Genomic DNA, 56,818 nt, shown 5'->3' with positions numbered 1-56,818 from the left:
GGCTGGTGCTGGCCGGCTTCTGGCTGGCCATCGGGTACGCCGTCGCGGGGATCATCTGCTGCATCCTGATCATCACCATCCCGTTCGGGATCGCGTCGTTCCGGATCGCCGGGTACACCCTGTGGCCGTTCGGGCGCACCATCGTCGACAAGCCGGGCACCGGGGCGGGCGCGCTGCTCGGCAACCTGATCTGGATCATCTTCGCGGGCTGGTGGCTGGCACTCGGCCACCTGACCACAGGGATCGCGCTGTGCCTGACGATCATCGGCATCCCGCTCGGGATCGCGAACTTCAAGCTGATCCCGATCTCCCTGGTGCCGCTCGGCAAGGACATCGTGCCGAGCGACCGGCCGTTCGCCGTCCGGTGAGGTCGCTGACCGTCCTCGGTTCCTGCGGCGCGTGGCCCGAGGCCGGTCGCGCGTGCGCCGGGTTCCTGCTCGAGTACGACGGGTTCCGGGTGGTGCTCGACCTCGGGTACGCCGCGTTGCCGCGCCTGCTCGCGCACTGCCCGAAGGGTGATGTCGACGCGGTCGTGGTGACGCACCAGCACCCGGACCACTGCGTCGACGTGAGCGGCCTGGCCCGGGTCCGGCACTACGAGGCGCCGGACGCGCCGCCCGTCGCGCTGCATTGCGCCCCGGGCGTTCTCGACGTACTGCGGGCCCTCGAGCCGAACCCGGATCCGGCGGAGGTCTTCGCCGTCCACGATCTGGCGTCGACGACACGGATCGGGCCGTTCGACGTGCTGGTCGTGGAACTGCCGCACTACAAGACGAATCTCGGGGTGCGGTTGAGCGCGCCCGGGGTCTCGGTCGCGTACACCGGTGACAGTGGGCCGTCGCCCGAGCTGCAGCGGTTGGCGGAGGGGACGGACCTGTTCATCTCGGACGCGACCTATCAGGGCTCGTCCCACGACAGCTACCTGATGACTGCGGCGGAAGCGGCTCGGGGCGCGAGTGGAGCCAAGCGGCTGTTGCTCACGCACTTCTGGCCCGGCTCCGACCGCACGGTATCCGTGGTGGAGGCACGCCGCGAGTTCGCCGGCGAGGTCATCGAGGCCGACGAAGGTCTGCGGCTGACCCTCTGAAAGGGTGCCCCAGGCAACCTAGCTGTGTTCGGCGTCGACGACCTTGCGGACGTTGGTGATGTCACCGCAGCCGGACCGGATCAGGCGGGCGCGCTCCTGTGCGAACGTGTCGCCGAGATCGCGCCGTACGGTCTCGGTGATGTCGGTGCGGGCCGGATTGAGGACGTCGCGCTCTTCCTCGTCGAGGTGGTGGGTGAGTGCCTCGGACAGTTCGTGCAGCTTCGCGCTGAACTCCTCGCTACCGACGTCCTCGACCTCCATCAGCGCGAGCAGCGCATCGTTGCCCTCGGCATGCTCGTGTTCGGAGTGCTCGACCTCGTCGGCGTCGATCGCGTCCTTGCGGCGCAGCGTCGGGTAGACCTTCGACTCTTCGGCCTCGGCGTGCGCGATCAGAACGGTCGCCAGATCGGCGAGCACCGCCTCCCGGTCGCTCCGGACGTCACGCAACTCCCGCAGCGCCTCCTCGAACCACCGGTGGTCGGCCAGGATGATCTCGACCACGTCTCCACTGGCCGACGGCAAGATCCTCGGCATGCGTCATCTCCTCTCTCAGGCCTAACCGGTACCCGGATAACCTGCGGTCATGCCGACCCCAGTCCAGTCAGCGCTCGTCCGTCGCCCGAGTCCGCGGCTCGCCGACGGGCTTGTCACCCACATCGAGCGGCAGCCGGTCGACGTCGAGCTCGCGACGCGTCAATGGCAGCGGTACGTCGATGCGCTGCACGACACCGGTTGGACCACGGTCGAGGTGCCACCGATCGACGAGTGCGCCGACAGCGTCTTCGTCGAGGACACGATGGTCGTGTACGGCGACCTCGCGGTGATCGCCCGGGCCGGTGCGAACGAGCGACGCGCGGAAGCCGCCGCGGCCGCGCAGACCGTCGCGAGCCACGGCTACCGGATCGAGCACATCACTGAGCCGGGCACGCTGGACGGGGGCGACGTACTGAAGGTCGGCTCGACGATCTACGTCGGGCAGGGTGGACGGACGAACGCGGCGGGGATCGAGCAACTGCGTGCCGCGTTCGCCCCGCTGGGTGCCGACGTCCGGGCGGTGCCGGTGCGGAAGGTGCTGCATCTCAAGTCGGCCGTCACCGCGCTGCCCGACGGGACGGTGATCGGGTACGAGCCGCTCGTCGACGACGCGGGCGCGTTCGACCGCTTCCGGCCCGTTCCGGAGGAGGCCGGCGCACACGTTGTACTGCTGGGGGAGGATCGGCTGCTGATGGCTGCGTCCGCGCCGAAGTCCGCCGAGCTGTTCGAAGGGTTGGGCTACAAGCCGGTTGTCGTGGACATCAGCGAGTTCGAGAAGCTCGAGGGCTGTGTCACGTGCTTGTCGGTGCGCTTGCGCGGCTGAGCATGCGTCGCGCGTCTCGGGCGAGCTGCAGCTCGCGCCTCTTGCCACGTCCCTCGGCGACCTCGCACGCCTCCACCAGTGCCGCGCGATAGACCGTCGAGTCCGGGTGTCCGGGTGGTGCGTGCCGGACGACCTCGCTGAGGGTCCGGAGAGCGGCCGCGATGTCGCCGCACGCGAGCAATGCCTGTCCGAGCGCCGACCGGTTGCGAAGCAGTTGCGGATCGTCGGCCGCGGCCTCCGCCTCGTCCGCGGTCACGATGTCCGCCAGCAGGTCGGCCTCGGCCCGTGGGCCACCGACCATCAACCGCGCGCCGGTGACCGCCTCGGCCGCCGCATGGGTCAGCTCATGATGCGGCCCGAACACCTCGACCAGTTGCGGCGTCAGCAGCTCGAACCACGCGATCGCTCGTCCGTAGTTCGCCGTCGCCAGCAGTCCCTGTGCCACACGCAGCCGGACCCGCAAGGTGGCCGGGTCGTCCGCCGGGAGAACCTGCTCCCGAGCGACCAGCGCCGACTGGTAGAACGGCAGCGCCCGGCCGGGCTCGCTCTCGTCCCAGTACGCCTCGGCCTGCCGGTACTCCGGGGCGCCGTCGAGCTCCGGATGCGCCGCGATCGCCGAGACCGGCTCCCGTCGTACGACGGCACGCACCGGCGGCTCGATCAGGCGGCGGCCGACGTAGCTGCGGCCGCCGGTCGGGATCACCCGGTACTGGCCGTGCTTCGACACCGGAACCCACAGCACGGTGCTGTAGAGCGTGCGGATCGAGGACCCGCAGTTCTCGCAGACGTCGCGGTGCCCGTAGAACCGGCTACCCATCGGGCCCGCGGTCTCGGCGGCCCGCCAGGCCTCCGAGGCCGCCGTGCAGGGCGCACAGAACGGGTAGACCCCGCGCCGCTCCTCATTCATTCGGCCCATTGTGGTCAGTTTCGGGTTCGCCGTCCTCATCCGCAGCGGTGATCCGTACTTTTGTCAGCGCCGGATCGTCCACGGCGAACGTCCGCACCGGCCCCGGCGGTGTGTCCGCGGTCTCGAACCGCACCGTCACCCGCCCGCGGCCGGACCCCCAGACCCAGCCCTGCCCGTGCTCGGGATGCGCCACGTCCTGCCCGGGGTGGAATCCGAGCTGGTCCCGCGGGCGGGCCGGCAGCTCGACGATCTCGATCGGGTTCCCGGCGTGCTCCTCCTCGGTGAAGAGGTCGTCCTGGATCCAGTCGGCGAGTGACGAGACGCCTACACCGAGCAACCGGATGCCGCCGCCGATCTCGCTCTCCTCGAGCAGCCGGCGGGCGACCCGCGCGATCACCCGCGCGTCGTCGGTCGGTCCGGCCAGCGTCGACGACCGGGTGTGCGTGGTGAAGTCGTGCATCCGCGTCTTCACCGTGACCGTGCGGCCGGACAGCTGCGCCTTCTGCAACCGCTCGGACACCCGCAGCGCCATCCGGTCGCTGATCGCCGCCAGAAGCGCGCGGTCGATGATGTCGGTCTCGAACGTGTCCTCGACACTGACCGACTTGGTCTCCCGGTCGCTGACCACCGGACGGTCGTCGGCGGCGACCGCGAGCCGATGCAGGCTGGTGCCGTGCGCGGAGCCGATCTGCCGCACCAGCTCGTCCTCGTCGAGCTGCTGCAGATCCGCGACGGTCCGCACACCGGCCATGCTCAGGCGCTGCGCCGTTGCCGGGCCGACCCCGGGGATCACCGTGACCTGCATCGGCGCGAGGAACTCCGCCTCGGTCCCGGCCGGGACGACGACCACGCCGTCCGGCTTGTCGAGATCGCTGGCGATCTTCGCGATCAGCTTCGACGTCCCCGCGCCGACCGAGGCGGTCAGACCGCCGCTCACCTTCCGGATCGCTTCCTTCAGGTCGTTCGCGATCGCTTCGACATCGTCGACGGTCAGGTCGCTCAGTCCGCTGGCGGCCAGGTCGATGAACGCCTCGTCCAGCGACAGCGGCTCGACCAGCGGCGACAGCGCCCGCATCTCCGCCATCACCGCGATGCTGCTCTGCCGGTACGCCTCGAAGCGTGGGCTCAGGTACGCCGCGTGCGGGCAGCGCGACCGCGCTTCTGCGGTCGACATCGCCGAGCGGACGCCGTACTTGCGGGCCTCGTACGACGCCGTGGACACGACTCCGCGCACGCCGATCCCGCCGACGACCACGGGTTTGCCCCGGAGCGACGGCTTGTCCCGCTGCTCGACGGCCGCGAAGAACGCGTCCAGGTCGACATGCAGCACCGACGGATCATTACGCACCTGCCCAGTGTCCCCGTCAGCACCGACAATTGGTGCATGAGCTTCCCCGACCACTGGGACGACGGCACCGACCCGACCAGCGCCACACACCAGGTCCACTGGTACGACGACCGGACGGCGATCGTCCGCCAGTCCCTGCGAACCAACTTCGAGGGCCCGTTCCTGTACCTCTTGCTCGGTACCGAGCGCGCCCTGCTGCTCGACACCGGGACCGGCCACGTCCCGCTCCGGCCGTTGATCGACGAGCTGGTGGGGGAGCGGGAGCTGATCGTCGCGCACACGCACAGCCACGGTGACCACGTCGGCGGCGATGCGGAGTTCGAGAACGTGGTCGGCCCATCGGCCGCGGACGTCGCGGCGTACTTCGGGCTGACCGACTGGCCGAACGGCGTGGTGGAGCTCGACCTCGGTGGGCGGGTGCTCGACATCCTCCCGATCCCGGGCCATCACGCGTCGCACATCGCCGTCTACGACCGGGACACGCGGCTGCTGTTCAGCGGCGACTCGCTCTACCCGGGGCGGCTGTACGTCTTCGACTGGCCGGAGTTCCGGGCGAGCGTCGCGCGGCTCGGGGAGTTCGTTGCCGGGGGCAAACCGGTGGAATGGGTGCTCGGCGCCCACATCGAGATGACCACCGAGCCGGCGCAGGACTACCCGATGGGCGCCGACCAGCATCCCGGCGAGCACGAGTTGCCGCTGCGCCCCGGCGTACTGACCGAGCTGGTGGACGTGATGGCGACGGCCGGCGAGGAGCCGGTCCGGATCGAGCGCGAGCACTTCATCGTGTTCCCGGTGGTGCCACCACGCGAATGATCAGCGCACAGGTGGGCACCTTCAGGCACACTGAGCGAAGGAGCCACCAGGGGAGGCGCTGATGGGTGAGGAAGTCGACCGGGTCGAGTTCACCCGGGCGGACCGGACCGCGTTCCGCGCTCAGGTCCATCGCAATCTGGACGCCTTCGCGCGGATGCTGCGCGAGGCCCGGTTCGCGCCCGAGAAGCCGATGACCGGTATCGAGATCGAGCTGAACCTGGTCGACGAGCGCTGCGACCCGGCGATGAAGAACTCCGAGGTGCTGAGCGCGATCGAGGACGACGCGTTCCAGACCGAGCTCGGGCAGTTCAACATCGAGATCAACGTGCCGCCCGGGCAGATCGACGGTCTCGGGCTGGACACGATGGAGTCGAGCATCCGGGACAGCCTGAACGCGGCCGAGGACAAGGCGGCCCGGACCGGCTCGTCGATGGTGATCGTCGGGATCCTGCCGACGCTGCTGACCGAGCACATCCGCCGCGACGCACTCAGCACGAACCCGCGGTACTCGTTGCTCAACGACCAGATCTTCGCGGCCCGCGGCGAGGACGTGCAGATCTCCATCGATGGTGTCGAGCGGCTGCAGGTGACCGCGGACAGCATCGTCCCCGAGGCCGCCTGTACGTCGACGCAGTTCCATCTCCAGGTCACGCCAGAGGCCTTCCCGCGGTACTGGAACGCGGCGCAGGCGATCTCCGGCGTGCAGCTCGCGGTCGGTGCGAACTCGCCGTTCCTGTTCGGCAAGGAATTGTTGCGCGAGACCCGGATCGCGTTGTTCGAGCAGGCCGCCGACACTCGCACGCACGAACTGAAGACGCAGGGCGTCCGGCCGCGGGTCTGGTTCGGTGAACGATGGATCACGTCGATCTTCGACCTCTTCGAGGAGAACTCGCGCTACTACCCGGCGCTGCTCCCGGTCACCTCCGACGAGGACCCGATCGCGGTCCTGGACCGCGGTGACACTCCGGCCCTTTCGGAATTACGCCTGCACAACGGGACGATCTATCGCTGGAACCGCCCGGTGTACGACGTTGTCCGGGAGAAGCCGCATCTGCGCGTCGAGAATCGTGTCCTGCCGGCCGGTCCGACAGTGGTCGACACGATTGCCAACGGCGCCTTCTATTTCGGACTCGTCCGTGCGCTGGCCGATGACGAACGGCCGATCTGGTCGCAGATGTCGTTCAGCGCCGCCGAGGAGAACTTCCACGCAGCCGCCCGGCACGGCATCGACGCCGAGGTCTTCTGGCCCGGGGTCGGCACGGCCCGTGCGACCGAGCTGGTGCTCAGACGCCTGCTGCCGTTGGCGGTTCGCGGTCTGGACGCCTGGGGCGTCGACGTCGCGGTCCGCGACCGGCTGCTCGGGATCATCGAGCAACGCTGCCTGACCGGCCGCAACGGCGCGTCGTGGCAGGCCGACGAGTTCCACCGCCTGTATACAAAGGGGCCGTACGGTCGGCGGGACGCGTTGCGCGGAATGCTCCGCGGGTATCGCGACCACATGCACGCGAACACTCCCGTGCACGCGTGGCCGGTGGACTGAACCGGTTCGTACCGCGCGACAACGTAGGACAGTGCGCGCCGAACCAGGCGGAACTCCGGTCCTTCTGACGGAACCTCGTCGACCTTGCCCAGGGCAACGGCGTCGGCGGGTTCCGGCACGAGTTCGATAACGACCCGACATACAGGGGTGGCGCTTTCGGTGACAGCCCTGCAAAGGTGTGCGCACCGGAAGGTTAGCGGGGCCCACCGGGGGTAGTACTCGGGCACCGGCAGCCCTCCGTCACCGTTGCGACACAACAGGTGCAAATGCAGCGGATGCCGACCGCGGTCGGGAGCAGTATCGTTCGAGACGGGTCGACACACACCCGGAGGTGAGGCAGGGCGATGACGACCATCGTCGTGGGTTACGTGCCGAAGGCGGAAGGCCGTGCGGCCCTTCGGCGGGCAGCGGAGGAAGCGACGCTGCGAGACGCCAAGCTGGTGGTGGTGAACTCGCATCGGGGCGGGCGCAGCTTCGACAGCGACGAGGCGGCGGCCAGTGACGCCGCGCTGAGCGAAGTACGGGAGCAGCTCGACTCGACCGGTGTGCCCTACGAGGTACGCCAGTTGGTGCGTGGCCTGGACCCGGCGGAGGACCTGGTGGCCGTCGCCGAGCAGGTGCATGCGGAGTTCATCGTGATCGGCCTGCGGCGCCGGTCGCCGGTCGGCAAGCTCATCCTCGGCAGCAACGCGCAGCGGGTGCTGCTCGATGCTCCGTGTCCGGTGCTGGCCGTGAAGGCCGAGGAAGGGGAGGACTGAGGTGACGTCGACACGCAGCAGGAAGCTGTGCCTCGCGCAACAGCCGGACGCCGACGAGATGCTGAGCAGAGATCCGTTCGCCCTGCTGGTCGGGATGTTGCTCGACCAGCAGATCCCGATGGAGCGCGCGTTCGCGGGCCCGGTCGCGATCGCGCAGCGGATGTGCGGTCCCTTCGATCCCGCCACGGTCGCGCACTACGACCCGGACGCCTTCGTCGAGGTGGTGGCCGGCCCGCCCGCGGTGCACCGGTTCCCGACCGCGATGGCCGCCCGGATCCAGACCCTGGCCAAACACCTCGACGAGCAGTACTCCGGTAACGCCTCGGGCCTGTGGTCCGATGTGAAGTCCGGGGACGACCTGCTGGCCAGACTGTCGGCCCTGCCGGGCTTCGGCGCGCAGAAGGCGAAGATCTTCGTCGCGCTGCTCGGCAAGCAACTGAAGGTGCGGCCGCGTGGCTGGCGCGAGGCCTCCGAGCCGTACGGCGAGGACGGCGCGTACAAGTCCGTCGCGGACGTGATCGACGTTGCCTCACTGGTCAAGGTGCGGCAGTTCAAGCAGGAGCAGCAACTGGTCCGGCAGCGGGTGGTGGCCCGGCCGCTGCGGAGGACCCGCAACGGGTGACGACGACGCGTGGCAGCGGTGACAAGGGCCCCCGGAAATACGCTCTCCGGGGGGTCGTGCGACGCCTGAGCTTGGTTCGCGGATTACAATGGACTGTTGTCGCCGCCTGACCAGCGAGCAGCCGCACACCGCAGTACCCAAAAGCTCAGCTTCACAACGTCGTACCGTCGTACAAACCCTGCGTCAGACGAGAGGTAATTCGTGTCGTCCAGCTCGTCCGAGAACCTTCCCGCCGAACCGGCTAGGGCCGTGGCCGCCGCCACCGTCCGCAGTACGGCTCAAAGGACCAGCGCCCGAGTCACCGACCCCGCAGCCAAGAAGGCGGCGGCGAAGAAGGCGGCGGTGAAGACCGCCGGCACCAAGGAGGACGGTATCCCCGCGAAGAAGGCCGCTGCCAAGAAGGCTACGGCGAAGAAGGCAGTGTCCGAAGCGGGTGTGGCGATCGACCCGAAGACCGGGAAGCCGCGCGCGCTCGACGACGTGGACGAGTCCGACTTCAGCCCGGAATCGGTGAAGCCGCTGGAGAAGGAGCTCACCGAGGACCAGGGCTTCATCGTCTCCGAGGCCGACGAGACCGACGAGCCCGAGCAGCAGGTGATGGTCGCCGGTGCTACCGCCGACCCGGTCAAGGACTACCTGAAGCAGATCGGCAAGGTCCCGCTGCTGAACGCCGAGCAGGAGGTCGAGCTCGCGAAGCGGATCGAGGCCGGCCTGTTCGCCGAGGAGCAGATCGCCGACGAGGCGGCCAAGCTCAAGGAGAAGGTCCGCGACGAGTACGAGTGGATCTCCGAGGACGGCCGCCGCGCCAAGAACCACCTGCTCGAGGCCAACCTGCGCCTGGTGGTGTCGTTGGCCAAGCGGTACACCGGCCGCGGCATGCTGTTCCTGGACCTGATCCAGGAGGGCAACCTCGGTCTGATCCGTGCGGTCGAGAAGTTCGACTACACCAAGGGCTACAAGTTCTCGACGTACGCCACCTGGTGGATCCGGCAGGCGATCACCCGGGCGATGGCCGACCAGGCCCGCACCATCCGGATCCCGGTGCACATGGTCGAGGTCATCAACAAGCTGGCCCGTGTCCAGCGGCAGATGCTGCAGGACCTGGGCCGGGAGCCCACTCCGGAGGAGCTCGCCAAGGAGCTCGACATGACCCCGGAGAAGGTCATCGAGGTGCAGAAGTACGGCCGCGAGCCGATCTCGCTGCACACCCCGCTCGGTGAGGACGGCGACTCCGAGTTCGGTGACCTGATCGAGGACTCCGAGGCGATCGTCCCGGCCGAGGCGGTCTCGTTCACGCTGCTCCAGGAGCAGCTGCACGCGGTCCTCGACACGCTGTCCGAGCGTGAGGCCGGCGTGGTCTCGATGCGCTTCGGTCTCACCGACGGCCAGCCGAAGACCCTGGACGAGATCGGCAAGGTGTACGGCGTAACCCGCGAGCGGATCCGCCAGATCGAGTCCAAGACGATGTCGAAGCTCCGGCACCCGTCGCGTTCGCAGGTCCTCCGGGATTACCTGGACTGATGTCATGACGCAGTGGATCGCCAGTGCGCTTGCGCTGGTGATCCCTGTGGTCGACACGGCTTCTCTGGCCGCCGCCGTACTCACGGCGGCGGCCTTGCTGTTGGCGCTGGTGGTCGTCGCGCGGTCGTCCGCGCCCACCGCCACGCCGCTGCTTGCGCGGGCCTCGTCGGTCCGCGACCGGGCCGAGCAGACAGTGTTCCTGCGGCTGCGTGATCCTGACGCCGCCGGTCGGCCACGCCCACGAGCACCGGGACGGTAGCGCTCCACCTCGCTACCTGTTCCTACTCACTCGTGGAGTTCTGCTGTGCCTTCCTTCCTGGAGGCACCGGTCGCCGGTGCCTATCACTTGCTCACGTCCCTCGTGGACACTCTTCAACCGCTGACCGGCGCGTACGCCGCCGTCATCGCGATCGTCCTGTGCACCCTCGTCGTACGACTGTGTCTCGTCCCGCTGAGCGTGCGGGCGCAGCGTGGGCTCAAGGCCCGCGCCGCGATGATGCCGCAGCTGAAGCAGCTGTCCGAGAAGCATCGCGGCAATCCCGAACGTCTGCAGCGTGAGGTCGCGAAGCTGCAGGCCGAGTCCGGTACGTCGTTGTTCGCCGGGTTCCTGCCGATGCTCGCGCAGTTGCCGTTCTTCTGGCTGATGTACACGCTGTTCTCCCGCACGGTGGTGGCGGGGGAGTCGAACCAGCTGATCAGCGGGAGCCTGCTCGGTGCGCCGCTCGGCGTGCACTGGCCGGTCTTCACCGGTACGCCGGCGTTCCTCGTGGTCGCCGTACTGCTGGCAGTCGTCGCATGGTTCTCGGCGCGACTGCAGGTGCGCCAGCTCGAGGCGTCGGCGACGGCCGGGTCGCCGGTGTCCACGTGGTCGCGGCGGATCGCTCGGCTGCTGCCGTACGGGACGCTGCTGACGGCCGCCTTCGTGCCGCTCGCCGCCGGTCTGTACCTGTTGACGACGACCACCTGGACGGTCGTCGAACGCACCGTCCTGCAGCGCTAGTTGCTTCGGGCAACGGTGTCGGAATTGTCCGTTGCGGTGGGCCGATGCGTTCTGATACCGTCTTTATTAAAGGCGGTTACATATCAGCTTCAGGGGTGCGATGGACGCCGTACGAGGACCCGCTCAGGCGGAGCGAGCTGCTAACCAGGTCGCCTGTCTGCGTTTCCTCGACGACGCCGGTGAGGCCTGCACGGTCGGCGAGCTGAGCGCCGGGACCGGGCTGTCCCGACCGACCGTGCATGCCGTTCTCGACGACCTGGTCAGGGCCGGGCTGGTGGTGTCCGGGAGTCCGGCGACAGCGGGTCCGGGGCGGCCGGCGCGGGCGTTCCGGTTCGTCCGCGCCTCAGGCCTCGTCGCCGGGGTCGACCTCGGGCCGCGGGGTGCGCGGGCGGTGATCTGCGATCTGTCCGGCCGGCGGTTGGGGTACACCGAGCTGCCGACGGAGGGGCCGTCCGACCTCTCGCTCATTCCGCGGGCGCTGGAGGCTGCGGGGGAGTCGGTCGACCTTGGGCGGCTGCGCGCGGTCGGGCTGGGGCTTCCTGGGGTCGTCGAGGCCGACGGTCGGCTGCGCGCGAGTCTCGCGATGCCTGACCTGGTCGGGCTGCCGGTCGGTGAGCTGATCGCGAAGGAGCTCGGTCAGCCCGTCGTCGTCGACAACGACATCAAGCTCGCCGCGCTCGCCGAGCAGCGCGGTGGCGCCGGGCGTGGATACTCCGATGTCGTCTACCTGCAGATCGGTCATCGACTATCGGTGTCGATCGTGCTCAACGGAGTCATCCGGCAAGGGCGTCACCGCCTCGCCGGAGAGCTCGGGGCGCAGCGCGGGATGCGCTGGACGCGGAACGCGCAACGCGGGCAGCTGGTCTGGTCCGCGCGGCCGACCGGCGCCGAGGTGCTGAGCGCCGCGGCGGCCGGCGACGCCGGTGCACAGGCCGAGCTCGCGGACTTCTGCGCGCAGATCGCGGCCAGGATCGCGACCGTGCTGCTGGTCGTCGACCCCGAGATCGTGGTCGTGCGCGGCGGGCCGGTGCAGGACAGCACCGCGCTGCTGCGGCCGCTCGAGGCCGCGATCGAGAAGGAACTGGTTTTCCCCGAGCATCCACCCATCGTCGCTTCGGCGTTGGGACGTGAGGCAGTGGTGCTCGGGGCGGTCGGCACCGCGTTCGACCGGTACAGCTCGGCAATCTACGGCGTCCACGACTATCCGAGTCCGTGGCACCGGATCACCCATGACGTCTCTGACGAGACTGAGAGGACCACGAAGTGAAGCTAGGAGTCAGCTCATACTGCTTCCGCCAGCTGATGGTGAGCGGCGAGATGGACCTGATCTCGGTTCTGGACTGGGTCGCGGCCTCGTCGGCCGGGCACATCGAGGTCGCCGCGATGGACGGGGAGTACTACCTGGAGAACCCGGACGTCGTGAGTGCTGCCGCGAAGCACTCGGCCGACATCGACGTACCGATCGTGAACTACCTGGTCAGCGGTGACCTGCGGTCGGCCGACGAGAAGGAGATCGACCGGCTGCGCCGGCAGCTCGACATCGCGCAGGCGTTCGGCGCCGGGGTCTTCCGGCACGACGTGGCGCCGTGGGCGTGGCGTGAGGAGAACCCGGGGGAGTTCGAGTCGACGTTCGCGAAGGTCGTCGAGGGCTGCCGCGCGGTCGCCGACCACGCCGCCGGGCTCGGCATCGTGTCGACGATCGAGAACCACGGCTTCTTCATGAACGGCAGCGACCGGCTGGCCCGCCTCGTGTACGAGGTCGACCGCCCGAACTTCCGGGTCACCCTCGACCTCGGCAACGGTCTGTGCGTCGGCGAGGTGCCGGGCAAGACCGCGGCCGGCCTGATCGACGTCGCGGCGTCGATCGGTGTGAAGGACTTCCACATCCGCCGCTCGGCCGGCGACGGCTGGCTGAAGACGCTGGCCGGCGACTACCTGCTCGGCACGGTGTCGGGTCACGGTGACGTGGACCTGCCGGGCCTGCTCGCACTGGTCGCGACCAAGCCCGACGTACCGGTGAGCCTGGAGTTCGAGGGTATGGAGGCGCCGCTGCCTGCCATCGAGCGCTCGCTCGCGAACATCCTCCGACTGACGGAAGGCAACGCCTGATATGACGACGCGGATTGCAGTGATCGGGCTCGGCTCGATCGCTGTCGAACACTTGGGCGCGTACCAGCGCAACCCGCAGGCCGAGCTGGTCGCCGTGTGCGACGTGGACCTGGAGCGGGCGAAGGCGCGCGCCGAGCAGTTCGGCGTGGAGCGGGTCACCGGTGACGTCGAGGAGATCTTCTCGGACCCGGACATCGACGCGGTGAGCGTGTGCGTGCCGAACACCCTGCACGCCCCGATCGCCGAGGCGGCGCTGCGGGCCGGCAAGAACGTCCTGGTCGAGAAGCCGATGACCGTGACGGTGCCCGAGGCCGAGGCGCTGGTGAAGGCGGTCGAGGAGACCGGGAAGGCGCTGCAGATCGGGTACGTACGGCGGTACGCGCCGAACGCACTCGTGACGAAGCGGTTCCTGGACGCCGGCGAGTTCGGTGACATCTACGCGGCCCGGGCGACGCTGCTGCGGACGGCCGGGAACCCCGGTGGCTGGTTCGGTGACGTGGAGCTGTCCGGCGGCGGTCCGCTGATCGACCTCGGCGTCCACATCATCGACCTGTGCTGGTACCTGATGGGGATGCCGAAGCCGGTGTCCGCATCGGGTGCGACGTTCGCGCCGCTGGGTGCGCGCGACAACATCCAGAACCTGACCCGGTACAAGGCCGCGTCGGCGGCGCGGCCGAACACGGTCGAGGACTACGCGACGGCGCAGATCCGGTTCGAGGGCGGGGCGGTTCTCGACGTGGACACGTCGTACTCGTTGCACGCCCGGAACGAGATCAGCGTCCGGATCCACGGCGAGAAGGGCGGCGCGGAGATCGAGCCCGAGCTGCTGATGGTCACCGAGCGGCACGACACGCTGCTGCACATGCAGCCGCAGATCGACTCGCTCGGCTTCGACTTCAAGGTCGGCTTCGCGAACCAGATCGACCACTTCCTGCAGATCTGCCGCGGCGAGATCCCCGCCGACGCGACGGCCGAACAGGGCCTGCAGATGGCCCGGATGCTGACCGCGATCTACGAGTCGGCCAAGTCCGGCGCCGAGGTCCGTATCAACAGCTGAGCACGTGCGGTCGCCCGGGGCTCACACAGCTCCGGGCGACTGCCTCAGAGTTCGCGGGGGCTAGGGCGACCGTTCGCACCGCGGTTGTTGACCGCGCTGTACCGCATGCCGGGGCGCACGGGCGATTCTCCGGTCGGCGGGGGCATTTGAAGCCCCTGCCCGGCACCCGGCTGCTGGTTCGGCGGGAGCCCTACCTGCCTCGCCCGCAACCCGTCCCGCAGTGCCGGATCGGCGGTTTGAGCCATCATCTGTTGTTGCGTAGCTCGAGCGGCTGCCAGCTGCTGAGTCACCCGTTGCTCAGCCGCAGCGCTCCGCTCCGGCGTCATCTCGACCCGCCCACCCTGCTGCGCCGCCGGAGCGGAGGGCTTCGTTGGTCTCCTGCACGCGGCGGGCTTGCTTTTGCTGCTCCGCCTGCCGGTCGAGCTCGACGGAACGGCGCTGCTGTTCCGCCCGCTGGTGGTTGAGCTCCGCCTGCTGGCGTTGGTACTCGGCGATCGCCGCGGTCATGTCGACCTGGGTCGGCCGTTGCGGGTCGTCGTCCTCCACCTGCCCGTCGTAGTCGTCGTCGGCGTCGGCGTGCAGGAGGGCGTCGGGATCCTCCTCCCGCGGGTACAACCGGTCGATCTCCTCGTCCGTCAGCTCGTGGATGGGAGGACGGTCGTCCACGCGTGCCGGCTCCGCTCGCACCTCCTCGGCCTCGCGGATCCGCGGTCTGTCGAACGACGCCATCAGTCAATCCCTTCGCCGGCCCCCGTGGCTCAACCATAAGTTGAGAGCGGTGCAGACCGGTTCCGGACGCGCTCAGGGACGACGGAGGCGGGCCTCGAGGCCGTCGAGGGTGCGTGCGAGGCCGTAGCTGAAGGTGTCCTCGCTGCCCGCTTCGAGGTCGGCGCCGCTGTTGGCGGCGTACAGCGCGCGGAGGTGCGGGAACGGCTCGGCGGCGCGGACCGCGGCCGGCCAAACCTCTGCCTGCCACGCGGCCATGTCCTTGCCGCTGCGCTTGAGTTTGCTGACCGTCGCGGCCTCTACCGACGCGACGCCGATCACGTAGCCGAGCACCGTGGTCGACGCCTGGTCGGCCTCGGGCAGCTCGAATCCGGCCGCCAAGTAGATGCCCAGCGTGTCGTCGGAGACCCGCATCAGGTTCGGTCCGAGGTAGTTCATCCCGACGTCCGCGAGCGTCGGCGCGACCCACGGGTGCCGGACGATCATCGCGCGCACGCTCCGCGCCGCCGACTCGGCCGCCGCGCGCCACTGCGCCGGCTCGACACCGGTCGGTACGTCGATCTCGCCGTACACCTCGTCGACGACGAGTTCGAGGAGTTCGTCCTTGTTGGCGACGTGCCAGTAGACCGCGGTCGCGACCGCGCCCACGGCCGCACCGAGCTTGCGCATCGTGAGTGCCTCGAGTCCGTCGGTGTCCAGCAGCGTGATCGCCGCCGTGACGATCTGCTCCTGGGTCAGCGCGGGTTGCTCGCGTCGCCGGCTGCGCTTCGGCCGGGTCCAGACGGACGTGTACTCCTCGGGCGCCATCGTCGTACCTCCTCGTCGGTGGTCAGCCTAGCCGAATCTTGAACACTGTGCAGGACTTGACCAGCGTTCAGTTTTAATTGCACACTGTTCAAGCAAACTGAACGGTGTTCAATTCAAGGAGGTGCGGGATGGCCGCTCGGCATCCGCGCAGGTGGCTGATTCTGATCGTGCTCTGCCTGAGCACGATGGTGCTGGTGCTCGACAACGGGGTGCTGAACGTCGCGATCCCGGTGCTGACCGAGGATCTCGGGGCGAGCGCGCAGGAGATCCAGTGGATCGTCGCCAGCTACATCCTGGTGTTCGCGGGCCTCCTGCTGACCGCGGGCAGCCTGTCCGACCGGTACGGGCGCAAGAAGGTGATGATCGTCGGCCTGGCGATCTTCGGTGCCGCGTCCCTGGTGGCGACGTACGCCGGAAGTCCGGAGACGCTGATCGCGGGACGGGTGCTGATGGGGATCGGCGGCGCGATCGTGATGCCGAGCACGCTGTCGATCGTGATCACGGTCTTCGACGACGAGGAACGCCGCAAGGCGATGTCGATCTGGAGCTCGGTGCTGATGGTCGGGCTGATCGGCGGGCCGGTCCTCGGTGGGGCGCTGATCGCGAGGTTCTGGTGGGGCTCGGTGTTCCTGATCAACGTGCCGGTGGTCGTACTGGCGATCGCTGCCGCGGTGATCCTGATGCCGGAGTCGAAGGGCCCGTGGCGCAAGCCGGACCCGGTCGGAGCGGTGCTGTCGATGGTCGGGCTGGTCGCGCTGGTGTGGGTGATCATCGAGCTGCCGGAGCACGGGGTGTCGTGGCCGATGCTCGCGCTAGCAGTGGTCGGGCTGTCGTTGTTCGTGGTCTGGGAGTTGCGTACGCCGGTGCCGATGGTGCCGCTGCAGCTGTTCCGGGACCGGAACTTCAGTGGCGGGAGTCTGTCGCTCGTGCTGCTCCAGATCGCGAACGGCGGGCTGATCCTGGCGCTGACGCAGTACCTGCAGTTCGTGCTCGGTTTCTCGCCGACGAAGGCCGGTCTGGCGATGGCGCCGATGGCGGTCGCGGTGATCGTGGTGAACGGTATCGGTGCGACGCTCGGTCAGAAGATCGGGAACCGGCCGCTGACCGTCGTCGGCCTGGTGGTGCTCGCCGGCGGCTTCTGGGTGATGTCGAGACTGTCCGCGGACGACGGGTTCGGGATGGTCGCGCTGGCGCTGGGGGTGTTCGGCATCGGGGCCGGGCTGGCGCAGCCGGCGGCGACGGCGGCGCTGATGAGTGCCGTGCCGCACGAGCACGCAGGGGTCGGCTCGGCGCTGAACGACACCGTCCAGCAGGCCGGCGCGGCGCTCGGGATCGCGATCCTCGGGTCGACGCTGGCGAAGAACTTCACCGCGACGATGCCCGAGTCCGCGCCCGCCGAGGCGCGCCGGTCGATCGGCGAGGCGCTGGTGGTGGCCGCGGCGTCCGGTGACAACGCGCTGGCGCAGGTCGCGCGGACGGCCTTCGCTCAGGCGATGTCGGGAACGTTCGTGGTGAGCGCGGTCGCGGTCCTCGGATCCGCGGTGATCGCTCTCGCGCTCCTGCGGGACAAGAAGACTCCGGACCGGGAACCGGTCGCTGTGTCAGCTGAGTAGTGCGGTGGTGAGGGTGTCGGCGTTGGCGTCCAGCCAGGTCTGGCGGGCGCGGATCTTGTCGCCGACACCCTCGCTCCACATTCGCGCCCAGCCGCCGCCGAGGGTCTCTGCGCGGTACTTCATCGTGTGCCAGGCGCGCTCGTTCAGCGCGATGGACAGGCTCAGCACGCGACCACGGTCGGCGGTCGAGAGGCCGTAGGCGTCCGCGAGCATCCGGCAGCGGCGCGGCCGGTCCAGCCCACGAAACTCCGGGTCGAGGTCGTCGTCGGCACCGAGTGGCGCCCACCACAACATCAGGTTCACGAACTCCCGGGCGCGACTCACCGGCCGGGCCAGGTCGAAGTCGATCAACGCGTACGCGCGGCCCTCGCGGAACACCACGTTCTCCGGCGTCACGTCCTGATGCCCGACGAGCTCGGGCGGATCATCCAGGTCCGGCAGTCCGGGCGGCTCGATCGGCGCCGGCAGGTTCTGCGGAATCCCGAAACCCTCGACCGCGTCGTCGTAGGCGCGCAGCAGTTGGGCGACCGAGACCATCCGCTCCTCATCAGCGATCCACTGCGGCCGCGGGCGTCCCGCGACCTCGCCCTCGACGTACGTCAGTCCGTGTCGGCCGGCCGAGTCGACGCCGAGGAACCGCGGCGCTCCCTCGAAGCCCACCTTCTCGAGGTACAGCAGAACGTCCTGGACCAGCTTGGCGCGCTCGCCGGGCGGTCGCCGGACGGTGTCGCCGACGCGCACCAGACCTTCGGTCACGTCGCCACCGAGCAGCGGAATCTCTTCGCCGTCCTCGAGCACCACAGTCCTCATTCCGTTGGATGAAACGTTTGTCTGCCTACAGAACACATAGAGGGGTAACGTGCCACGATCCGCACCCGATCGGAGGCACACAGTGACCGCCACGACTGTGAAAGCACCACCCGGAGCGAGCCGCACGAGGTACCTGATCCTAGGGCTGGCCTTCGTCGGACTCTCACTGAATTACCTCGACCGCGCGAACCTCAGCGTCGCGCTGCCGTTCATCCAGGACGACCTGCACCTCGAGCTGAGCAACGCCGAGAAGGGCCTGATCCTCGGCGCGTTCTTCTGGGCGTACGACGGGGCGATGCTGGCCGCCGGCTGGTTCGCGGACAAGGTCGGCTCGCGGAAGGCGTTCACGTTCGCCGCGGTCTGGTGGAGTCTGGTGACCGCGCTGACGCCGCTCGCGCGCGGGTTCTGGTCGTTGTTCGCGTTCCGGTTCGCGCTCGGCGCGGGGGAGGCACCGGCGTACCCGAGTGCGACCAAGGCGGCGTCGCGGTGGTTCCCGGCGCACGAGCGGGCCTTCGCGAGCGCGGTCATCGACTCGGGCTCGCGGGTCGGGACGGTGTTGTCGCTGCCGGTGGTCACCGGGCTGATCGCGTTGGTGAGCTGGCATTTCTCGTTCGTCGTCCTCGGCGTCCTCGGGATCATGCTCGCGGCGGTCTGGTACTGGTACTACCGCGACCCGATGGAGCACCGGCACGCGAACGCGGAGGAGCGCGAGTACATCGCGTCGAACGGTGCCCGGCTCGAGGACAACGACACCGAGGCCGGCGCGCAGGTGCGCTGGCGGGACCTGTTCAAGTACCGCACGATCCGCGGGATGATGTTGGGCTTCTTCTGCCTGAACTTCGTCATCTACTTCTTCCTCACGTGGTTCCCGTCGTACCTGAAGGACGCCCGCGGGCTCGACCTGGCCGAGCTCGGGACCCTCGGCACGCTGCCCGGTATCACCGCGATCGCGGGCGGCTGGATCGCGGGCATCGTCGCCGACCGCCGGATCCGGGCGGGCGCCGACGTGACGCGGGTCCGCAAGACGGTGATGGTCGGCGGTCTGCTCGGCGGCGCAGCGATCGTGTTCGCGGCGCCGGCCAAGTCGGTGTACGTCGCCCTGCTGTTCCTGGCGATCTCGTACGCGAGCCTGGCGATCGCGGCCACGGGAATCTGGTCGTTGCCGGGCGACGTCGCGCCGTCGTCCCGGCACGTCGCCTCGATCGGCGGCATCCAGAACTTCGCGTCGAACATCGCGGGCATCATCAGCCCGTACGTCTTCGGCCTGCTGCTCGACCGGTACCACGGGTCGTACGTGCCGTCGTTCGCGGTCGCCGGTGCGGTCGCGGTGGTCGGTGCGCTGACGTACGCGTTCGTGGTCGGGAAGGCCGAGCCGCTCCCGGTGCGTGACTCCTGATTTGCCGGACCGGCAAGAATGTTTGCCTGATCGTCAAGCGCTCGCGGATCATCGGTTCATGACGACAGAGCAGCTCTCCGAGGACTTCTGGAACACCTTCTACGCCGAGCACGACCAGATCTGGAGCGGCCGGCCGAACGTCGTCCTGGTGGACGAGGTGTCGGGCCTCACGCCGGGCCGCGCGCTCGACCTCGGCTGCGGTGAAGGCGCCGACGCGATCTGGCTCGCGCAGCAGGGCTGGACAGTGACGGCGGTCGACATCTCGTCGGTCGCGCTGGGTCGTGCGGCGCAGCACGCGAAGGACGCCGGGGTCGAGGGGCGGATCGACTGGCAGCAGCACGAGCTCGGGCCGTCGTTCCCGGAGGGCTCGTTCGATCTGGTGTCGGTGCAGTTCCTGCACTCGAAGACGGAGCTGCCGCGGGACGGCATTCTGCGCCAGGCGGCCGGCGTGGTCGCACGGGACGGCGTACTGCTGATCGAGGGCCACATGGGGTTCCCGCCGGGGGAGCACAACCCGCACCCCGACATCCACTTCCCGACGCCGGACGAGGTGATCGAAAGTCTCGCGTTGCCGGACGGTGAGTGGGAAACTGTGGTCAGCCGCGTGCACGACCGCGCGCAGGTACTGCGTGACGGCGAGTTGATCAACCGGCGCGACTGCACGGTGAAGCTCCGCCGCCGCTGATCCTGTTCACCTGGACGTCACCACGGGAGTCGAGTCTTGGGCCTATGAACACCCCAGATCTGGTCCAAGAGCTCGGCTTCCGCGTCCTGGACGAGGAGGACGACGACCCGGTGCTGCTCCAGGCCGACGGTACGCCGGTCGACACCTGGCGCGAGGGATATCCGTACTGCGAACGCCTGCCGCGCGAGGTCTACGACCGGGAGAAGCGGCTGCTGCAGATCGAACTGCTGAAGCTGCAGTACTGGGTGAAGCGCTCGAAGCAGCGCCTCGTGATCGTGTTCGAGGGCCGCGACGCCGCTGGCAAGGGCGGCACGATCAAGCGGTTCATGGAGCACCTGAACCCGCGCGGCGCGAGCATCGTCGCGCTCGAGAAGCCGACCGAGCGTGAGCAGACCCAGTGGTACTTCCAGCGGTACGTCGCGCACCTGCCGGCCGCCGGTGAGATGACGCTGTTCGACCGCTCCTGGTACAACCGGGCCTGCGTCGAGCACGTGATGGGGTACTGCACGCAGGACCAGTACGAGGAGTTCATGCGGCAGGCCCCGGACTTCGAGCGGATGCTCGTGCGCTCCGGGATCCTGCTGGTGAAGCTGTGGTTCTCGGTGTCCCAGGCCGAGCAGCAGACGCGCTTCACGATCCGCCAGATCGACCCGGTGCGCCAGTGGAAGCTGTCGCCGACGGACCTCGCCTCGCTGGACAAGTGGCAGGCCTACACGGAGGCCAAGGAGGCGATGTTCCACTACACCGACACGTCGTACGCCCCCTGGACCGTTGTGAAGAGCAACGACAAGAAGCGCGCCCGCCTCGAGGCGATGCGCCACGTGCTGAGCCTCTACGACTACACAGACAAGGACGTGGAGCTGGTCGGTCACCCCGACCCGAAGATCCTCGGCCCGGCGGCCGAGGTCCTGGAATACGGCGAGTCGGCGACCCGGTCGTTCCCCGAGCTGTAGCTGCGGATATTCGATCGCCGCGGCGCCAAGCGGCTGTTTCACTTGCGTCGTGGAGGACATCACACGTCAGAACGGCGCGTACTGGGAAGCGATGGCCGCGCATCGCCACGGTGTGACTGTGGAGGACCTGCGGTCGGGCGGCGAGGTCGTCAGTGCTGAGGAACTCGCGGTGATCGGCCCGGTGGACGGGCGGCGGTTCCTCCATGTCGCGGCGGCCGTCGGCGATGCTGCGCTCAGCCTGGCGTTGCAGGGAGCGCGAGCGGTTGCTGTGGACATCGCACCCAGCCATGTCGCCACCGGCCGGGCGAAGGCCGCGGAGCTCGGTGTCGATGTCGAGTATCGCGTGGGCGATATGACCGCTCTGGCCGATGACTTGACCGGGTTCGACACGATCTACATCTCGTGGGGCGGGCTGTGTTGGGTGCCGGACTTGCGTGCTTGGGTGGCGGACATGGCTCGGCGGCTGACCCCCGGAGGCCGTCTGGTGATCGCCGAGCACCATCCTGTGTGGGAGGTGCTGTCGGTGGTCGGCCACGACCGGTTGGCGCTGTCCGCGAGCTACTTCGAGCAGGAGTGGCTGGGCCGGCGCGACCTCGCCAAGGAACCACAGGTCGTCAAAGAACTTGGTCTGGAATGGCGCCCACACAAGGCCTTCGTCTGGAACCTCGGCGACATAGTCTCCGCATTCCTTGCGGCCGGCCTCGTCGTGGTCGCGCTACAGGAGTTTCCCAACCCCGAGATGTACGCCGGGTTCACGCACGCCGGCCACCTACCAGCGACGTACATCGCCGCCGCCGAACGGCCTGTAGACGTTCACTGAAACGGTCGGACTTCGATCTTCCGATCGCAGGCCTTCGACGCCTCGGTCGCGAGCCTGAGTGCCGTCTCGAGATCCGGGGCCTCCCACACCCACACGCCCGCGAGGTACTCCTTCGACTCCACGAACGGCCCGTCACTGAACAACGCCTGCTCGCCCCGGTTGTCGATCACCGTGGCCGACTCGGTGTCCGCGAGTCCACCCGCGAACACCCAGTACCCATCGGCGATCAGCCGTTCGTTGAACTCGCTGATCACCGGCTGGCGATCCGTGCTGCCCGGATTGCTCTTGTCATCGATCACAGAAACCAAGAACTGCATCCGCACATCATCTCGTGCGCTGTCAAGGGCGGCGTACCTGATGGCGCAGGTGAAGGACTCGGTTGCCTTGCACCACGTCCGGATCCTCCAGCAGGTGTTGCGCGTGGACCGACCCGAAGTAGCGCTTGCCGGACCCGAACACCACGGGTACGACGTCCATGCGCACCTCGTCGATCAAGCCAGCGGCAAGCACCTGGCCGCCGACGTCGCCCGCCGCGACCTCGACGACGCGGTCACCCGCAAGCTCCTGCGCCTTGGCCACGGCTGCCTCGATGCCGTCGAGGAAGTGGAACGGCGCCTCGGGGTCCCAGCCCTCGGGCGCCGGCCGGTGCGTCACGACGACCACGTGGTCGATGCCGGCCGGAGGCTTCCCGTCCCAACCGTCCGTCAGGTCGAAGACGTGGCGGCCGGCGACTGTCACGCCGATCTGGTCCCAATACGTCCGGGTGTAGTCGTACGACACCTGTGACACCTTGAGTGCTCCGGTGTCGTCCAGCGGGATGTCACCGCTGGACAACCAGTCGAACAGCGGTCCGGGCTGGTCGTGCTCGTCCGCGATGAAACCGTCCACCGACACCGAGCTGTACATGACCACCTTGCCCACGGGGCTCTCCTCTGCTTCGGGGTGCCCTCAAATTAGCGCCTTGTGAGCTGGTGCTCTTGTAAGAAATCAATCGGCCGGCAGCGGCCAGCTGTCGAGCACGTGGCCGGGATGTTCGCGCAGGAACCGGCGGCGTACTTCGGCGTACCGGGTCGGGGTCAGTCCGGTGAACGTCCGGAACTCGTGGCCGAAGTGCGCCTGGTCGAAGAAGCCCGCGCGTGCCGCGACGTCGCCCCAGTCGATTGGTTGGGCGAAGTCGATCGCGAGCAGGGTGGCGGCGAAGCGGTAGGTGCGGGCCAGGCGCTTCGGTGTGACGCCGATGTGCTCTTTGAACCGCTGTGCCAAATGGGTGCTGCTGACACCGGCCGCTGTGCTCACGTCGCCGATCGCCACGGCGCCGCTGGTTGCCGCGATGACGCTGCTCGTATGGCGAACCAGCCCCAGCCCGACGGTCTCGGACAGCCGCCGCATCAATTCCTTCTCGAGCAGCCTCAGCATCGCGTGAGGTCCGTCCGCTGTGGCAAGCCGGTCTCGTAGCTCAGCGATGGCGGGCCGGCCCCAAACCTGCTCAATCGTCACCGGTAGGTCGCACAGCTCGGCCGCGGTCATCGGCAGGAACGGCGCCAGCCCCCACGCCTTGAAGTGCACGCCGACGGAACGGGTCTGCAGTGGGTAGCCGAACTCGATTGCGCGCGTGGGCGTGGTGACCACGCAGCCGTCGGCGTACTCGCTCGTCTCGATGTCGGCACCGGCACGAATGCGGAACGGCGCCCCGAGATTGACGATAAGCAACGCCCCCGGCATCGGCGGCAGCATCAACCGCGCGTACGGCGCCGTCCCTTCCAGGTAGTAGAGGTCGTCGATCAGCCCATCCAACGGCGACCGCGGCACTCGGGACACGTACTCCACACCCACAGCATCGCGGAAACCCTGCCGGCCTCGCGCGCGGGGGGATGCCCAGCTTGGGGAGGATCGTGTACCCGGATCGGGTAGAGGATCCTCCCCAAGGTCTTGGTCAGAGCCGGCAAGCGGAGGTTACGGGGTTAGGGGGAGGTGGACGGTGAAGGTTGCGCCGTGCGGGCTGGTGTCTGTGGTGGTTACTCGGCCGTTGTGGGCGGCTACGAGGGCGGCGACGATGGACAGGCCGAGGCCGGAGCCGCCGGTGGAGCGGGTGCGGGCGGTGTCTACTCGGTAGAAGCGTTCGAAGACGCGGGCCTTCTGTTCGTCGGACAGCCCGGGGCCGGTGTCGCTGACTTCTAGGATGGCTTCGGAGTCGCGGGTGCCGACGGAGACGGTGATCGGTGCGTCGACGGGTGTGTAGTGGAGCGCGTTGCTGACGAGGTTCCCGAGCACCTGGCGCAACCGCGCTTCGTCACCAGAGACCACAGGAGCCTCCGAGTCAGGCAGGATCGTCAGCGAGAGGTGCCGCTCCGGCTGCACCGCCTGCGCGTTGTGGAGCGCATCGGCCGCGATCGGCAGCAGGTCGACGGACTCCATCCGCAACGGACGCTGCTGGTCGAGCCGCGCCAGCAGGAGCAGGTCGTCGACGAGCAGTCCCATTCGCTTCGCCTCGTCCTCGATGCGGCGCATGGTGTCGGTGTCCGTGATGTCGCCTCGCTGACGAGCGAGCTCCGCGAAGCCCCGGATCGAGGTCAACGGCGTGCGCAGTTCATGCGACGCGTCCGCCACGAACCGCCGCATCCGGTCCTCGGACTGCAGCGCCGCCTCTTCGGAGCGTCGCGCGACGTCCTCCGATCGACGCGCCGCGAGCTCGGACGCGGTCCGCTGCGCGAACGCGTTCTCGATCTGGCCGAGCATCTGGTTGAGCGCCAGCGACAACCGTCCGACCTCGGTCCGCGGGTCACGCTGCGGCACCCGTCGGCTGAGGTCCCCACCGGCGATCGCCACGGCCGTGTGCTCGACGTCTTCGAGTCCGCGCAAACTTCGCCGTACGACGAAGGTCCCGACGCCGGCCAGCAGCACCAGGAGGATCACGCCGGCCGCGACCTGGATGCCGACCAGTCGTTGAAGGGTGTGGTCCATGTCCTTGAGACTCTGCGCGACCATCACCGACCCGGCTTCGTCCTCGGTGGGCACCGCGAGCACGCGCCACGTGGCGCCACCGGACTGCGCGTCGACGTTGAACGGCTTCCCGTTGAGCGCCCGCACCTGGTTGAGGTTCAGCGTCGGCAGCTTCGGAAGCGGCTCGGTCTCGGCCAGCCGCGACCCGACCGGACCGTTGTCACTAGCCCCTTCCGAGTTGCTGAACTGCACAACGAACTCACTCGGCAGCTGACGTCGACCCGCGGGACCGGCATCAGGCGGCAGCGGCCGCCGGTCGGTCCGGATGTGCGTGAGCGGCATCGCGGCCTGCTGGAGTTGCTGGTCGACGCGGTCGATCAGGTAGCCGCGCATGATCGTGGTCGCGAGTACGCCGGACGCGGCCAGCGCGAGCGCGACGAGCGCGAGGAGAACCACGACGATCGTGACGCGCAGCGGGTACCGGTCGGCGAACCGCCGGTGGGTCAGTTGCATCAGTTGGGGCCTCGCGGGGTGCGCAGGACGTAGCCGACCCCGCGGACGGTGTGGAGCAGCTTCTGGTCGCCGGTGTCGACCTTACGACGCAGGTACGACATGTAGGACTCCACCACGCCCGCGTCCCCGGCGAAGTCGTAGTTCCAGACCGCGGAGAGGATCTGCCCCTTCGACATCACCCGCTCCGCGTTCTCCAGCAGGCAACGCAGCAGCTTGAACTCGGTCAGCGACAGCTGCACCGCCTGACCGCCCTTGAACACCTCGTAGCTGTCCTCGTTGAGCTCCAGGTCCGCATAGCGCAGTACGGCGGCCTCGGTCGCGGTCTGCTCGCGGTGACCTGATCTGCGGAGCAGTGCGCGGACACGGGCGACCAACTCGTCCAGACTGAACGGCTTGGTGACGTAGTCGTCCCCACCGGTCTGCAGGCCGAGCACCTTGTCCTCGACCGCGTCCCGGGCGGTGAGGAACAGCACCGGCACGTGCCGGTCCTCACCGCGCAGCCGGCGTACGACCTCGAAACCGTCCAGTCCGGGCATCATCACGTCGAGGACCACCAGGTCGGGCTCCACGTCGCGGGCCTTGCGCAGCGCCTCGGCGCCATGGGTCGCCGTGGTCACGTCGTACCCGGCGAAACGCAGACTCGCGGACAGCAGCTCGACGATGTTCGGCTCGTCGTCGACAACCAGAAGATGCGGACTCATGGTCACAGTGTGCCGAAGGATCCCCAGGGAACCCTGGAAGGTTCCTGGCAATCACCTGTGAGTCGGCCGCACCCCAGCCGGGGTCGACCTGGACGAATCCGGATCAGCGCGGCCCGTGCTTGAAACCCCATTTCTGACCGGCGGCGTCGCGGGCGGTGCCGTCGTTGATCGTGGTCGCGGTCGCCGTGTTGTTCGCCACGACGGCGGTAATGCTGACGGTGCTGCCGGTCTTGATCGACGCGATGCCGTCCCGGGCCGAGTTCACCAGGGTCTCGGCGGCGACCGTGTAGGTCCGGCTGTACCCGTCGTCGCTCTTTACCGTGATCGAGTCCTTGCTGACCGCGGTCACCTTGCCACGCTGCGTCGCGATCGTCTGGTACCCACCGCCGTCCTTCGCGACGACGAACTCGCCGTGCAGCGCCCCGCCGAGGCCGAACTCGCCCCGCGGCCCGAACCCACCCTTGCCCGGCCCGTCCGGCTTCTGCTGCCCGGGTGTCGACGGGCTGGACGGGGAAGCCGAGGGCGACGGCGTCGGGTCCGCGTTGTTCGCCGCCCACGCGACGCCGCCCGCGGTGGTGGTCGCGGCGACCGCGGCCAGCGTGCCGATCAGCCGCCACCGCTTCTGTGAGAGCTTCATCCTGCTGCGCCTTCCGTACTGCGTGCCGGGACGTGCCCCCGCACTGGGTTCTCTCACAGTGCCGCACGCCGCTGGGACGAGGCTCCGCTGCGGCTAAGAACAACCTGGCAATCACCTAAGAACGAGCACCCCGCCGCCGGTCTGCGGACGGGCGCTCCACGCCCACCGTTTGAGGGGCCGGCCCCGGCGCCGCTGGGGTGCGGAGGGAAATTCCGGGTCCGCGACCACCGTTTGAGGGGCCGGCCCGTCAAACGGGGTGAGGGGCCGGCCCGTCAAACGCATCGTGGCCGGGCTACTTCGGGGTGCTCTCGCTCGGCTTCTGACCGTTCGGCTGACCGTTGGGAGGTCCGCCTGCGGGGCGGTTGCTGCCGTCGTCGATCGCGCTGGCCGTGGCGGTGGTTCCGCTGACCACCGCGCGGATCCGGACCAACGCGCCGGTCTTGATCGAGGCGATCTTCCCGTCCCGGTTCACCTTCGTGCCCGAGTTGACGACGTACGTGCGGGTGTAGCCGTCGGCGCTCTTCACCGTGATCGACGTACTGCTGACCGCGGTCACCGAACCGGTCTGGGTGGCGACGGTCTGGTACCGGCCGCCGTCCTTCGCGGTCACGAACTCGCCGTGCAACGCGTCGAACATCCCGTCCTGCGGTCCCTTGTCGTGATCAGGGGCCTGTGACGTCGAGGTCGATGGGGACGGAGTGGTGTTGTCCCCGGTGGCCGCGAACGCGACGCCACCGCCAACCGTGGTCGCCGCGACCGCGGCGATCGTGCCGGCCGCCCGCCAGCGGTTGTCGATGAGTTTCTGATGCAACGCCATCCTGCAGTGCCTTCCGTTGCGTGCCAGGAGGTGCCCGGCACTGGTCCTTCCACCGTTCTGGGCAGACCTGGCACGGCCCTCGGGCAGCGCTGGAAAATCGCTGGCAATCAGACCACGAACAGTACGGCGCTCAGCCAGACGCCGGCGGCCAGTGACGTGCCGAGCAGCTCGATCAGGATCGACACGCCGGTCTCGCGCAGCGCGTGCTTGGTCGACCGCCAGGCGTCCCCGTGCGTCCGCAGCCGCTGCGCCTCGGACAGGTAGACACCGATCGGGAAGCCGATGAACATGCCCACCACCGGGATCAGGAAGAACCCGACGATCCCGAGCACGACCCCGAAGAACATCGACCGCCGGGGTACGCCGGCCTCGCGCAGCCGCCGCTCCGGTACGACGTACTTCACCACCTGACTCGCACCGATCAGCACCCCGCAGATCGCGAACACGATCCAGCCCGCCGGACTGTGCACCACGATCGCCCAGACCAGGATCGCCGCGAGGCTGAGGATCGCCCCGGGCAGGATCGGGACGACGATCCCGATGATGCCGACGAAGATCGCCACTCCGGCAAGTACGGTCACTCCAGTCTCCACACCGACACTGTCTCGCATCCCCGGACCTTTAGGGTGGGGACATGTCGCAGCTGCACGAACTGATCACTGCCCTCGCCGCTCCCTGGGTGGTCCTCTCGCCGCGCTCCGGTCAGCTCACCGGCTCCGGCGCGGAGGGCGTCTACGCCCGGGACCGCCGCATCCTGTCCCGGATGGTCGTCACGATCGACGGCCGCGAACCGGTCCCGGTGCACGTGGACGAACGGGACGCGGCCACTCATCAGTACGTCGCGACGGTCGAGGGGCTCGGCGACACCCGCCACGACCCGACCGTGCTGCTGTACCGGACGCGGACGGTCGCCTCCGACGGCCTCACCGAGCAGATCACGCTGGTGAACCGGTCCCGGGAGGCGATCGAATGCCGGCTGGAAGTTGCCCTGGGCACCGATCTCGCGGGCACCGCAGCAGTGCGTAGCGGCGCGGCCACCAGCCTGCCGCAGCTCGCGCCACTCCCGGACGGCCCCGGTCGCACCCGCTGGGAGAGCGCCGGCACCCGGGTCGTGGTGACCGCCGAACCGGGCGTGTCGGCGACACCGCGCGTCGAGCCGGGGGAGGAGTTCACGCTCACGCTGCACGTCACGGCCGACTTCCCGCCGTCCACCACCGGCTTCTCGATCGAGCCGCCCGCCGAGCGCACGCCGTACGACGTCGGCGTGTCCTGCGACGACAAGCGGGTCGAGCGCTGGTTCGACCGATCGCTCCAGGATGTCCTCGCCCTGCAGCTCGCGGCCGGCGATGACCGGTACCTCGGCGCCGGACCGCCGTGGTACCTGACGCTCTTCGGCCGGGACTCGCTGATCTCCTCGGGCATGCTGATCCCGGTCGACCCGAGTCTGGCCGCGGGCACGTTGCGCGCCCTGGCCGCGCGACAGGGCACGAAGGTCGACGCCGAGTCGGCCGAGCAGCCGGGCAAGATCCCGCACGAACTGCGGGCCGAGGTCGCCGACCACGGTGGCGGTCTCGTCCTCCCGGCCGTGTACTACGGAACGCACGACGCGACCCAGCTGTGGATCACCACCCTGCACAAGGCCTGGCGCTGGGGAATGCCGGCCGACGAGGTCCGCGCCCTGCTCCCGAACCTCCAGCGCGCGCTGTCCTGGATGAAGGAGCACGCCGACCCGGACGGCGACGGTTTCCTGGAGTACGTCGACGAGTCGGGTCATGGCCTCGCGAACCAGGGCTGGAAGGACTCGAACGACGCGGTGCAGTGGCCGGACGGGACGCTCGCGATGGCGCCGATCGCGCTCTGCGAGGTGCAGGGCTACGCCTACGCGGCCGCGGTCCAGGGCGCCGAGCTGCTCGAGGCGCACGGTGAGTCCGGCGACGAGTGGCAGGAGTGGGCGGCCGCGCTGCAGGAGCGGTTCCGGAAGACGTTCTGGGTCGACGGCTACCCGGCGATCGCCCTCGACGGCGCGAAGAACCCGGTCCCCGGCCGTGCCTCGAACATGGGTCACCTGCTCGGCACCGGCCTGCTCGACGCGGACGAGGAGGCGACGGTCGCCGAGGTGCTGGCCGGCGCCGACCTGAACAGCGGCTTCGGCCTCCGAACGTTGTCCACGGCAATGACCCGCTTCAACCCGCTCGGCTATCACACCGGCAGCGTCTGGCCGCACGACACCGCGATGACGGTGCAGGGCCTGTTCGCGACCGGCGAGTCCGAGGTCGCGTCGTCGTACGTCGAGGGTCTGGTCCGGGCCGCGGAGGCGTTCGGCGACCGGCTGCCCGAGCTGTACGGCGGGCGCGGGACGGGCGCGGAGAGTACGCCGACGCCGTACCCGCTGTCGTGCCGGCCGCAGGCGTGGGCCGCTGCCTCCGCCGTGGCGGTTCTGGTCGCGGCGCTCGGGATCGAGCCCGACGTACCCGGTGGGACGCTGGTGCTGAACCCGGCGGAGTCGGTGCCGTGGAAGGTGCTCGAGATCCGTGGGCTGCGGCTCGGCGACCAGACGCTGTCGGTGCGGTTGGAGGATGGCGAGCTGACGATTCTGGACGCGCCCCAGAGTGCGGTTCAGAGTGCGGTTCAGAGTGCGGTGACCAACGCGACCGCGGACAGCCCGAGGTAGATCACCGCGACCACCACGTTGCGCCGGCGGTTCGTGGTCCGGACCGAGCGGAAGCGGCGTCCGATCGCGTCCGCGCCGACGGCGTAACAGAGGTCGAGGGTGATGCCGATCAGCAAGGTGCCGGCGCCGAGGAGCAGCATTTCGGTGCGGAGCTGGACGGGGCCGGCGCCGCGCGTGGTGAACTGCGGGAGGAAGGCCAGGAAGAACAACGCGGCCTTCGGGTTGAGCAGGTTCACCACGACGCCGTCGCGAAAAACCCGGCCGAGCGGTGCTGCCTGGACGCCACTGGACTGCTCGGTGGTCGGTGCCTTGAGGAGCTTGAGGCCGAGGTAGGCGAGGTAGAGCGCGCCGGCGACCGTGATGGCGGTGAAGAGGGGCGGCGAGGTCTGGACGAGCGCGGCGAGGCCGAGCGCGGTCACGACGATGTAGACCAGCGTGCCGGTCTCGACCGCCAGCGCGGACACCACGCCCGCGCGGCGGCCCTGGGTGAGACTGCGGAGCGAGATGTAGAGGTTGTTCGGCCCCGGCATCCCGACCAGCACCACCGTCGCGCCGGCGAACCCCAGCACCTGACCGATCCCCATTCCGTACTCGCTCCCTGTCGAACTGGACTGCTTGGCGGAACTAGCCTGGCGGCGGCAGAAGCAGTCCACCCGAGCCAATAAGAGGAGAAGTGGACCGTTTTACGGACGCCGCCGGACTGGCCGACCTGATCGGTCATCGACTGAGCGGCCGCACCGGCGGCCTGTACCGGCGCCTGGCGGACGAGATCGCCGCGCTGATCGGCTCCGCCGAGCTCCCGGTCGGCGCCCGCCTCCCGTCCGAGCGCCGGCTGGCCGAGTCCCTGGCGATCAGTCGATCCACGGTCGTCGCGGCGTACGACGAACTGCGTGCCCGCGGCCTGGTCGAGAGCCGTCGCGGCAGCGGTACGACGGTCGCACGCGCGGCCGGACGCGGCCGTTCACGAGCGGACAAGCGGATGCCCGCCGGGTACGGCGAGTCGCTGTTCCACCGGATCACGGTCGGCCCGGGCGAGGTCATCTCCCTCACGTACGCCGTCGATCCCGGCCTGCCCGAGCTCTCCGAGGAGTTGATCGATCTCGCGTCGAGCGATCTGCCGGCGCTGCTCGGCGACGTCGGGTACCACCCGCGGGGGCTGCCGGTGCTGCGCGAGCGGATCGCGGAGCACTTCACCGAGTCCGGTCTGCCGACGTCCGCGGACGAGATCGTGGTCACGACCGGCGCGCATCAGGCGATCGCGCTGGTGACTCAGATGTACCTGCGCAACGGCGCGGCGGTGGCGATCGAGCAGCCGAGTTGGCCGGGGTGTTTCGACCTGTTCGGGGCGGCCGGTGGGCGAGTGGTCGGCGTACCGCTGGATGACGCGGGGATCCGGCCGGATCTGTTGGAGGCGGCGTTCGCGGCGCATCAACCGGCGATGTTGTTCGTGATGCCGACGTTCCACAATCCGACGGGACGGTTGATGTCGGCGAACCGGCGGCGCCAGGTCGCGGAGCTGGCGGCGCGGCACGGGGTCGTGGTGGTGGAGGACAACGCGTACTCGGCGTGGGATCCGTCCGGCCCGGAGATTCCGCCCCCGTTGGCGGCGTACGCGCCGGACGATGCGGAGGTGCTGACGATCGGATCGGTGTCGAAGGCCGTCTGGGGTGGACTGCGGATCGGCTGGATCCGGGCCTCGCGTCCGTTGGCGGAACGGTTGGCGCGGCACAAGGCGCTCGCCGATCTGGGGAGCCCGGTGATCGATCAGGCTCTGACCGCCCGGCTGCTGCCGCGGCTAGGCGAGCTGACGGCGGCGCGGGCCCGGTCGGCGACGGTGCGGAAAGCGCTGATGGGGGAGTTGCTGTCGGACCGGCTGCCGGAGTGGGAATGGTCGCCGCCGGTCGGTGGGTCCGCGCTGTGGATCCGGCTGCCGGACACGGACGCGCGGGTGTTCGCCCAGGTCGCGTTGCGGCACGGCGTCGAGGTGGTGGCGGGTCAGGCGATGGATCCGACCGGCGAACACGACGACTACCTACGGGTTCCGTTCGCTTACTCGGAGCAAGTGCTTGACGATGCAGTCACCCGGCTCGCGCGGGCCTGGCAGGAGCTCCGCCGGCACGGTCCCGGGCCCGACGTACCTGTCATGTAAGGAATCTGGGGACAAGAAGGGACGGCGGTCCACTCTCCCGAGTGAACCGCCGTCGCGGCCTGCTATGACTTTGGCGCCGTCGTTGGCGCGTTTGGAACAGCCTGGTGCTTACCGCTTCTCGTCTTCCGCGGAGATCGTCGGGGTGGCTTCGAGCCGACCGGTCTCGTCGTGGATCGTGATCGCGATGTCGCGCAGCTTCTCCGAGTGCTCCCGGCCGTGGTGGGCGCAGAAAAGCAGCTCCCCACCGCTGGTCAGGGTGACTCGGACGTAGGCCTGCGCACCGCAGCGGTCACAACGATCCGCGGCCGACAGGGCCGAACTCGGGGCGAGTGCTGTAGTCATTGAGGCCTCATCTCATCTAGTTCCGTACACACCAGATAGCAACATCCTGACATGCGGATCGCTTCCCGGTGCGGTCAACGTGTCCGTATGTGAGACGAACCACCTGTCTTGCTATGACGCTTGCTGACGCGGAATCGTTTCGTCGACGGGCGAATTTCTGGTGAGCTACGGAGGCGGGGTGCTCCTTCTCTCACTGTGCGCCATGAAACCGTCACCGTGTGCTGGCTCTCGGAGTGTCGTACACCACTCGGAATCGAGTCCAGATCGATACCTGTCGCGACACGGATTTCCGGTACCCGGCCGGATGCGGCCGCTGGGCCCGCCTGCGGCGTTTTGGGGGTGGGGCCGCATACTCTGTCCCTAGTCAGTGCGTGAACCAGTGAAGGAGCCAAGTGGCCGCCCCGACGCCTCGCAGTACCGAGCTCGACCCGACGTACAACGCCCGCAACCTGCTCGTCCTCGAAGGTCTGGAGGCGGTCCGGAAGCGCCCCGGCATGTACATCGGGTCCACCGACAGCCGCGGCCTGATGCACTGCCTGTGGGAGATCATCGACAACGCCGTCGACGAGGCCCTGGCCGGCCACGGCGAGCGGATCGACGTCGTGCTCCACAAGGACGGCTCGGTCGAGGTGAAGGACCGTGCGCGCGGCATCCCGGTCGACATCGAGCCGAAGACGAAGCTCAGCGGTGTCGAGGTCGTCTTCACCAAGCTGCACGCCGGCGGCAAGTTCGGCGGCGGCTCCTACAACGCGTCCGGTGGTCTGCACGGTGTCGGCGCCTCGGTGGTGAACGCGCTGTCCGCGCGGCTGGACGTCGAGGTCGACCGTGGCAGCACGGTCTGGACCACTTCGTTCCGGCGCGGCGTGGCCGGTGAGTTCGACGGCGACGGCGCGGCGGCGGCGTTCACGCCGGCGAAGGGCCTGCGCAAGGCCGGCCGGGCGAAGAAGGGTGTCACCGGCACCCGGATCCGCTACTGGGCCGACCGGCAGATCTTCACCAAGGACGCCACCTTCAACTACGACGAGCTGGTCACCCGGGCGCGGCAGACGTCGTTCCTGGTGCCGGGGCTCGAGCTGGTGATCCGTGACGAGCGCGGCGACGAGGTCACCGAGGAGACCTTCAAGCACGAGGGCGGGATCAGCGAGTTCTGCGACTTCCTGGCGACCGACCAGAAGGTCACCGACGTCGTGCGGCTGGCCGGCACCGGACACTTCACCGAGACCGTCCCGATGCTGGACGACGCCGGTCACATGACGCCGACCGACGTCGAGCGCGACCTCGACGTCGACATCGCGGTCCGCTGGGGCGATGGGTACGAGACCGAGCTGCGCTCGTTCGTGAACATCGTGGCCACGCCGAAGGGCGGCACCCACGTGGCCGGCTTCGAACGCGCGCTGTCGAAGAGCTTCACGAACGCACTCGACGGCACCCGGCTGCTGAAGAACGGCGAGGAGGTCATCAAGGACGATGTCCTCGAAGGCATGACCGCCGTTGTCACCGTGCGGCTCGCGGAGCCGCAGTTCGACGGGCAGACCAAGGAAGTCCTCGGGACGCCGGCCGCCTCGCGGATCGTCGCGAAGGTCGTGCAGACCGAGCTCGAGTCGTTCCTGACGTCGACCAAGCGTGAGTTCAAGGCGCAGGCGCGGGCCGTGCTGGAGAAGGTGGTGGCCGCGTCCCGGACGCGCGTCGCCGCCCGCCAGCACCGCGAGCTGCAGCGCCGCAAGACCGCGCTGGAATCGTCGGCGCTGCCGGCCAAGCTGGCCGACTGCCGCAGCAACGACGTCGACCGCTCCGAGCTGTTCATCGTCGAGGGTGATTCGGCCCTCGGTACGGCGAAGCTCGCGCGGAGCTCGGAGTTCCAGGCGCTGCTGCCGATCCGGGGCAAAATCCTGAACGTGCAGAAGGCGTCGGTCGGCGACATGCTGAAGAACGCCGAGTGCGCCTCGATCATCCAGGTCGTGGGTGCCGGCTCCGGCCGGACGTTCGACCTCGAGCAGGCGCGGTACGGCAAGATCATCTTCATGGCCGACGCCGACTCCGACGGCGCCCACATCCGCTGCCTGCTCGCCACGCTGTTCTTCCGGTACATGCGTCCGCTGGTCGAGGCCGGGCGGGTCTACACCGCCGTACCGCCGCTGCACCGGTTCGAGCTGACGAACCCGAAGAAGGGGCAGGACAAGTACCTGTACACCTACAGCGACGCGGAGTACCAGCGGAAGACCGCCGAGCTGATGAAGAAGGGCGTCCGCTGGAAGGAGCCCCCGCAGCGTTACAAGGGTCTCGGTGAGATGGACGCCGACCAGCTGGCCGAAACCACCATGGACCCGCGGCACCGCACGCTGCGCCGGATCACGGTCGACGACGGCGAGGACGCGGCGAAGGTCTTCGACCTGCTGATGGGCAACGACGTCGCTCCCCGCAAGGAGTTCCTGGTCCAGGGCGCCTACGAACTGGACGAGAACCGCATCGACGTATGAGTCCGCGGCTGGCGTGCTTCGATCTGGACAACACGTTGATCGATCGCAACGGGGCCTTCCTGAGGTGGGCCCGGTGGTGGGTGGACGTGAACCACCTGGACGAGTCTGCGCTCGAGTGGTTCGTTGCTCATGACAACGGTGGGTACCGGCCGCGGGCAGAGCTGTTCGAGATGGCGCGGGCGCGGTTCGAGCTCACGACTCCGGTCGACGATCTGGTGGCGTACTACAACGAGGAACATCCGTTGTTCACCTGGGTGCGGCCCGCCGTGCTCGACGGGCTGGCCGAGCTGCGTGCGGCAGGCTGGCGGGTCGCGGTGGTGACGAACGGCGAGACCCTCCAGCAGGACCTGAAGCTGGAGTACACGCTGCTCGCGCGCGCGGTCGATTACGCCTGCGTCTCCGGGACCGTCGGCGTCCGCAAGCCCGACCGGCGGATCTTCGAGCTCGCCGCGGAACACACCGGGGCGACCCTCGACGGCGGGTGGATGGTGGGCGACCACCCGGCGTACGACATCGCCGGCGGGATCGCCGCGGGGCTGCGGACGATCCGGATCGGGCAGCACCATCAGGACGAGACGCCGGTCGCGGACCATCACTTCGACTCGGTGCTGGAGGCGTTCCCGGTCATCTTGGCGGGATGACCTGACCCACCGGTACGGCGTGGCCGTCGACGGTGATCGTCGTACCGCCTGGTGTGATCGCGACGTCGATCGCGTGGCCTCGGTGGGTGTAGTTGGTGATCTCGATCGTGCCGTCGGGGATCGGTTGCGGGGTGATGTCGAGTGAGCCGTCGGGGCGCGGGCGGATGCCGGCCAGGCCGTGGAGGATCGCTTCGGCGCCGGTGAGGCCGGCGATGATGTTGATGCGGCGGCCGGAGGCGGGGGCGCCGGGCTTGTCGCAGAAGTGGTCCTGGGGGAAGTACGGGTAGTGCTTGCCCATCCAGAACAGTCGGCGCAGAACGTCCCAGGCCAGGTCCGGTTCGCCGTGTTCCCAGAGGGTGAGGGCGAGTTGCGGTGCCTCGCCCGTGTAGGCGCCGGATCCGGACCAGTCAATGTCGGCGGTCTCGTAGTGCAGGTCGTCCTCGGCGCTGACGCTGCTCACGCCGTACTCGCCCAGGAACGCGCCTGGTCGCAGATGGGTGAGGAGCGCGGCCGCGATGTCGGGTGGGCAGGCGGTGAGGGCGTCGTACGCCTGGATCGAATACGCCAGCTCGGTGTGACCATCGGGATAGCGGCTGCGGAACCAGCCGGCGGTCGGGTCCCAGAGTTGCTTGATCAGCTCGTCGCGGATCTGGCGCGCGGACGTTCGGAGTTCGTCGACGGGTAGCCCCGCGTCGGTGAGGTCGGACAGATCCGCGAGGGTTTCGAGGGCCCAGGCCCGTTCCGCGTTGGGGCTGGCGACGACGTGCTCCCAGCCGGAGCTTCGCATCTCGAGCAGGTTGCTCTGATCGCCATAATCCCGGAGTACGCCGCTCTGCTCGTCGGGGCGGAAGCGTTTGTCGAGGGCGGTAAGTACGTCGTACAGGCGGCTTACCAGACTCGCGTCGAGGTGGTGGTGCGCGGCGGCGGCGCGGGTGAGGGTGACGAGGGACCAGCCGCTGTAGGCGTACGCGACGCCGAGGCCGGTGCCGTCGGGCGCGATCGCGTAGCGGTCGGTGAGGTCGGCGTCGAGGAACGAGTTGATGATGTCGAGGATGCTGTCGCCGAGCATCAGGCTGAGGAGGTTGGGTGCGTAGCCGCCGGTGTCCCAGGCGTACGCGCACAGCGCACCGCCGTCCAGGCCGGAGGTGGCGATGAAGGGCTGGGTGACGAAGTCCGGGTGGTCCCAGAGACACACCAGACCGCTGGCGAGGGAGCGACGGTAGTACTCCTCGAGGCCGGGGACGTCGGAGGTCAGGACGGGGAGCCGCTGCAGTACGTCTGTTGGGGCCGACTCGGCGGGGCGCCCGACGGCCAGCGTGAAGGCGAGTTCGCCGTACGGCGGCAGCGTCCCGGTCAGCACGTCGTGATGGAGTGCAATCCGACGGGATGGGCCCGCATCACCCGGCGGCACCCAACCCCACTCTGACAGTGGGACATGGTGGGGCTGGTTCGGAGTGAGCTCGGGGTGGACCGCGAGCTGGTGGGCGTTGGCGGAGCGGTTGGTGAGCTTGAGAGTCAGGCTGTAGCCGGCCGCGCCGTGATGTGGGGTGAGGGTGGACTCGACGGTGAACGAGGTTAGTCGGCCGTCTGCGTAGTGGTGGTAGCTGCCGGTGCGAACCAGGCGGTCCGGGTACCACGTGCCACCGGTGGGAAGGATGCCGCGATTGCCCGCGCCGGGACGGGCAGCGTCGACGACGCGGCGGCCGTCGAGCTCGAAGGTGAATGTCAGCCGGCTGTCGGGCGCGGCCAGTGGGGGAGCGAACCAGCCGCCGACCCCGCACACGGTGCCGGCGAGCCGGCTGACGGTTCCCGTGCCGCTGCGCACCCAGATCTCAGCGGGTGGCGCGGCACGGCGCAGGTCGAACGCGAAGTCGTCGAGGGCATAGGGCGGCATGGGCGGCCTTCCTGAAAGGGCGTGCCGGACCGGTCCCGGCAGGTGATCCCGGCCTGCGTAGGACCGGTCCAACACGGTGCGGTGATCGTGGCACGAGGACGCCGATCAGCGCAATGCCTCGGCTGGAAACCGTTTTCGCTCCAAGTGTTGACGGCGTACCAGGCCGCTGTTACGTTCCGGTGCACCACCTCGTTGGACCAGTCCAACGGGCCGAGCCGAAGGATCCGCAGGATGGCGAAACTGACGATTCGTGACATCGCGGCGCTGGCCGGTGTGTCGAAGTCGACGGTCTCGCTGGTGCTGAACAACAGTCCCAAGGTCGACCCCGCCACCCGCCGGCACGTGCTCGCGGTGATGCGGCGGAACCGGTACGTCCCGAGCTTCGCGGCGACCGCGCTGGCCAAGGGCAGTACCCGGCTGATCGGCATGGTCGTGCCCGGGCTGTCCTGGCACATGGTTGCCTCGATCAACATCGGGGTGGCGGCCGTGACCGAGCGCAGCGGGTTCGACATCATCCTCTACACCGCGACCAACGACCGCGACTACGGGTCGCTGATCGACCGGATCCTGACCGCGAGCATGGTCTCCGGCCTGCTCGTGGTCAGCCACGAACAACCGCTCGAGCCGCTCGTCCAGCTGCACTCCGACGGCCTGCCGGTCGTCCTGGTGAACACCATCGACGCCGATGTCGCGCTGCCCTCGGTCACCACCGACAACTACGACGGCGCGCTGACGGCGATGGATCACCTGCTGCAACTGGGACACGAGCGGATCGCCTGTGTCCAGGGCCGGATGCTGTACCGCTGCTGCCAGGACCGCTACCGCGGTTACCTGGACGCCCTCCGATCCGCCGGCATCCAGCCCGATCCCGAACTCACCAAACCCGGCGACTTCCTGCCCGAGCAGATCCGCGCCCGCTCGCGCGAGCTGTTCGCGCTGCCACCGGACCAGCGCCCGACCGCGGTCTTCGCGCACTCGGACGTGACCGCGTACGGCGTGATGACCGCGGCCGCCGAGGCCGGACTCCGGGTTCCGGAGGACGTGTCGGTGATCGGCTTCGACGACATCGAGTCGGCAGCTCAGATCCGGCCGCCGCTCACCACCATCCAGCAACCGTTCGTGGACATGGGCAAGCGCGCCGCGCAGATGCTCCTGGACGCGATCGGCCCGAACGACGAAGTACCTGACGAAGAACCGGCCGATGAGGCGCTGCCGCGACTCGTGATGCCGACCAGCTTGATCGTCCGGGCGAGTTGCGGGCCGGTGCCCGTGACCCGGTCCCCGCGCGGACGCTCGCAGACCACCAAGGCCTGATCCGTCCGGATCCCGGTCCCGCCCGACCCGAGCACGTCCGACCACAGCAGCACACCCGTCAGGACCCCGGCTTTGCCGTTCGGTCCGCGCTGCCGTGCGCCCTCTGGAAGGAACCGTCCAGTGTTCAGAAAACTGGCCACCGGGGTGACCGTGGCCCTCCTCGCAGCCATCGCGGTCCAGCCCACCGCACGCGCCGAGGCCGCCCCGTTCGAAGTCCTCCCGTCCGACGCCGTTGCCAACTTCACCGAGTTCAAGAGCCTGCCCGCCGACGCGACCACGCAGGTCCCGATCACCGGCAATCCGAACTTCACCAAGGCACTGCAGGTCGCGGTCCCGAACGGCCCACAGAGTCCCGGTCTCGACGGCGAGTACGAGATCACGCTCGGCGTACCCGCGTCCGCCACCGTCAACGAGGGTGACGCGATGGTCGCCACGCTGTGGGCGCGCTCGATCGTTCCGACGGCCGGCGCCACCACGGGCAACGCACATGTCGTGTTCGAGACCGATGGATCGCCGTACAAGAAGTCGATGAACGCCGCGCTGCTCTACGGGTCGGACTGGCAGAAGTTCGAGTTCCCGTTCCGCGCCGCGACAACGTACACGGCTGGTACGGCGACTGCGGCGCACCTGAACCTTTGGCTCGGGTACGGCGCGCAGACGTTCCAGATCGCCGGCGTCTCGGTGCAGGACTGGGGTCCGGGCACGCCGGCCGGCTACCCGCTGGTGACGTACGACGGGCGGGACGCGAACGCGGCCTGGCGTACGGCGGCGAACGCGCGGATCGACCAGTACCGCAAGGGCAACCTCGCGGTGTCGGTCGTCGACCCGGCCGGGAACCCGGTGAGTGGCGCGACCGTGTCCGCGGTGCAGCAGACGAGCGCGTTCAAGTTCGGCGCGGCCTCGGACGGCGCGCGGCTGGTCGGTGATCCGTCCAGCGGCATCAGCGCGGCGGACCTCGCGCAGTACCAGAGCAAGGTCTCCACGGTCTTCAACCAAGGAGCCCTGGGCAACAATCTGAAGTGGAACCACTGGGAGAACCCGACCGAACGGGACGCGATCACACTGCCCGCGATGCAGTGGATGCGTGAGCGCGGGCTGCGGGTCCGTGGGCACAACCTGGTCTGGCCGTCCTGGGGGAATCTTCCGTCCGATCTCAGCGGCCTGCAGAGCAACCCGGCGGCGCTGCGGACGCGGGTGAACAACCACATCCTGGACGAGACGTCCGCGTTGGCCGGGATCGTCGACGAGTGGGACGTGGTCAACGAGCCGTACTCCGAGCACAACCTGCAGGACATCCTCGGGCCGGACGAGATCGCGTCGTGGTTCCGCCTGGCGAAGCAGGGCGATCCGAACGTACCGCTGGTGCTGAACGACTACGGCCTGCTGGAGAACAACGGCTGGGAGAAGCGGCACCGCGATCACGACTACGCGATCGTGCAGTCGCTCAAGGCGTCCGGAGCGCCGATCGACGCGGTCGGCTTCGAAAGCCACTTCAACGGACTGCAGCTGACCTCACCGGATCAACTGCTGGCGATCGTCGACCAGTTCGCGGCGCTCGGGGTGAAGGTCGCGATCACCGAGTTCGACGTCGACACCGACGACCTGCAACTGCAGGCGGACTACACGCGCGACTTCATGACCGCGATGTTCTCGGACCCGAACGTCAACCAGATCAGCAACTTCGGGATCTGGGCCAACAACATCTACAACCCGCGAGTCGCGCTCTACAACGCGGACTGGTCGCCCAAGCCGAACGGCCTGGTCTGGGAGGACCTGATCAAGCGGCAGTGGCACACAAGCGCGTCCGGTACGACGACAGCGGCCGGCGCGTACAGCACGCGCGGCTTCCTCGGTGACTACCTGGTGACCGTCACCGTGAACGGCATCTCGAAGCAGGTGAAGGTGGCGATGCCCACGACGGCCGGCGCGTCGGTGAAGGTGATCGCGGACGGCATCGCGACGACCGTACGGACGGACCAGCCGAACCCGATCGGCGACGGCGACTTCGAGAGCGGCACCCGCGGCTGGACTCCGCTCGGCACCGGTCCGGCGACCGCCGCGAATGCACACAGCGGCCACACCGCCCTCTCCCTGAGCCCGGGCTCGGGCGTCACGCAGAATCTGAGCGGCCTGACGCCCGGCACGAGCTACCTGCTGTCCGGATGGGGCCGACTGAACGGGGGAGGCACCCAGTGCTACGTCGGCGTCCGCGGCGGCGCGACCGCAGGTACGCCGACCTTCCAGTACGTGCTGTCGTACGCCGACGAACGCGCGTACACGCAGAAGCTGGCCGCGTTCACGCCACCGACCGGGACGAAGTGGGTGCAGGCGTTCGCCTGGTCGAATGCCAGTGCGTCGTCGCCGGAGTGCACGCTGGACGACCTGGCGATCACGCCGACCGACGGAACACCACCACCCGCGCAAGGACCGCCGGCCGTCGCGCCGTCGCTGCCGACTCCTTCGGTGCTTGCGAACAGCTCGTTGGAGTACCAGTCGGCGACCACCGGCTGGTACTGCCTCGGGACCTGCACGCTAAAGAACGCGTCCGTCACACCACACAGCGGTAGTGGCGACCTGTCAGCCAGCGGACGGGAGGCCGCGTGGGCCGGTCCGGCGCAAGGCGTCTCGGTGGTCAACGGCGGTCTGTACGACTCGTCGGCGTGGGTGCGGCTGAGCAGTGGATCGGACACCGCAATGGTGAGCCTGAAGCTGACCACGTCGACCGGATCAACCACGATCAGGCTCGGCTCGGCCGCTGTCACCAGCACCGGCTGGACACGGATCTCCGCCGCGGACACGAACGTGTCCTGGACCGGCACCCTCACCAAAGCCGAGTGGTGGATCAGTACGACGACCGGCGCCGGCGACGTCCTGGTGGACGACGTCTCGTTCGCCCCGAAGGCCAAGACCGTTGCCGATCCAGGCACCGGCCCGGCGGAGACGGCCTTCAACCCGGTGCAACCCACGGCGGCCTGCGTCGTCCGAAACACCGCCGACGGCACCTACACGGCGTACTTCGGCTACTCCAACGCGAACAACTACTACATCCCGGTCCCGGTCGGCACTGACAACGCGTTCAGCCCCGGCCCGTCGGACCGCGGTCAGACCGTCTCGTTCCTGCCCTTCCAACGACCACGCCGAGTGGCCGTGACCTGGGACGGCACTCCGCTCACCTGGCGGCTCGGCGCCCTGACCCAGACCGCATCGTCCGCTACGCCGCCCTGCGCCTAGCACTCACTGGAGGAACTCCCATGTCAACATCCATGTCCCGGCGGACCCTGCTCCGCGGGGCGGCCGCACTGGCCGGTGCGGGCGCGCTCGCCGGCTGCTCGTCGGGTAACGACTCGTCAGGCTCGAAGGCCACAAAGACCATCACCTACTGGGACTGGTACGCCAGTCAGGCCGGCTGGGTCGACAACGAGATCAAGCTGTTCCAGCAGGCTCACCCGGGGATCGAGGTGAAGAAGACCACGCAGGTCAGCGACAAGTACGCCGACCTGGTGTCGCTGGCGTACCGCAGCGACAACGCGCCGGACATCCTGATGGTGCCGAAGAGCCCACAGCTCAGCCGGCAGATCACGCAGAACTGGTTGCTGCCGCTGGACAAGTGGGCGACCTCGTCGTGGCAGGGCCGGTTCCCGGAGAACAGCTTCGTCGAAGGCGTCGACGTCTTCGACGGGAAGGTCTACACGGCACCGTTCGCCGCGCCGGCCCCGTCGCTGCAGCTCTACATCCACCACGGCGTCTTCAAGGACGCCGGCCTGACCAACGCGGACGGCAGCGTGAAACTGCCGAAGACGTGGGACGAGGTCGCGAGCGCCGCCGACGCGATCGCGTCGAAGAGCGGCGGCAAGGTCGCGCCGTTCGGCTTCGGCAACTCGACGAACACGACCCTGGCCTGGTGGCTGGATCTGTTCGTCCGGGGCGCCGGTACGCCGGGCGGCGCGGCCGTCGGCGGCATCGACGGGATGGACTACCGCGTCGGGAAGTGGACGTTCGGCAGCGACCGGAACTACCTCGACGTGATCAACCTGCTGCTCGAGTGGAAGAACAAGAACTGGTTCTACCCGAACTCGATGAGCATCTCGGACGAGCAGGCGCGGGCGTTCTTCGAGCGCGGCAAGTTCGGGATGACCATCGGGGGAGTGTGGAACCAGCCGGAGTGGAGCAAGCACAAGTTCACCGAGTACAGCCTGGTGACGCTGCCGACGCCGTCCGCCGGTGATCCGAAGGCGCTGTTCTACGGACCGCCCGGTGGCAAGTTCGTCGCGGTGAACGCGAAGACGCCGCACGCCGACGAGGCGTGGGCGTGGTTCGACTGGCTGTACAGCCCCGACGCGGGCAAGCGGTGGGTCGAGCAGGGCCAGGGCCTGTCCGTGTACGCGAAGAACAACGACCCGAAGAGCGTCACCTTCGCCCCGTTCGCGCAGTACGTCGCGATGTCGGGAGCCGCCGTGGTCGGTCCGCAGCCGACGATCCGGAACTCGAAGGTGTCGGCCGTGCAGCTGCCGGCGGTGAAGCCGGACATCAACGACCTGCTCGCGGGCGTCTGGACCGGACAGGTCAAGGATCCGCAGGCCGCGCTGAACGAACTGACGGACAAGATGAACGCGGCACTGGGTGATGCGATGAAGAAGGCGCCGGGTGTGAGCGCGAAGGATTTCACGTTCGCCGACTGGGATCTGACCAAGCCCTACACGACCAAGCCGGGCGCCTGATGGTGATGACCACCACGGTGCGCGAAGACGTCACCCGCACCGAGCCACCGCGCTCGGTCGGGCGGCGTCGAGCGCGCCGCCGGACCTACTTGTGGTCGTACGTGTACCTCGCACCGATGATGGTGCTCCTGCTGGTGTTCGTGGTGTACCCGATCGTGGCCTCACTGGGGTACACGTTCTACAAATGGGACGGCATCGGCGACCCGTCGGACTTCGTCGGGCTGGACAACTTCCGCCAGATCGTCCACGACAACATCTTCTGGCGGTCGCTCGGACACACCTTCGTGTACGCCGCGTTCGTCGTACCGATCCAGCTGGTGCTGGCGCTGGCTCTGGCGCTCGTGCTGAACAACAAGAAGCTGCGGTTCGCGTCGTTCTACCGGACGCTGTTCTTCCTGCCGGTGGTGACGTCCGCGGCGGTGATCGGTGTCGTCATCCAGCTGCTCGTGTCGAACTTCGGGGACTCGATCAACGACCTGCTGCTGAAGCTGCACGTGACCGACAGGCACATCGACTGGCTGGGGGATCCGCACTTCGCGCTCGGGATCATCATTCTGGTCGGGATCTGGCACACGTTCGGCTACAACCTCGTGTACTTCCTGGCGGGGCTGCAGACGATCCCGGACGAGCTGTACGAGGCCGCCCGGCTGGACGGTGCGGGCCGGCTGGCGACCTTCCGGTACATCACGATCCCGATGTTGCGCGCGGTCGGCGTGGTGATCGTGATCCTCGCGGTGATCGGGACGTTCCAGATCTTCGACCTGGTGCAGGTGCTGACCAGCGGCGGTCCGTTCTTCGCGACCGAGGTCGTGAACACCTACATCTACCACCTGGCGTTCGGCGGCAGTAACGCGAACGCCGTACAGCCGAACATCGGTCTCGCCTCGGCCGCGTCGTTCGTGTACGGCGTCCTGCTGATCGGGTTCTCCGTCGTCCAGGTCGTCGTACTGCGCTCGCTCGCGAAGCGGCGGGGGACGGGAGGGATCGCGTGACTGTACAAATTGCGCGCCTCCGGCGCGCGGGGTCATCGGGCTGTTGCTCCCGGCCTTCCCTCGTCGCTCCAGTCGCTTCGCTCCCTCCGCTCCTCAGTCCAGGCCGGGAGGCCCCATGACCAGCCGGCGGATGGTGACAGCGATGACGCATGTCGCGCTGTTGGTGAGTGGGCTCGCGTGGCTGTACCCGCTGTTCTGGGCGCTCGGGAGTTCGCTGAAGAGCGACGACGACTTCTTCACCGACGGGCTGAACCCGATGCCGTCGCACTTCCTCTGGGCGAACTACCTCGACGCCTGGCGCGAGGCCTCGTTCGGCCGGTACTTCATGAACACAATACTGATCACCTTGGGCACTGTGGTGATCACTTTAGTAGTCACGTCCTGCGCGGGATACGTGCTCGCCCGGACACGGTTCCCGGGGCGTGGATTCTGCCTGGGGCTGGTGTCCGCGACGCTGTTCCTGCCGCACGGATACACGATTATCCCGGTTTTCGACCTGATGCAACGACTGCATCTGCTGAACAGCCTGTGGGCGGTGATCATCGTGCAGGCCTCCGGCGGAGTGGTGTTCGGGACGTTCCTTTTTATGGGCTACTTCATGGCCGTCGACAAGGAACTCGAGGACGCCGCCCAGGTGGACGGCGCGAACTTCCACCAGACGTTCGCGCGGATCATGCTGCCGCTGTCGGGCCCGATGCTCGCCACCGTTGGGTTGTTCACTGCGATCACCGCCTGGAACAGCTTCTTCATCCCGCTCGTGTTCACACTCGGCCGGCCCGAGCTGCGCACGCTGGCGATCGGCATGTACGCGTTCATCGGCGAGAACTCGACCGAGTGGACGCTGCTGTGCGCGGGCACCGTCATCACGCTCGCGCCGATCATCCTGCTCTTCGTGCTGTTGCAGCGCTTCTTCGTCAACGGCCTGGCCGGCGCGGTCAAGTCCTAGGGGGACCACCACATGCCTGTACGTACTGCGATCGTCGGCACCGGCAACCGCGCCCAGCTCTTCACCGAGGGCCTGGCGAAACGGGACGGGTACGACGTGGTCGCGTTGTGCGATCCGAACTCGGTGCGGATGGCCTTCCACAACCGCATGCTGCTGGCGGCGGGGCGCCGTACCGCGCATCTGTGGCCGCCGGCGCGGTTCGAGGAGATGCTCCGGGTGGAGCGGATCGAGCTCGTCGTGGTGACGAGCGTGGACGCGACGCATGACCTGTACATCGAGGCCGCGTTGAGGGCCGGCGTACGGGTGATCAGCGAGAAGCCGATGACGACCGATGCGGTGAAGGCGCAGAGGATCCTGGACACGGTGCAGGAGACGGGTGGCTCGTTGTCGGTCGCCTATAACTACCGGTTCAATCCTGTGCACCGGCGGGTGCGGGAATTGCTGGCCGGGGGTGCAATCGGTGCCGTGCACTCGGTGCATTTCGAGTGGATGCTCGACGTGTCACATGGCGCGGACTACTTCCGGCGATGGCATCGGGACAAGGCGAACTCCGGTGGGTTGATGGTGCACAAGGCCAGTCACCACTTCGACCTGGTGAACTGGTGGCTGGGCGCCGAGCCGCGGACGGTCTACGCGCGCGGCCAGCTAGGGTTCTACGGGCCGGGCCACGAGCACGGGTATGCGCGCGATTACCTGCGTGCACACGGATCTGGGCTCGCTCTCGACGATCCGTTCGCGTTGCATCTTGCCGACAACGCGACGTTGCGCGAGCTGTATCTCGAGGCCGAGGGGGAGGACGGGTACTACCGGGATCAGAACGTTTTCGGGCCTGGCGTTTCAATCGAGGACGACATGGCGGTGCTGGTGTCGTACGACAGTGGCGCGACGATGACGTACCACTTGACGGCGTACTCGCCGGCCGAGGGCTATCGCGTGATGTTCAACGGATCGCGCGGGCGCCTGGAACTCGATGTCGAGGAGTCGACATTTACTCGTCCGCATCAACGGGTGGAATCGGCGAAGGGCTGGGTGCACGGCGATGTCGCGGCGCCGACCGCCGGTAGGACGAGCATCACGTTGCGACCGTTGTGGGCGGCGCCGGAGGATCACACCGTCGACCATGATCACGCCGGCCATGGCGGTGCGGACGCACGGGTGCTCGCGGCCCTGTTGGACGGCGAGGGTGACGTAGGTGATGATGTCGCCGACGCGCGTCAAGCCTCGCTGGCGTTGGTCACCGGGCTCGCGGCGAACCGCTCGTTCGAGACCGGGCTGCCGGTGCAGACTGCGGACGTCCTCACCCTCTGAAAGTGTTCAGAATTCTGATCACTTTCAGAGGTCGTCAGAATTCTGATCAGGTGAGCGCGTTCCGGAGGATCGCGTGGGCGCCCGCGACGATCGCCTCCCGATTCGCTTCGTACGTCGGGTCGGTGATCGCGGTCTTGTTGGTCAGGTCGAACGACAGCACCGGTACGTGCAGGTGGCCGGCCGGCATCGACGGGTCCAGGAGATCGCGCTGGAGAGTGTTGCGGTAGGCAACTTCATTGGAGAGGTAGCCGCCGCCGGTGCCTTCCGAGGCGATCGATCCGGGCGTCGGGCCGTCTGCTTGCCGGACCGGGAGCGTCTGTCCGGCCGGGATCTCCAGCACAGAGGTGTTCACGCGCGTTCGGAAAGGCGCCACCTCGGCCTGCGACATCCGGGCCAGCGGGAGGCTGGAGGTCAGCCACTCGGGTCCGGTCGGCATGCTGGGGGAGACGATCGGAGCGCTGATCGTGCCGCCGCCCCACAGGTTGTTGTTGTCGCCGATCGAACTGACCGAGCGACGCCGGCCGTTGAATACCTCGAGGTCGAAGATGCCCGCCCGTCCCTGGCTCGCGGTCATCACGAGATCCGCGTGCTGCGGGCCCTGGCGGTAGTGCGGGGCGAGCGCGTTCTCGACCATGTTCTCGTCGAAGTCTGTGTACCGGACCGGGAACACCACGGTCTGAATCTCGTACGTCGTGCCGTTGGCGGTCCAGCGCCGGCCGTCGAGGGTCAGGGCGTTGGCACCGGACGGGTTGCCGATGCGGATGTCGGCGTCCAGCGTGAACGGATCGAACCCGGTCACCAGGACCTTCCGGACGCCCGGCGTGAAGTGGGTGCTGGTGATACCGCGAGAGCTGTACTCGAGGGACCGCAGCAGGCTCGCGCGTTCCGTCGTACCGAGGGCGAAGGCTGGTTGCCATTGGCGGAGTGCCAAGGACATGGAGATGCGGGCCCAGTAGAGGCCGCGGTCGTCGGTGGAGGGGAGCGCGTCGGCGCCTTGCGGCGGGTGCTGCGCGCGGTGGGTCGCCGTACGCCAGAGGGCTTCGCCTTGGGTGCGGACGAGCGCTGCTGCGGCTTGGCGGTTGGGGACGCGGCAGAGGAGTTGCCTGAACAGCTCGACCTGCCGGTCGAAACCGGAGCGACGCAGGATTTCGGCCGGTACTGACGGGCCGCCCGCGACACCGCGGTCCAGGCGCTGCTCCTCGACGGTGCCGATGATCGCCTGGTCCAGGCATCCGGTGACCGGTCCACCGCGGAAGGCCGGCGCGATGTTCGGCGTCGCGTGTGCGATCGGAGCACCGGACAGCACCGCGGTCAACGCCAGCGCACCGGCAAGCAACGAACGATGAAATGAGCTGGGGCGGAGTCTCATACCGGGTGTCTATCAGATCTCCACCCACTCCGCGCCCTGACCTGCGTCGCCTCGCGGAGCGTGTCTGGTGGGCTGGGCCAGGTTCTGGGGACTGAGCACTAGGTATTACCTGTCCACGGCCACCGGTTCCTGTTCCCACCCCCTGTTCCCGCTCAGATGGTGCGGCGGAGGTGGCGGGGGACGGCGGTCATGACGCGGCCTAGGTCGTCGGTGATGGCGGCGACGCGTTCGTTGCGGCCGTCGTCGTCGATGTAGATCATCACGGTGCGGACGTCGGCGTGGATGGTCAGTTCCTGGATGTCTTCGGCGGCCAGGCCGCGGCGTTTCTGGTCGGTGACGGCCGAGGCGCGCAGAGAGTGCGGGGTGACTTTCTCCGGGCGGGGGATGCCGGCGGCGCGGGCGAGGCGGCGCAGCATGCGGGTGACGTCGTGGCGGTCGAGCCGCTTTCCGGTGGCGTCGGCGATGAGTGGCGCCGGTCCGGGTCCGTTCCAGGCTGGGCGGACTGCGAGGTAGAGGTCGAGGAGTTCAGCGACCATCGTGTGCAGCGGGACGAGCTTCGTGCTGCCGCCTTTCACGGTGACCTCGAGCCAGGTCCGGCGTCCTTGGTCCTGGCGGTCGTCGTCGTTGGCCGCGCAGATGCCGGAAACCCGGAGCGCGTCAGTGAACAGCAGCCCGACGACCAGAGCGTCCCGTACGTCGTGCGCGACGGCGAGCATGGCCGCGATCTGGTCAGCGTCCAGGACGCGAGCGGAGGTCGCGCGGCGGCCGCGCTCGATCTTGGGGCGGTGGTCGTCGACGGAGATGGGGGAGACGGCCGGGAGTCCCCAGCTGGCGGCGTACCGGTAGAGGCTGGACAGGGTTGAGAGCCGCCGGGAGATCGAGGTGTCGGCGGCGCCGGCGTCTTGCTGGCGAGTCAGCCACATGGTGACTTCGGCGCGGTGCAGATCGAGTCCGAAGCGCTCCCGGCCGAGGTCATTGCGGGCCCAGTCGGCCCAGAGCAGCAGGTCATCGGCGTACGCGATCCGGGTGTCGCGGCTGCCCCGCCGCGTGCCACCGAGCCACAGCACAACCAGCGCTGTGAGCTCCGGGGTGAGTGCGGCGGCGAGCAGATCGAGCCGATCGACGGGGGCCGCGTCCCCGTCCTCGAGGTCGGCACCGGGCGGTCGTCGCTGTCCCAGTGTCCGGCGGACAGCAGCTTCTACGGCCGCGTCCGGCCGGGGCAACACGACGGCAGTCGTGACCGGTTGGAAAACCAGCGGCGCCGGTTCGTCGCTCATCGGCTCGACGGCAGGATTCGTCACCTGAACAAGGTAGCGCATAACGGGGATTATGCGCTACTTCAGTATGGTTGCGTTGAGTCAAGAATGACGAAACTAAATAGACGCAACGAAAAACTGTATAGACAAAAATCCGCTAAGATGCGGGAATGACGACGACCGAGACTGACCTGGTATCGCCGACCCGGCCAGGGATGTGCGAGTTCCCAGGCGTGACCTGCCCGAACCCGAAGCAGGTCGACCCCGGTACGCCGGGCCGCCCAGCGAAGTACTGCGGTCTCGAGGAGGCGGGCGCCGACGGGAGGCCCGTCGTACACAACAAGGCGAACGCCTGGACCGCGAAGAACGCGGCCGCGAAGCGGACAACCAGCGGCACCCAGCGGCTGAGAGGCAGCGCGGCACCGGAAGCTTCAAGTACGGCGGGGCCGGTCACCGCCGCACGGGTCACGCTGGAGCAGCTGATCAAGAGCGACCTTCCGCGGCTGATGGAAGGCCTCGACGGGCAGCTCAAGCAGGTCGCGGTCGCACTCGGCACGTACGGCGACGCGCAAGCAGTGGCCGCCGAGGTAGAACAGGTCCAGGCCGCGTCCCGGGCGCAACTCGCCGACGCCGAAAAGCAGCTCGCCGAAGAACAGCAACGCCGGCGCCAGGCCGAACACGCCGCGACCGAGGCGGAGCAGGCCGCAGCCGAAGCCGAGGACGCCCGGGACGAGGCCGAGGCCGCCGCCCAACAGGCCGTCGACGATCGAGCGACGGCCCGTGCGGAACTTCTGGATGCACAGCAGGTCGCCGAAGACGCAGAGCGGGACATGGTCCTGGCCAGGGAGGATGCGGCCGAACAGACCAACCGTGCCCGTCAGGAAGCCGACCAGCAGATCCGCGAGATCCAGACCAACGCCGACCGGCAGATCCAGCAGGCCGAGACCGAAACCGAGGCCGCGCACGTCGCGCAGGCCGCCGCCGAGGCCGACCGGCGCAGCGCACAAGAGACCGCCGAGCAACTGCGCGCCGAACTGCGCCAGGACCGCGACCAGCACCGTGCCGAGCTCGACACCCTGCGCGCCGAACACCGGGCCGAGCTCGACAACCTCCGCACCGAACACCGCGCCGACCGCGAACAACTCCGTGCCGACCACAAGGCCCAGCTCGCCGACGTCAAGCAGTCCGCCGACCAGCGGGTCGACGCGGTCACGACCGCCCAGCGCGCCGCCGAACAACTGGTCGACGACCTTCGCCGCCAACTCGCCGAGCACGCCGCCACAAGCACCGAGCCGCCCATGCAACCCGGGCGGCGCGGAGGCCAGTCCGACGGAAACGGATCCCCGGACTGACCCCCGGTTTCCCCGGACCTGTCAGCTGGCCGGGCTAGTTCCTCCGGTAGTTGCCGAGGCGTAGAGGTTCTGGACCTGGCTGGCGGTCAGGGCTCCGGAGAAGATCGCCACCTCGTCAACCGCGCCCGTCGTCGAGTCCTTCGGCGGGAAGCTGCCGAGCGTGGCGCGTCCGAGGGGCGTGGAGGCGTTCATGGTGCCCACGGCTGATCCGTTCGCATACACCGTGATTCGGCTTCCGTCGTCGACGTAGGTCAGATACGTCCACGTCGCCTTGGGTACGACGTAGTTGACCGTGTAATCGGCGACGTTGCGGCGAGTCACGCCCACCTTGCCCGAGCTGGAGTTGATCTTGACGATCGACGTGTCGCTGTTGAGCAGCGCCATACTGCTCGAGCCGCCGGTGATGTTGACCCACGCCCCGACCGACCAGGGGGTGGGAAGATCGGGCGCCGCGGTGGTGACCGTGCCGGTCCCGCCGGTGAAGCGCAAGGCGCCCCCGACCTTGCCGGGTACGACGGTGACGTCGCCCAGCACCGTGCCGTTGTAGCCACCGGCGGCCGTATCCGCAACGTTCCCGTTGGTGGTGTCGTCCATCGTCCAGTGGTCGACGAGCGTCAGGCCGATCACGAATCGGGCGGTCGTGCTGTACTGCCGCCCGCCGACGGACTCCTTCACCACAACGTCATGCAGCCCGTTCGGCAGCGTGGCCGGCGAACACGACCACGTGTGATCCGGCTGTACGGCGGCCGAGCACACGCTCGCGTCCTTCTCGGTGACGGAGACCGTGCCGCCAGGTACGCCGAGCCCCTCGATGACTGACGGAGACCCGGGCAACCATCCATTGGGACCGGGATTCGTGACGGTGAGCGGCGACAACGACAACGCATCCGCGATCGCCGTGGCGGCGGTGACCGTGTTACCCGCCGGAGCGGACGCGAACCTCGGCGCGGACGTGACGAAGCTGCTGGCGCGCGCGATCCAGTCGATAGGCGCCGGCGCCGTCCCGTCCTGCAGCGCCTTGGTCAGCGTGTCGAAGTACGCCTGCCAGTTCGGCTTGTAGTAGCCGCTGAGGAGTCCGCTGTACGTGTGGTTGGCGTAGTTGTTCAGCGAGCCCGCCTTGTACCCGTCGGCAGGATCCACCCAGCTGGTCCACAGGTAGAGGAGTGACGTGGCGAGCTGGGATCGAACTGTCGCGTCCGAGCCCGCAGCCGAGTTTGCGCTCGCGACGTAGCTGCCCATCGTGAACCACGGCACCGTCGCCATGACGTCGTCGGTGAGGTCCATCAGATCCAGCCACTGAGCTGTCAGGTCCTTGAACGCTGCCGTGTCCTTGGCGAGGTACGCCGTATTGATCTTCGGCAGCAGCGTCCGCGTCTTGTTACCGGTGATGTTCGTCGCGACGTCGGCGAGGTCGAAGTCGTACGCGTCCTTCTGCACGACCTCTGGCGCGGCGAGGAGCAGCTGCGGCAACGCGGTGGCGAAGCGTGCGGTGTCGTACGGCTGCTGCTTCGGCGAGGCCGGGTCCGCATTCATCGCCGTCAGATTCGGCTGCGCCACGAACAGGGTCTCCGCGGGTTCCGCGTGCGTACCCGATGACGGACGCGGCAGCGTGTACGCCGTCGCTCCGATGATCTCCCACGCCTTGGCGGCCGCAGTCGTCCCGTACCGTCCGTACGCGAAGTCCTGCATCCACTCCGACAAGCTGAATGCAGCTGCGTGCCACGGCAGTTCGCTCAGCAACTCGAACGCCGCCGGGTCCTCGAAGCCTTCAGGCATCACGGCGATCCCGGTCATGTTGTTGCCCGCGGCATTCAACTGGCCGTAGTACCGGTCGATCCAGAGCTGTCCGGTCGCGCCCATCACGGTGTGTCCGCCGTACGCGTAGATGGAGCCGAACAGGTACTTCGTGTTCGGCCAGGCGGCTTCTCGTCCCCACGTGGCCGAGGCGTCGGACAAGCCGTCACTCACGACGAACTTGCTCTTGTCGCTGATGCCCGCCAACTGCGCGGTGGTCGGGTTACCTTGCCATCCCAGCTGCATCCAGGTAGCGCCCGCTTCGTTGTCCTGCAAGGCGGACATGATGCTCGCGGTGATGTCCTGCTGCGCGATGCCGCCCGACGAGCCGCCCTCCTGCAGCGGGTTCATCCGGTAGATCGAGGACTTGCCGAGAAGGTCGTCAGCATGCCGGTAGTACGACGCGGCGACCTGCGCGAAGAATGGGTCCGTCGGCGCCAGCCACGCGGGCCTGGGCTGGCCCGACCAGGTTCCTTGCGCGATGACCTTCGTACCTGCCGGAGCGTGGGCGGCGAAGTCGGTGGGCACGGTGCCGATGAACCCGGGCAGTACGGGGACCATGCCCAGTTCCCGTGCGCGATCGGCGATCTGGCGTCCCAGGGACGCCCGCTGATCGAGCAGGTCCTGCGAGATCGGGGCGCCGTAGTTGGACACGTTCTGCATCGCCCACCACGGCTGGGTGGTCGGCAGCGGGATCCAGGCGCGGGTCTGCTCCGCGGTGTAGCCGAAGTCCTGAAGCACCTTCTGATACACCGCATCGGTCCCCGGCAGAACGTAGACCTGGTTGATGCCGTGCAGGGCGTAGATGTCCAGCATCGACTGCCACTGGTCCCAGCCCATGTACGGATCGGTGTAGCCGTCGTGCGTGTCGTTGCCGAGATACCGGTTCGCCGTGTTGGCGGTCTGGGTGATCGGCTGCGACGGCGCCGGCAGCGGTGTGGGTACGACGGGATGCGGGTTGCCGAGGTTCGCGGCCGCGTGGACGACGTACTTGAGGTACCAGCCGGCACCTTGGTTCGCCGCCGACGCAGTGGTCGCGCTGATCGTGACATGACCCGTCCGGCCGGCGATGGTGAACCGTTCGGCACCGTCGGCACTGGGGTTGATCTCGAAACACACCTGGTGCGAGGCCACGGTGCCGGCGACGCGGGCGAGCAGCGCCTGCTGGGCTTGGGTGGACCGCGCCGAGGCCCGGCAATCACGCTGCTCCGCCCCCGGTGGCGCGGCCGCCTCCGAGGCCGGCACCACCAGCAGGCTGACGAGCGTACTGAAGAGAAGGACGAAGGATGCTCGGGCGGATCGACGCATGACCTCACCTCACGGCCAGGGGGATGACGCAATGTCCACCGGAGAATATTAATGAAGGGTGGCTATGTAAAGAGTGGGATCGGATGATGGAACGACCAACGAATATGGGCGCTCAGTGGTGGGCGAGTCCGGTGAAGATGTCCACGAGCTCCGGACGGGCCATTGGGCCGACGTGCGGTGCGGCGACGTCGTGGACGTCGGTCGGGTTGCCGGGCGTGAGGCGGTCGGCCTCGGCGATGAAGCGGTCCTGGAGCGCCGGCGGGATGAGGCGATCGCGGGTGAAGCGGATGTAGGACCGCGGGATGCGGCCCCAGGTGTCGGCGTGGCCGCGCGCGTCCGACAGCGGGATCGCGGCGGGTTCGTCGGGCTGGAAGTGGTTGAGGAGGTTGTGCATCTGCTCGTCGGTGAAGTCGGCCGCGAGGCACTCCTTGATTCCGGCGATCAGCTCGCGGTCGGCGGTTCGCCAGTTCACCCGCGCGACGCCGAGGACGGCCGGATCCCCGGCGACGGCCTTGGTGACGTTCTCGACCAGACTGTCGCGGTTCTCGGGCGTCGCGAAGTACTCCGCCATGCTCGGCAGGTCGACGCAGCAGAACGCCGAGACGTACACGACGCGTTTCAGCAGCTCCGGTACGGCGTTGCCGACGCGGCTCACCGTCACGCCACCTTGGCTGGCGCCGACAAGAATCACGGGGCCGTGCTCGTGGGCCCGGCGTACGACGTCGATGGTGTGGTCGACGTAGTCGTCGAGGGTCAGCGTCGCGAGTGGTGACCGCTCGGTGGCGAGGGCGCGGAGGTCCTGGGGCGCCTGGTAAGCGTGCGGGAAGAAGCCGCCGGTGCCATGGCCGGGCAGGTCGACGGCAACGCAGCGGTGGCCGCGGAGCGTGAGCTCGGCAGTCAGGTCATTCCACGAACTGGCGGACGAGTGCGTCCCGTGGACGAAAACAAAGGTCATCGGTGATCTCCTGTCTGAGTGGTGGATCGCCACATGGGCCAAAGGGTCGGGCTGCCGTCGACGCGCACCGGTTCATCCCGATCGCGAAACCCATGGCGTTGGTAGAGCGCGCGGCTCCGGGGTGAGCTGGCTTCGAGATAGGCGCCGAGTCCGCGTACGTCGGCGTACTCCAACCGCTGCCGCAACATCGCCGAGCCGACTCCGGTACCGCGATGCTCGGGCACGACTCCCATGCACGGCAGATAGAGGTACGGCTGCCCGTGTGGATGTCGCCGAGCCAGTGCCTCGCCGAGCACGTCGAGAGGACGTGTCGAGTTGGTCGGGCCGCCGTACGGCGGCTGGCCGGCGGCGAGGTTGAGCCAGATCGAGGCTCCGGAGTTGGACGTCGCGATGTCGACTTCGGCGGCTGGGTGGGTGAGGAGCGGGCGGTAGTAGAGCTCGGCCGCTGAACTCCCGTCGGCGAAGAGCCATGTGGCCAGCGGGTCGTCGGCGAACGCGGCGGTGAGGATGGCGATGACGGTGTCGTGGTCGTCCGGAGTAGCGCGGCGAATCATGCGTACACCGTATTTCCACTCACTCCGAAACGCCTGCCGGTGAGCGCAAAAGTGTCGTCAGTGAACTAGTACACTCAGAGGCATGGAGGCGCCGTACGAGCGGGTGGTGAGCGAGCTGCGGGGGATGATCCTCAGCGGCGAGCTGCGGCCCGGAGACCGGGTCCCGTCGGTGCGCGAGATCGCTCGCAGCCGGCGGATCGCCATCGCGACCGCCACCAAGGTCGTCGCCGCTCTCCGCGATGCCGGCCTGGTGGAGACGAAGGTCGGTTCAGGGACCGTGGTGTCGATGCCGCGTCGCCGTGTGCGACCGCGGACGGCCGAGCGTGACGCCCAACGGCGACCAGTGCTGAGTACGGCGCAGGTGCTGCGAACCGCTGTCTCGGTCGCCGACGGCGAGGGGATCGAGGCCGTCTCCATGCGCCGCGTCGCGGTGGAGCTCGGCGTCGGGCCGATGTCGCTCTACCGGCATGTCCAGAACAAGGACGAACTGGTCACCGAGATGGTCAACGCGGTGTTCGGGGAGTACGAGCTTCCCGACCCGGGGCCTGAGGGGTGGCGCGCCAAGCTCGAGCTGATCGCCCGGTGGCAGTGGCAGCTGTGCCGCCGGCACTTGTGGCTACCGGCGGCCGTGTCGTTCACCAGGCCGTTGCTGGTGCCGAACCTGACGGCGCAGACCGAGTGGACGATGCGCGTGATCGACGGCCTCGGCCTGCCGCCCGAGGTGACCATCCGGGAAGCGCTGACACTGCACGGGTTGGTGATCACGGCAGCCCGTGCGATGGCTGATGAGGTCGAGGCTGAGCAGGAGACCGGTGTCAGCCTCGACCTGTGGTGGCTGGACAAGCAGCACCGGGCCGAGGAACTGCTCGCGAGCGGACAGTTCCCACTGCTGGCCGCCGTACCGGAGGACGCTGTCTCCGATCTGGGCGAGCTGTTCGAGTACAGCCTGGCCCGGCACCTCGACGGGTTCGAGGTGCTCGTCAGTCGATCTGGGTGATCTTGCCGGTGTCGACGTCGTACATGAAGCCGCCGATCACGATGTCGTCGCCGATGAGCGGGTGCTCGCGGACCGCCTTGACGTCGTGGCGCAGGGCCTCGTGCTGGTCGGGGATCACCGAGATCGGCAGGTAACCGGCCGGCTTCCCGGCGGCCAGCTCGACCTTCGCGCGCAGCTCGTCCTCGGACATCGAGGCCATCGCGCAGCGGGTGTGCGGGATGATCATGATCCGCTTGACGCCGAG

At 68.5% G+C, this 56,818-nt stretch carries 53 protein-coding genes (2 of these 53 only partly in view); 30 read left to right on the top strand and 23 right to left on the bottom strand.

The features are described 5' to 3' along the window. Both AC0662_RS07505 and AC0662_RS07500 read left to right on the top strand, forming a co-directional pair. On the top strand, window positions 1-368 hold the 3' portion of the coding sequence (locus AC0662_RS07505) for a YccF domain-containing protein (RefSeq protein WP_452203966.1). 25 nt of this gene lie to the left of the window's left edge; only the last 368 of its 393 coding nucleotides appear in the window; its start codon lies off the left edge, out of view; the stop codon is at window positions 366-368. After that, window positions 365-1,087: an MBL fold metallo-hydrolase gene (locus AC0662_RS07500; RefSeq protein ID WP_478299184.1), complete on the top strand. Its 723-nt coding sequence runs from the start codon at window positions 365-367 to the stop codon at window positions 1,085-1,087. Before AC0662_RS07505 ends, AC0662_RS07500 begins: the two co-directional genes overlap by 4 nt. Window positions 1,088-1,105: 18 nt before the next feature. Here AC0662_RS07500 and AC0662_RS07495 read toward each other — a convergent pair whose 3' ends face one another. Next, window positions 1,106-1,621 (bottom strand): hemerythrin domain-containing protein, encoded by a 516-nt coding sequence (locus AC0662_RS07495; RefSeq protein ID WP_478299182.1) that lies wholly within the window; start codon window positions 1,619-1,621, stop codon window positions 1,106-1,108. Between the two features lie 49 nt (window positions 1,622-1,670). Here AC0662_RS07495 and ddaH point away from each other — a divergent pair, with 49 nt between their 5' ends. After that, window positions 1,671-2,444, top strand: coding sequence for a dimethylargininase (ddaH, locus tag AC0662_RS07490; RefSeq protein WP_478299180.1), 774 nt, complete (start codon window positions 1,671-1,673; stop codon window positions 2,442-2,444). On the opposite strand, the gene AC0662_RS07485 is transcribed toward ddaH, so the two are convergent. Both AC0662_RS07485 and AC0662_RS07480 read right to left on the bottom strand, forming a co-directional pair. Then, window positions 2,413-3,351: a hypothetical protein gene (locus tag AC0662_RS07485; RefSeq protein WP_478299178.1), complete on the bottom strand. Its 939-nt coding sequence runs from the start codon at window positions 3,349-3,351 to the stop codon at window positions 2,413-2,415. The two genes, ddaH and AC0662_RS07485, sit on opposite strands and share 32 nt — an antisense overlap. Next, window positions 3,344-4,699 (bottom strand): DNA polymerase IV, encoded by a 1,356-nt coding sequence (locus AC0662_RS07480; protein WP_452203971.1) that lies wholly within the window; start codon window positions 4,697-4,699, stop codon window positions 3,344-3,346. The genes AC0662_RS07485 and AC0662_RS07480 overlap by 8 nt, the downstream gene beginning before the upstream one ends. Window positions 4,700-4,735: 36 nt before the next feature. Between AC0662_RS07480 and AC0662_RS07475 the strand changes: the two genes are divergently transcribed. From AC0662_RS07475 to AC0662_RS07430, 10 genes are all read left to right on the top strand, one after another. Next, entirely contained in the window at window positions 4,736-5,512 is a 777-nt protein-coding gene (locus AC0662_RS07475; protein WP_452203972.1) for an MBL fold metallo-hydrolase, read from the top strand. A gap of 61 nt (window positions 5,513-5,573) precedes the next feature. Further along, window positions 5,574-7,052, top strand: a complete 1,479-nt coding sequence (locus AC0662_RS07470; RefSeq protein ID WP_452203973.1) for a glutamate-cysteine ligase family protein — start codon at window positions 5,574-5,576, stop codon at window positions 7,050-7,052. Between the two features lie 344 nt (window positions 7,053-7,396). Next, a complete protein-coding gene (locus AC0662_RS07465; RefSeq protein WP_452203974.1) occupies window positions 7,397-7,810 on the top strand; it encodes a universal stress protein in 414 nt (137 codons plus the stop codon). A gap of 1 nt (window position 7,811) precedes the next feature. After that, on the top strand, window positions 7,812-8,432 hold the full coding sequence (locus AC0662_RS07460) for an HhH-GPD-type base excision DNA repair protein (RefSeq protein ID WP_452203975.1): 621 nt from the start codon (window positions 7,812-7,814) through the stop codon (window positions 8,430-8,432). 201 nt (window positions 8,433-8,633) lie between these two features. Then, window positions 8,634-9,953 carry an RNA polymerase sigma factor gene (locus AC0662_RS07455; RefSeq protein ID WP_478299175.1) on the top strand — a complete coding sequence of 440 codons (1,320 nt, stop codon included), beginning with the start codon at window positions 8,634-8,636 and terminating at the stop codon, window positions 9,951-9,953. 4 nt (window positions 9,954-9,957) lie between these two features. Then, window positions 9,958-10,212: a DUF6412 domain-containing protein gene (locus tag AC0662_RS07450; RefSeq protein WP_452203977.1), complete on the top strand. Its 255-nt coding sequence runs from the start codon at window positions 9,958-9,960 to the stop codon at window positions 10,210-10,212. A 45-nt stretch (window positions 10,213-10,257) separates the two neighbouring features. Further along, on the top strand, window positions 10,258-10,953 hold the full coding sequence (locus tag AC0662_RS07445) for a YidC/Oxa1 family membrane protein insertase (RefSeq protein WP_452203978.1): 696 nt from the start codon (window positions 10,258-10,260) through the stop codon (window positions 10,951-10,953). Between the two features lie 100 nt (window positions 10,954-11,053). After that, on the top strand, window positions 11,054-12,220 hold the full coding sequence (locus AC0662_RS07440; protein ID WP_478299172.1) for an ROK family transcriptional regulator: 1,167 nt from the start codon (window positions 11,054-11,056) through the stop codon (window positions 12,218-12,220). Then, the gene (locus AC0662_RS07435) at window positions 12,217-13,062 is read left to right on the top strand and encodes a sugar phosphate isomerase/epimerase family protein (RefSeq protein WP_452203980.1); all 846 of its coding nucleotides are present in this window, start codon (window positions 12,217-12,219) and stop codon (window positions 13,060-13,062) included. Before AC0662_RS07440 ends, AC0662_RS07435 begins: the two co-directional genes overlap by 4 nt. A gap of 1 nt (window position 13,063) precedes the next feature. Next, window positions 13,064-14,119 carry a Gfo/Idh/MocA family protein gene (locus AC0662_RS07430; protein WP_478299170.1) on the top strand — a complete coding sequence of 352 codons (1,056 nt, stop codon included), beginning with the start codon at window positions 13,064-13,066 and terminating at the stop codon, window positions 14,117-14,119. A gap of 297 nt (window positions 14,120-14,416) precedes the next feature. On the opposite strand, the gene AC0662_RS07425 is transcribed toward AC0662_RS07430, so the two are convergent. After that, a complete protein-coding gene (locus AC0662_RS07425; RefSeq protein WP_478299168.1) occupies window positions 14,417-14,848 on the bottom strand; it encodes a hypothetical protein in 432 nt (143 codons plus the stop codon). A 72-nt stretch (window positions 14,849-14,920) separates the two neighbouring features. Beyond that, a complete protein-coding gene (locus AC0662_RS07420; RefSeq protein ID WP_452203983.1) occupies window positions 14,921-15,652 on the bottom strand; it encodes a TetR/AcrR family transcriptional regulator C-terminal domain-containing protein in 732 nt (243 codons plus the stop codon). 128 nt (window positions 15,653-15,780) lie between these two features. Between AC0662_RS07420 and AC0662_RS07415 the strand changes: the two genes are divergently transcribed. Then, a complete protein-coding gene (locus AC0662_RS07415; protein ID WP_478299166.1) occupies window positions 15,781-17,265 on the top strand; it encodes an MFS transporter in 1,485 nt (494 codons plus the stop codon). On the opposite strand, the gene AC0662_RS07410 is transcribed toward AC0662_RS07415, so the two are convergent. Beyond that, a complete protein-coding gene (locus tag AC0662_RS07410; RefSeq protein WP_478299164.1) occupies window positions 17,254-18,075 on the bottom strand; it encodes a phosphotransferase in 822 nt (273 codons plus the stop codon). The genes AC0662_RS07415 and AC0662_RS07410 overlap by 12 nt on opposite strands. Before the next feature lie 82 nt (window positions 18,076-18,157). Here AC0662_RS07410 and AC0662_RS07405 point away from each other — a divergent pair, with 82 nt between their 5' ends. The 4 genes from AC0662_RS07405 to AC0662_RS07390 are packed head-to-tail and all read left to right on the top strand — an operon-like array spanning window position 18,158 to window position 21,929. Continuing rightward, window positions 18,158-19,471 carry an MFS transporter gene (locus AC0662_RS07405; protein ID WP_478299162.1) on the top strand — a complete coding sequence of 438 codons (1,314 nt, stop codon included), beginning with the start codon at window positions 18,158-18,160 and terminating at the stop codon, window positions 19,469-19,471. A gap of 58 nt (window positions 19,472-19,529) precedes the next feature. Beyond that, complete coding sequence (locus tag AC0662_RS07400) at window positions 19,530-20,156, top strand: class I SAM-dependent methyltransferase (protein WP_452203988.1); 627 nt, start codon at window positions 19,530-19,532, stop codon at window positions 20,154-20,156. 44 nt (window positions 20,157-20,200) lie between these two features. Continuing rightward, window positions 20,201-21,109, top strand: coding sequence for a polyphosphate kinase 2 (gene ppk2, locus AC0662_RS07395; RefSeq protein ID WP_478299160.1), 909 nt, complete (start codon window positions 20,201-20,203; stop codon window positions 21,107-21,109). A gap of 49 nt (window positions 21,110-21,158) precedes the next feature. Beyond that, entirely contained in the window at window positions 21,159-21,929 is a 771-nt protein-coding gene (locus AC0662_RS07390; protein WP_478299158.1) for a class I SAM-dependent methyltransferase, read from the top strand. Here AC0662_RS07390 and AC0662_RS07385 read toward each other — a convergent pair. The 8 genes from AC0662_RS07385 to AC0662_RS07350 form a co-directional block, all read right to left on the bottom strand. After that, window positions 21,923-22,246, bottom strand: a complete 324-nt coding sequence (locus AC0662_RS07385) for a YciI family protein (protein ID WP_452203991.1) — start codon at window positions 22,244-22,246, stop codon at window positions 21,923-21,925. The two genes, AC0662_RS07390 and AC0662_RS07385, sit on opposite strands and share 7 nt — an antisense overlap. Window positions 22,247-22,268: 22 nt before the next feature. Further along, complete coding sequence (locus AC0662_RS07380; protein WP_478299156.1) at window positions 22,269-22,850, bottom strand: dihydrofolate reductase family protein; 582 nt, start codon at window positions 22,848-22,850, stop codon at window positions 22,269-22,271. A 66-nt stretch (window positions 22,851-22,916) separates the two neighbouring features. Further along, complete coding sequence (locus tag AC0662_RS07375) at window positions 22,917-23,756, bottom strand: AraC family transcriptional regulator (RefSeq protein WP_478299154.1); 840 nt, start codon at window positions 23,754-23,756, stop codon at window positions 22,917-22,919. Window positions 23,757-23,882: 126 nt separating this feature from the next. After that, complete coding sequence (locus tag AC0662_RS07370; RefSeq protein ID WP_452203994.1) at window positions 23,883-25,382, bottom strand: sensor histidine kinase; 1,500 nt, start codon at window positions 25,380-25,382, stop codon at window positions 23,883-23,885. Continuing rightward, window positions 25,382-26,083: a response regulator transcription factor gene (locus AC0662_RS07365; RefSeq protein WP_350856635.1), complete on the bottom strand. Its 702-nt coding sequence runs from the start codon at window positions 26,081-26,083 to the stop codon at window positions 25,382-25,384. The genes AC0662_RS07370 and AC0662_RS07365 overlap by 1 nt, the downstream gene beginning before the upstream one ends. Window positions 26,084-26,186: 103 nt before the next feature. Beyond that, the gene (locus tag AC0662_RS07360; RefSeq protein ID WP_452203995.1) at window positions 26,187-26,720 is read right to left on the bottom strand and encodes a hypothetical protein; all 534 of its coding nucleotides are present in this window, start codon (window positions 26,718-26,720) and stop codon (window positions 26,187-26,189) included. Between the two features lie 292 nt (window positions 26,721-27,012). Then, window positions 27,013-27,537 (bottom strand): hypothetical protein, encoded by a 525-nt coding sequence (locus tag AC0662_RS07355; protein ID WP_478299151.1) that lies wholly within the window; start codon window positions 27,535-27,537, stop codon window positions 27,013-27,015. Between the two features lie 107 nt (window positions 27,538-27,644). Continuing rightward, a complete protein-coding gene (locus AC0662_RS07350; protein WP_452203997.1) occupies window positions 27,645-28,130 on the bottom strand; it encodes a DUF456 domain-containing protein in 486 nt (161 codons plus the stop codon). 41 nt (window positions 28,131-28,171) lie between these two features. On the opposite strand from AC0662_RS07350, the gene AC0662_RS07345 reads away from it, so the two are divergent. Next, window positions 28,172-30,208 carry an amylo-alpha-1,6-glucosidase gene (locus AC0662_RS07345; protein WP_478299149.1) on the top strand — a complete coding sequence of 679 codons (2,037 nt, stop codon included), beginning with the start codon at window positions 28,172-28,174 and terminating at the stop codon, window positions 30,206-30,208. On the opposite strand, the gene AC0662_RS07340 is transcribed toward AC0662_RS07345, so the two are convergent. Further along, window positions 30,166-30,792, bottom strand: a complete 627-nt coding sequence (locus tag AC0662_RS07340; RefSeq protein ID WP_478299147.1) for a LysE family translocator — start codon at window positions 30,790-30,792, stop codon at window positions 30,166-30,168. The genes AC0662_RS07345 and AC0662_RS07340 overlap by 43 nt on opposite strands. 89 nt (window positions 30,793-30,881) lie before the next feature. On the opposite strand from AC0662_RS07340, the gene AC0662_RS07335 reads away from it, so the two are divergent. Further along, window positions 30,882-32,357: an aminotransferase-like domain-containing protein gene (locus tag AC0662_RS07335; protein ID WP_452204000.1), complete on the top strand. Its 1,476-nt coding sequence runs from the start codon at window positions 30,882-30,884 to the stop codon at window positions 32,355-32,357. 108 nt (window positions 32,358-32,465) lie between these two features. Here the strand turns inward: AC0662_RS07335 and AC0662_RS07330 are convergent, their stop codons facing one another. Next, a complete protein-coding gene (locus tag AC0662_RS07330) occupies window positions 32,466-32,699 on the bottom strand; it encodes a DUF7455 domain-containing protein (RefSeq protein WP_452204001.1) in 234 nt (77 codons plus the stop codon). A gap of 392 nt (window positions 32,700-33,091) precedes the next feature. Here AC0662_RS07330 and AC0662_RS07325 point away from each other — a divergent pair, with 392 nt between their 5' ends. Next, window positions 33,092-35,176: a DNA gyrase/topoisomerase IV subunit B gene (locus AC0662_RS07325; protein ID WP_478299145.1), complete on the top strand. Its 2,085-nt coding sequence runs from the start codon at window positions 33,092-33,094 to the stop codon at window positions 35,174-35,176. Next, the gene (locus tag AC0662_RS07320) at window positions 35,173-35,817 is read left to right on the top strand and encodes an HAD family hydrolase (RefSeq protein WP_452204003.1); all 645 of its coding nucleotides are present in this window, start codon (window positions 35,173-35,175) and stop codon (window positions 35,815-35,817) included. The genes AC0662_RS07325 and AC0662_RS07320 overlap by 4 nt, the downstream gene beginning before the upstream one ends. Here the strand turns inward: AC0662_RS07320 and AC0662_RS07315 are convergent. Beyond that, window positions 35,801-37,711: an MGH1-like glycoside hydrolase domain-containing protein gene (locus AC0662_RS07315; protein ID WP_478299143.1), complete on the bottom strand. Its 1,911-nt coding sequence runs from the start codon at window positions 37,709-37,711 to the stop codon at window positions 35,801-35,803. The two genes, AC0662_RS07320 and AC0662_RS07315, sit on opposite strands and share 17 nt — an antisense overlap. Window positions 37,712-37,942: 231 nt before the next feature. Between AC0662_RS07315 and AC0662_RS07310 the strand changes: the two genes are divergently transcribed. The 6 genes from AC0662_RS07310 to AC0662_RS07285 all read left to right on the top strand — a co-directional run bounded on the left by AC0662_RS07310 (window position 37,943) and on the right by AC0662_RS07285 (window position 46,989). Continuing rightward, window positions 37,943-39,025, top strand: a complete 1,083-nt coding sequence (locus tag AC0662_RS07310) for a LacI family DNA-binding transcriptional regulator (protein WP_452204005.1) — start codon at window positions 37,943-37,945, stop codon at window positions 39,023-39,025. 120 nt (window positions 39,026-39,145) lie between these two features. Further along, window positions 39,146-42,256, top strand: a complete 3,111-nt coding sequence (locus AC0662_RS07305; protein ID WP_478299141.1) for an endo-1,4-beta-xylanase — start codon at window positions 39,146-39,148, stop codon at window positions 42,254-42,256. A gap of 20 nt (window positions 42,257-42,276) precedes the next feature. Further along, window positions 42,277-43,743, top strand: a complete 1,467-nt coding sequence (locus AC0662_RS07300; protein WP_478299139.1) for an extracellular solute-binding protein — start codon at window positions 42,277-42,279, stop codon at window positions 43,741-43,743. A 5-nt stretch (window positions 43,744-43,748) separates the two neighbouring features. Further along, window positions 43,749-44,735, top strand: coding sequence for a carbohydrate ABC transporter permease (locus tag AC0662_RS07295; RefSeq protein WP_452204008.1), 987 nt, complete (start codon window positions 43,749-43,751; stop codon window positions 44,733-44,735). A 115-nt stretch (window positions 44,736-44,850) separates the two neighbouring features. After that, the gene (locus AC0662_RS07290; protein WP_452204009.1) at window positions 44,851-45,681 is read left to right on the top strand and encodes a carbohydrate ABC transporter permease; all 831 of its coding nucleotides are present in this window, start codon (window positions 44,851-44,853) and stop codon (window positions 45,679-45,681) included. Window positions 45,682-45,693: 12 nt separating this feature from the next. Continuing rightward, on the top strand, window positions 45,694-46,989 hold the full coding sequence (locus tag AC0662_RS07285) for a Gfo/Idh/MocA family protein (protein WP_452204010.1): 1,296 nt from the start codon (window positions 45,694-45,696) through the stop codon (window positions 46,987-46,989). A gap of 46 nt (window positions 46,990-47,035) precedes the next feature. On the opposite strand, the gene AC0662_RS07280 is transcribed toward AC0662_RS07285, so the two are convergent. Continuing rightward, a complete protein-coding gene (locus tag AC0662_RS07280; RefSeq protein ID WP_452204011.1) occupies window positions 47,036-48,325 on the bottom strand; it encodes a pyroglutamyl-peptidase I in 1,290 nt (429 codons plus the stop codon). 185 nt (window positions 48,326-48,510) lie between these two features. Next, window positions 48,511-49,659, bottom strand: coding sequence for a tyrosine-type recombinase/integrase (locus AC0662_RS07275; RefSeq protein ID WP_452204012.1), 1,149 nt, complete (start codon window positions 49,657-49,659; stop codon window positions 48,511-48,513). 125 nt (window positions 49,660-49,784) lie between these two features. Here AC0662_RS07275 and AC0662_RS07270 point away from each other — a divergent pair, with 125 nt between their 5' ends. After that, window positions 49,785-50,966: a hypothetical protein gene (locus AC0662_RS07270; protein ID WP_478299136.1), complete on the top strand. Its 1,182-nt coding sequence runs from the start codon at window positions 49,785-49,787 to the stop codon at window positions 50,964-50,966. A gap of 21 nt (window positions 50,967-50,987) precedes the next feature. On the opposite strand, the gene AC0662_RS07265 is transcribed toward AC0662_RS07270, so the two are convergent. The 3 genes from AC0662_RS07265 to AC0662_RS07255 all read right to left on the bottom strand — a co-directional run bounded on the left by AC0662_RS07265 (window position 50,988) and on the right by AC0662_RS07255 (window position 55,577). After that, window positions 50,988-54,068: an alpha-N-acetylglucosaminidase TIM-barrel domain-containing protein gene (locus AC0662_RS07265; RefSeq protein ID WP_478299134.1), complete on the bottom strand. Its 3,081-nt coding sequence runs from the start codon at window positions 54,066-54,068 to the stop codon at window positions 50,988-50,990. Window positions 54,069-54,180: 112 nt separating this feature from the next. Further along, window positions 54,181-55,023, bottom strand: a complete 843-nt coding sequence (locus tag AC0662_RS07260) for an alpha/beta fold hydrolase (protein WP_478299132.1) — start codon at window positions 55,021-55,023, stop codon at window positions 54,181-54,183. Continuing rightward, entirely contained in the window at window positions 55,020-55,577 is a 558-nt protein-coding gene (locus tag AC0662_RS07255; RefSeq protein WP_478299130.1) for a GNAT family N-acetyltransferase, read from the bottom strand. Before AC0662_RS07255 ends, AC0662_RS07260 begins: the two co-directional genes overlap by 4 nt. Window positions 55,578-55,659: 82 nt before the next feature. Here AC0662_RS07255 and AC0662_RS07250 point away from each other — a divergent pair, with 82 nt between their 5' ends. After that, on the top strand, window positions 55,660-56,574 hold the full coding sequence (locus AC0662_RS07250) for a TetR/AcrR family transcriptional regulator C-terminal domain-containing protein (RefSeq protein ID WP_478299128.1): 915 nt from the start codon (window positions 55,660-55,662) through the stop codon (window positions 56,572-56,574). On the opposite strand, the gene AC0662_RS07245 is transcribed toward AC0662_RS07250, so the two are convergent. Continuing rightward, window positions 56,558-56,818, bottom strand: the 3' portion of a protein-coding gene (locus tag AC0662_RS07245; protein ID WP_452204018.1) for a beta-class carbonic anhydrase. It continues 237 nt past the right edge of the window; only the last 261 of its 498 coding nucleotides appear in the window; the start codon falls outside the window, past its right edge; it ends in the stop codon at window positions 56,558-56,560. The two genes, AC0662_RS07250 and AC0662_RS07245, sit on opposite strands and share 17 nt — an antisense overlap.

It is taken from the genome of Kribbella sp. NPDC043289 (genome assembly GCF_056436705.1).
The sequence above is the reverse complement of the archived record's forward strand: the minus strand, read 5'-3'. Positions and strand labels throughout refer to the sequence as shown.

What these genes read in the sequence shown, in the direction of transcription:
- AC0662_RS07495 (WP_478299182.1), bottom strand. Translation starts at nt 1,621, where the DNA reads ATGCCGAGGATCTTGCCGTCGGCCAGTGGAGACGTGGTCGAGATCATC.
- ddaH (WP_478299180.1), top strand. Translation starts at nt 1,671, where the DNA reads ATGCCGACCCCAGTCCAGTCAGCGCTCGTCCGTCGCCCGAGTCCGCGG.
- AC0662_RS07485 (WP_478299178.1), bottom strand. Translation starts at nt 3,351, where the DNA reads ATGAATGAGGAGCGGCGCGGGGTCTACCCGTTCTGTGCGCCCTGCACG.
- AC0662_RS07475 (WP_452203972.1), top strand. Translation starts at nt 4,736, where the DNA reads ATGAGCTTCCCCGACCACTGGGACGACGGCACCGACCCGACCAGCGCC.
- AC0662_RS07470 (WP_452203973.1), top strand. Translation starts at nt 5,574, where the DNA reads ATGGGTGAGGAAGTCGACCGGGTCGAGTTCACCCGGGCGGACCGGACC.
- AC0662_RS07465 (WP_452203974.1), top strand. Translation starts at nt 7,397, where the DNA reads ATGACGACCATCGTCGTGGGTTACGTGCCGAAGGCGGAAGGCCGTGCG.
- AC0662_RS07450 (WP_452203977.1), top strand. Translation starts at nt 9,958, where the DNA reads ATGACGCAGTGGATCGCCAGTGCGCTTGCGCTGGTGATCCCTGTGGTC.
- AC0662_RS07440 (WP_478299172.1), top strand. Translation starts at nt 11,054, where the DNA reads ATGGACGCCGTACGAGGACCCGCTCAGGCGGAGCGAGCTGCTAACCAG.
- AC0662_RS07430 (WP_478299170.1), top strand. Translation starts at nt 13,064, where the DNA reads ATGACGACGCGGATTGCAGTGATCGGGCTCGGCTCGATCGCTGTCGAA.
- AC0662_RS07425 (WP_478299168.1), bottom strand. Translation starts at nt 14,848, where the DNA reads ATGGCGTCGTTCGACAGACCGCGGATCCGCGAGGCCGAGGAGGTGCGA.
- AC0662_RS07420 (WP_452203983.1), bottom strand. Translation starts at nt 15,652, where the DNA reads ATGGCGCCCGAGGAGTACACGTCCGTCTGGACCCGGCCGAAGCGCAGC.
- AC0662_RS07415 (WP_478299166.1), top strand. Translation starts at nt 15,781, where the DNA reads ATGGCCGCTCGGCATCCGCGCAGGTGGCTGATTCTGATCGTGCTCTGC.
- AC0662_RS07410 (WP_478299164.1), bottom strand. Translation starts at nt 18,075, where the DNA reads ATGAGGACTGTGGTGCTCGAGGACGGCGAAGAGATTCCGCTGCTCGGT.
- AC0662_RS07400 (WP_452203988.1), top strand. Translation starts at nt 19,530, where the DNA reads ATGACGACAGAGCAGCTCTCCGAGGACTTCTGGAACACCTTCTACGCC.
- ppk2 (WP_478299160.1), top strand. Translation starts at nt 20,201, where the DNA reads ATGAACACCCCAGATCTGGTCCAAGAGCTCGGCTTCCGCGTCCTGGAC.
- AC0662_RS07385 (WP_452203991.1), bottom strand. Translation starts at nt 22,246, where the DNA reads ATGCAGTTCTTGGTTTCTGTGATCGATGACAAGAGCAATCCGGGCAGC.
- AC0662_RS07370 (WP_452203994.1), bottom strand. Translation starts at nt 25,382, where the DNA reads ATGCAACTGACCCACCGGCGGTTCGCCGACCGGTACCCGCTGCGCGTC.
- AC0662_RS07365 (WP_350856635.1), bottom strand. Translation starts at nt 26,083, where the DNA reads ATGAGTCCGCATCTTCTGGTTGTCGACGACGAGCCGAACATCGTCGAG.
- AC0662_RS07360 (WP_452203995.1), bottom strand. Translation starts at nt 26,720, where the DNA reads ATGAAGCTCTCACAGAAGCGGTGGCGGCTGATCGGCACGCTGGCCGCG.
- AC0662_RS07355 (WP_478299151.1), bottom strand. Translation starts at nt 27,537, where the DNA reads ATGGCGTTGCATCAGAAACTCATCGACAACCGCTGGCGGGCGGCCGGC.
- AC0662_RS07345 (WP_478299149.1), top strand. Translation starts at nt 28,172, where the DNA reads ATGTCGCAGCTGCACGAACTGATCACTGCCCTCGCCGCTCCCTGGGTG.
- AC0662_RS07340 (WP_478299147.1), bottom strand. Translation starts at nt 30,792, where the DNA reads ATGGGGATCGGTCAGGTGCTGGGGTTCGCCGGCGCGACGGTGGTGCTG.
- AC0662_RS07330 (WP_452204001.1), bottom strand. Translation starts at nt 32,699, where the DNA reads ATGACTACAGCACTCGCCCCGAGTTCGGCCCTGTCGGCCGCGGATCGT.
- AC0662_RS07320 (WP_452204003.1), top strand. Translation starts at nt 35,173, where the DNA reads ATGAGTCCGCGGCTGGCGTGCTTCGATCTGGACAACACGTTGATCGAT.
- AC0662_RS07315 (WP_478299143.1), bottom strand. Translation starts at nt 37,711, where the DNA reads ATGCCGCCCTATGCCCTCGACGACTTCGCGTTCGACCTGCGCCGTGCC.
- AC0662_RS07310 (WP_452204005.1), top strand. Translation starts at nt 37,943, where the DNA reads ATGGCGAAACTGACGATTCGTGACATCGCGGCGCTGGCCGGTGTGTCG.
- AC0662_RS07300 (WP_478299139.1), top strand. Translation starts at nt 42,277, where the DNA reads ATGTCAACATCCATGTCCCGGCGGACCCTGCTCCGCGGGGCGGCCGCA.
- AC0662_RS07295 (WP_452204008.1), top strand. Translation starts at nt 43,749, where the DNA reads ATGACCACCACGGTGCGCGAAGACGTCACCCGCACCGAGCCACCGCGC.
- AC0662_RS07290 (WP_452204009.1), top strand. Translation starts at nt 44,851, where the DNA reads ATGACCAGCCGGCGGATGGTGACAGCGATGACGCATGTCGCGCTGTTG.
- AC0662_RS07285 (WP_452204010.1), top strand. Translation starts at nt 45,694, where the DNA reads ATGCCTGTACGTACTGCGATCGTCGGCACCGGCAACCGCGCCCAGCTC.
- AC0662_RS07270 (WP_478299136.1), top strand. Translation starts at nt 49,785, where the DNA reads ATGACGACGACCGAGACTGACCTGGTATCGCCGACCCGGCCAGGGATG.
- AC0662_RS07265 (WP_478299134.1), bottom strand. Translation starts at nt 54,068, where the DNA reads ATGCGTCGATCCGCCCGAGCATCCTTCGTCCTTCTCTTCAGTACGCTC.
- AC0662_RS07260 (WP_478299132.1), bottom strand. Translation starts at nt 55,023, where the DNA reads ATGACCTTTGTTTTCGTCCACGGGACGCACTCGTCCGCCAGTTCGTGG.
- AC0662_RS07255 (WP_478299130.1), bottom strand. Translation starts at nt 55,577, where the DNA reads ATGATTCGCCGCGCTACTCCGGACGACCACGACACCGTCATCGCCATC.
- AC0662_RS07250 (WP_478299128.1), top strand. Translation starts at nt 55,660, where the DNA reads ATGGAGGCGCCGTACGAGCGGGTGGTGAGCGAGCTGCGGGGGATGATC.